This is a genomic window from Fulvivirga marina (genome assembly GCF_016775155.1).
Lineage (GTDB): Bacteria > Bacteroidota > Bacteroidia > Cytophagales > Cyclobacteriaceae > Fulvivirga > Fulvivirga marina.
Genome location: NZ_JAEUGD010000066.1, coordinates 922,744 through 980,414 on the forward strand (window position 1 = coordinate 922,744; position 57,671 = coordinate 980,414).

Consider the following 57,671-nt stretch of genomic DNA (forward strand, 5'->3'; position numbering starts at 1 on the left):
TACTTATACGTAGAATAGGATACCGGCCACAATTACCCATACGCCAACTACAATACCCGCTAATCCCAGTCTACCTTGAATAGGTGCCAGCTTTGCCAACAGTTGTTCTCCCTTTTTCAGAGCTTCTTCATTTTTTGAAAGTAAAAGCTTACTAATCATTCCATATCCTAAAATAAAGCCGAGAACAGCTTCGACCAGACTGCTTGCCAACCAGGTGATCCACCATATAGGCCAGTTTGTAAGTAAACCCATATTTAATACTGCCTGAATTACCCCCCAAATACCCCAGAAGCAGAACACAAGGCCTATCCATCCCTGATAAGGAGTGATTTTATCAAGAATTTCTTTTGCGTTTGGCTTTTTTGCTAAAAGCAGGTTTGGTGAAGCCAAAACCCCAAGGATCATTAATGTAATTCCGTAAATCATTTTGGTAATGTTTATTAAGTTAATGTTTCTTTTCTGCAGGAATAGAGAGAGGCTCAACACACCCCTCTCTTAACCTAACGACCTCGACACCTATATGGTCGATTTTACAGTTACAAAGAAAGGTATTGCACATGCGCGATGCATCACCATAAAATGGGAATATGATCAATCACTATATTTAGTGATATGGAAAGACAGAGATCATTCTATAAATCAATCGCTTTACTACTTTTTCTTCTTTTTATCTTCAAAAAGCATTCGCATAGATGGGGTTACCGTATCATCAAACTGACCACTTTTGTTTGCCCAGATAAACAAAGCCAGAAAGCTACCGGCAACTACCATACTTATTATGATCAAAATGAATATTACTGACATTAGAATAAATGTTTTTTATGTGCAAAATAATTACCAGTAAAAGTAGCAAATGCAACTACTGATATACTGCTCAATGGCATTAAAATGGCAGCAAATATCGGAGTAAGTACTCCGGTAATGGCAAATGTTAATCCAACTACATTATATAGGAATGATATAACGAAACTGGCGATAATAATGTTCTTACCATACTTTGCGTAGTCTAGGTACGTTGCCAAATGCTTGAGATGTCCACCCTCAAGAATACCATCACACGCCGGGGAAAAGGAGGAAACATCCTCTGTAACTGCAATCCCTACATCGCTTTGCTTCAGAGCACCTGCATCATTAAGCCCATCACCGAGCATCATTACCTTATGCCCTTTTTCCTGCAATTGCTTGATGTAATCAAGCTTATCCTGAGGCTGTTGTCGAAACCTCATCTCTGTTTTGCCTGTAAATACCTCCTCTAGTTGCGAGCGCTCATGGTCGTTATCTCCTGAAAGTATGGCTAATTTATACCCTTGCAATCGACCTACCAAAGTACTTAGTCCTTCCCTGTACTGATTTCTTACCTCAAAGTAACCTCGCGATATACCATCAATAGCCAGATAAACCCTTCCTGGTTCATCCTTCACATCATCCATACCAATATAGCTGGGTTTACCTAGCCGCAGCAGATGTCCGTTGACCGTACCCTGAAGCCCGTTACCAGGAATTTCCTTAAAATCAGATATGGTAAAACCAGTATCTTTCAGGCTCTTTTTAATCTTTTGACTTACTGGGTGAATGGAGTTTTCCACCAACTTTCTGACCATACCACCTTCCTCTTCGGTAAGAGTTTTTCCAAAAAATTTAACTTTACCTTCCCCGCTCTCCGTCAGGGTACCTGTTTTGTCAAATACAATCGTATCTATCGCGTTTAGTTTCTCCGCTGTTGGGGCAGACTTAAGGTAAAACCTATTGCGCCCAAAAACACGTATGGTATTACCGTTGGTAAATGGTGCTGAAAGAGCCAGGGCACAGGGACATGCTACAATGAGTATGGCCGTTGCAACCTGCCACATATTATCCGGATTGACAAAATACCAGAATACCGTTGCCACCAGGGCTATGGCCAAAATGATAAACGTAAAATATTTACTTATTCGATTGGTTATTTCTTCGGTTCCCAGCTCATCTGTAACCTTAAAGGCATGGTTATTCCATAGGGAGGTCAAATAGCTCTGTGAGCTGGGTTTAGCAATTCTCACTGTAATACGCTCTCCTATTTGTCTCCCCCCTGCATAAAGCTGGTCTTTTGCCTTCATAACTACAGGTTTTTCCTCCCCTGTCACAAAACTGTAATCAATATTGGCTCTTTGACTTAGTAATACGGCATCAGCGGGTATTATTTCGTGATTCCTGATTACGACTTCATCACCTGCCTTCAGATCTGCAATGGGTACAGTGGTAGTCACACCATTTTCTACCCTGGTGGCTGCCAGAGGAAAATACGATTTATAGTCACGCTCAAACGAAAGGTTTTCGTAAGTTTTACTTTGAAACCATTTACCTATGAGTAGAAAGAATACTAAAGCTCCTAACGAGTCCAGATAACCTGCACCTGTTTTCGTAAGTATTTCATAAAGACTACGACCAAATAACGCCACAACACCAAGAGCAATGGGAACATCTATGTTAACGAAGCCGCTACTTAAACCTTTATAAGCTGAAATAAAGTAATCTCGTGCAGAGTATAGCAATACAGGCAAAGCCAAAACTATGTTGAGATAGGCAAAAAACTTTTTGAATGAGTCATCCATTGACTCATCAATACCAAGATACTCAGGAAAGCTTAGCAACATTATATTACCAAAACAGAATGCCGCTACACCTATTTTCACTGATAGTGCAGAACTGGTCTTTTTCTTTTTATTATCATTACCTTCAGTATCAAACTGTGGCGGATAGCCTATTGAAGATAGCAGTGCCGCCAATTCTGGCAGTTGGATAACCGTAGGGTTATACCTGATCTCTGCAGTTTTCTTTAAAAAATTGACTGAAGACTGGATAACTCCCGGGTGAAAATCTGCCAGATTTTCCAAAACGTACACACACGAGCTACAATGGATATCAGGAAGTGATAATTGGATGAGATTATAACCCTCAGACTGAAAGCTCAATAGCTTATCTCTGATCTCCTTATTTTCTAAAAAATCGTACCTACCAACGAGATGTGGTTTAGACTTATTCCGGGTTTCATAAAGCTCGCGCAGGTCATCTGTTTGAAACAACTCATATATGGTTTTGCAACCTACACAGCAAAAATCTTTATCATCAAAGATAATATGGTCATTGCGACATTCCTCCTCACAATGGTAGCATTTCACCTGCTTATCAACGCGCTCTTCTACAGCAGCTTCTTTCATAGACCACTCTCAGTTTTAATAGAGGATACTCCCTGCATGTTTAATATTAACTACGCCCCAAAGTACTCCTATTTAATTCCGGAATGGAAAGAGAACAGTCAACGATAAAGATGATCTTCGTCAGTTTTTCGACATAAGCTGGCGTATAGAAACGGTGTGGTAAAATATTGCAACAGGCAATAAAACACCCGGCAACAGTAAATAAGGCACCTGTACAAATTGCAGCGCCTGAAATGTATCCGCCAAATCACTGAAGTAGTATGTCGATATAAAGGAATAACCTGTGAGTATCAATATGCAGACAGAAAGTATATTCCATATCAACAGTCCTTTCCTGCCCAGTATGTTTCTCTGCCCCAGAAACCCAACAAGCAATGCTGAAACACCTACTAAAATATCGAAGTTAGTACCTTCAAAAGTCACGGACTTAGGAAATACCCCATTTAAGAAAGCTCCGTAGATGAGACCTTCCACCAATATTCTAAAGGTCTGAATATAAACTACAAATGTAACTGGAACCCTGGCCATTGCCTCCTTAAACAAGGAACTACCTGAAAAAAAGACACTTATAATGATCGAAGGTATTATAATCAATAACGGAACTCTGGGGGGCAAGCTAAAATCGCTTAGAACGCCAGTGTTGGATAGCGCAAGCAAATAGATCAGCCAGGTCAGAAAGCCCAGCACATAGTTTCTTATTAACCTTTTCCGTTCATCAGACCTTCGCAATATGTAAAACGGGCTGAAAGACATGCCCAGTGACAATAAATAAAATCCTGTTACTACCATAATGATGTCTTTTGTGCAAAAATATGCACAGTTACAACCTGAGCATCTATCCAATATTGCTAATTTCCCTTTCTATACTTTAAAGGAGATACTTTATGGTACTTATGAAAAAAGCGGGAAAAGGAATTGGCTTCAGCAAACCCGATCATATCGGCTATTTCACTAACTTGCAATTTGGTATGTTTCAATAACATTTCAGCTTTCTGTATCCTAATCGAGATGATATATTCATGAGGGGTGCAATGAAATACACTTTTAAAGACACGTAAAAAATGAAACCTGGAAAGCAGACATACCTGACTTAGTTCATTAAGAGAAACAGGTTTCTGATAGTGAGCATGAATGTAGTCTATCGCCTGTAACATTCTCGACATCAACTCCCTTTTCGTTGTGGGCTTCACAGATGAAATCCGGCTAAAGCCTTTCCTGTCCAAATCTGTCTTTTTGAGTAAATCTGTTAACAGGTTATGTAGTAAAACCTCCTCCTCTTCTACAAAGGAAAAAGTATTGTAACCCTTATTATAAAAGTCCTGAAGTAATATAATGTGACGAGCTATATCAGGTTCCAGCCACCTTGATCTTGTAAATACATGATGATGACAGCTTTCAACATGCGGGTTATCAAGTAAATGCTCATGAGATTTTGCCCTGGCATAAGCTGTATGCTCAAACAACTCCTGCCCGAAATGAACATTAAATGTAGTGGTCGAAACAGCCTCTGGTATTATCAGGTCATAGTTCTGGCCTTTATTCACCAGGCAAAAGGAATCCTGATCAATCGTAACCTCACGCCCATCTGCCACCACTAAGCCTTTACCTTTCAAATTTAAAAACATGGAAAAAGGCGCCAGGATGTCAGTGCGCTCGGCTCCTTTGCTAGTAGTACTCAATACCACATTAGGCCAGCCTTTACCGGGGATAACCCGACCATTTACGTCTTTTCTATCTTCAAAATTGGTCTTTGCCTTATTTCTTATCCAATGTATATCAGGAAAAGCCTTAAGTAGCATTTTTGATCAGATTGTTACAAAGTATAAATATACAAACCTTTAAATACGAATATGTTATAAACTAATAATTCTGCGTCTCCATAACTCATATGAATTAAAAATAGGTGTTAAAGGGATTTTTCCTCCTGATTTGACTCAGGGATATCCCCTAGTACCCTTAGACATCCCTGATATTCCACCCTGAAGAAAATCAGAAAACGAGCTCATAGCTCTTCAAAGTATTCCTTAAAAGCCAAAATAGAACCTTTTATATCAATGATTTACTGATTTAGTAAAATCAGTAAATCCCCTGAAATAATCGCTCCAGCTTCTTCCCAACTTAGTATCAATAAAAACATCACTGCTAAAACCATCCGATCATGTCAAAAGAACCTATAGCAATCACCGGAATGTCCTGCCGCTTTCCAAAAGCGCAGAGTCTGCAGGACTTTTGGTGTCTCCTCGAAAAAGGGGAAGACACCATTGAAGAAATCAAACGATGGAACATTGATAAGTACTACAGCCCTGATAAAGGGGCGAAAGACAAAACCCATCAAAGGCATGGATCCATGCTACAACACATTGACGATTTCGATCCATTATTTTTTAATATATCACCTGCGGAAGCTGCTGAGATGAACCCATCTCAAAAACTTATGATGGAACTTGTTTGGGAATGCATAGAGAACAGCAATGCTACATATGAAAGCATAACAGACAGTAAGGTAGGCGTTTACATAGGTAACATCTGGAGTGACTTTGAGCACTTGCGAAAGCATAAGCATGCAGAGGTTACCTCCCACTCTGCCGTTGGTCAATCAGCCAATATCATAGCCAACAGAATATCTTTCTTTTATGGCTTTTCAGGTCCTAGTCTGGTAGTTGACACCGGCTGTTCATCTTCGTTAGTGGCATTGCATCTAGCCTGCCAGAGCCTTTGGGATGGCTCTATTGAACAAAGCATAGTAGGTGGTGTAAACCATACCTTGGACCCTGACCAAAATATACTACTATCTAAATTTGGTGGTTTATCTGCAAAAGGAAAATGCAGCACTTTTGATGCGGGAGCCGACGGTTTTGTGCGAGGCGAGGGAGGAGGAATAATATTATTGAAAAGGCTATCCGACGCAGAACGTGATGGAGACAAGATATATGCCGTAATCAAAGGAACTGCCATAAACAACAATGGCTTCAATGAAAACCTGCCTGCCACAAGCATTAAAGGTCAACTCGACGTACTGGCAGAAGCCTATAAAGACTCCGGCATAAAACCCGGTGAAGTCCATTATGTAGAAACTCACGGCACAGGAACCCCACTAGGCGACCCTACAGAAACAAATGCTTTGGGAATGTTTTTTAATAAAAAAAGAAAAAGACCTCTTCATGTAGGTTCTGTAAAAACAAATATAGGCCACTTGGAAGGAGCAGCTGGCATAGCCGGTTTGATCAAAGCCATTTTGGCTATTAATCACCGGCAGTTGCCTAAAAACCTAAATTTCAATAAGCCAAATCCAAAAATTGATTTTGACGGACTCAACCTGAAGGTTCAGGCTACACATACAGAATGGCCATCAGCTAAAGGAGAAACACTAAAAGCGGGGGTTAACTCCTTTGGCTGGGGAGGCACCAATGGACACACAATCTTAGAGGAGTACAAGCCAAAAACAAACCTGTTTAACTCGGCAAAAAAAATACACAACCACAAATTCGTTTTGCCAATTTCTGCCCGGTCTGAAAAAGCGCTCACTGACTATGTTAAGAGTTACACAAACTACCTAAAGTATAGTATTAATGGTGCGCCCAATGAGTTTATTCATACTGTAACTGCTACAGCACTCAGAAAACCAGCCTTCGAATTCAGTAAAGCTTTTGCTGCCGACAGCAAGCAAGAGATGATTGAGAAACTTGATGAGTATCTCAAAAGCCCTGAGATAAACTCAACAAGTATCGAAAAACAAAAAGTAGTATTTGTTTTTCCCGGACAGGGTTCTCAATGGATTGGTATGGGACGTGACCTGTATGCAACAGAACCCATCTTCAAAAAAGCAATAGACGAATGCGAAGCAGCATTTTCCAAATACTGCAACTGGTCGCTGACAGCTCAGCTAAAGGCCAATGTAAGTACCAGTAGGATGAACGAAATCAATGTTATCCAGCCCGCTCTTTGTGCTATGCAGATAGCTCTGGCCAGACTCTGGGAATCCATTGGCTTAAAGCCGGATGCCGTTACCGGTCATAGCATGGGCGAAGTGGCCGCCGCTTATATTTCTGGTAGCATTACGCTGGATGAAGCTGCAAGAGTGATTTGTACCAGAAGTAAACTAATGAAAACAGTTAGTGGTAAAGGTGGCGCTATGGCTGTAACAGAACTTACTGTTCCCGAGGCCGAAGAAATCATCAAAAAATACACTGGATTATCAGTTGCGGTAAATAACAGTCCTAAATCAACAGTAATAGCCGGAGACCAGAAAATTATCAATGAGCTACTGGAAGAGCTTGAGCGTCAGGGCAAGTTTTGTCGCCAGGTAAAAGTTGACGTAGCCTCACACAGTGCTCAAATGGAGCCTTTAAAAGACCAATTGGCAAAAGCCCTTCAGAACATCAACCCACGACAAAACAAAATACCCCTTTACTCTACAGTAAAAAACAGAGAAGTATCCGGAGAGGAGCTCAACAACGGGTACTGGGTAGATAACCTAAGAAATGGTGTGCAGTTTGCCGGCATAATGGAAGAACTCATCAAAAAAGAATTTAACACCTTCATTGAGGTAAGCCCACATCCAGTACTGACTACAGCTATTACAGAGTGTCTGGAAGCCTTTAATGGTCACGGTATTGTATCGGGCACTCTTGCTAGAAATAAATCCGAAGAAGGCGAACTATACAACAACTTTGACCTGCTTTATCAACAAGGGATCAGATTTGATTGGAAAACGTTCTATAGCAATCCTAAAATACCATTCATTAAGCTACCTTCTTACCCATTCCAAAGAGCAACTTATGCCCTTACAGAACGCAAGCAAAATCATAATACAAAAAGAGAAGGGCACCCCTGGCTTGGAAAAGAGATGAAGCTGGCACAGCTTACCGGATTACATTTCTGGGAAGCTCAGTTTAGTATCGATGAATTTCCATACCTGAAGGATCATGTCGTCACTGGCAAAATAGTACTACCAGGTGTAAGCTATGTTGAAATGCTGCATGCCGCAGTAGCCCAACTTACAGGAAGTCATCAAGTGGTGATCAAAGACCTGAGGTTCAAATCATCTGTAATCATTGATAGTGATGAGAAGGTTAGTGTCCAATTGAAGGTCCAAAAAGGTGAAGACACTTCGACATTTACCTTTTACCAAATAGCTGACGGACAATGGGTCGAAACAGCCAGTGGTATATACATCCTCAACAATAGTATTGCAGAAGGCACCACTGAAAACACCGAGTTTGAAGGAAATATGGATACTGAAGCTTTGTATGAGCAACTACAAACACTTGGTCTACAATATGGCCCATACTTCAGAGGAATACAAAAGATCAATGTAAATGGTAGACATATTCGAGCCTCAGTAGCTGTAAAAGATATACTGAAGTACAGTCTCAACCAGTACGGCTTCCACCCTGCGGTTCTCGATGCCTGTCTTCAAACTCTTTTCGCTACACAAAGTAACTGTGATACTGAAAGTACGGCCATGTCTTACCTCTCTGGTATTGAAACCGTGGAGATCAATAAACCCATTGGATTCACTGATGAACTGTACATTCATACTGAGATCATCAGCCTGGAGTTTACCAACGAAGGCCAGAGTACTTCGCTTACTGCCAACTGTATCATTACCGATGCTTTAGGCCATGTTTTACTTACTCTGAAGGGCCTGGGTGGTAAGATCTTCAAACTAGAAGAAATTGGAGAACAAAAAGAAAAATGGTACCACCATATCAACTGGGTGCCTGAACAGGTCAATTTCAAAAACCATGGGCAGAAATCATTCGTAGTAGTGGCTACACAAAACGATGATGTTACCAAACAGTTTCTGGAAGAAATAACTGACGCTGGCCATGACTTCCACTGGGTAGCACCTCATACCACCCAGGATACTCCCTTTAGTGCCTCACTCGACCAAATAGAGCTTGAAAAGGTAGACCACATCATCTATTTCAGCCACGGTCATACCGTAGCTACACAGGAAGCCATCGAAACTGAAAAGGCATTCTACCTGATCCAGCTATTCAAAGACCTGGAAGCTAAAAAGCTGATGCACTATCCAGGACTTACCATAGTTACTAACGGTGCCTTTGGGATCAAGTCTGATCACATCAACGTTGCTGCGGGACCAATAGTAGGCATCGGCAGGGTGGCATACAATGAGTTGTCTCAATATGAACCCCAGATCGTTGATCTCAGTTATAACTGTAATTTACAGGAATTAAGAAATCTCGTAAAGGTTGCCGCGGAACCCGTAGCTAAGGAACGTGAAATAGCCCTGAGAAACGAAAGTTTCTACAGCTCTCGCCTTGCTGGCTTTGTTCCCGCAATGCCTACCGCGGAGCAAATCTCCTTCTCTACTTCTGCTTACCATCTGGTTACCGGTTACAAAGGCATTGCATTCACACTGGTAGAGTGGATGTTTGCCCGAGGAGCCCGTAAATTCTGCCTGGTAAGCCGTAGTCATAATATTGATAAAGCATTAAAAACAAGAATAAAATCTCTGGAGGATCAGGGTGCCACATTCAAAATCGTTGCGTGCGATGTCTGCAATACACCTGCATTGAACAACCTTTTGGATGAGCTTCAAAGCGAGGCCGGTTTGAAAAGTATCATCCATGCTGCCGGAGTAATCAATGCAGAACAGATTATTAACCTTTCCCATGAAGAGTTCTCTTCAATACTGGCCCCAAAAGTTATAGGGGCATGGAACCTTCACCAAGCCTCAAGAAAGTATGCACTCGATCACTTCATCATGTTCTCCTCTGCTTCCAGCCTTTTAGGTCTGAGTGGTCAGGTAAGCTATGTAGCCGCCAACACCTTTCTGGATGCACTGGCTCAATACCGACAAAAGCAGCATCTACCCGCCCTCTGCATTAACTGGGGAGTGATATCGGATGTCGGTATGGTAGCATCGCTCAAAAATCTGGAGAAGTTCGCTGAGGCCGAAGGCTTTGTAGCTACCCCCATGTCGGATGCTGTAAAAGCACTGGACAAAATATTTGACCAGAGCCCTGCTAACATGGGAGTATTCCAAGTGAATGCCGATCAGACTGCCGAACATTTTCCTGCATTGGGTAACAGCAAGTACTTCTCTGGCCTCCTTCATAAAAACGAGGACACAAATGCAGGTCAGTCACTCTTGCAGACACTAGAAAGTGTACCTAATTCGGAAGAATGGCTGGATGCACTGGAAAGCCATCTGAAGAAGCTAACCGCCAGCATTATCAAATCGCCGGAAGATCAATTATCTACAACTATGAAGTTCAAGAGCTTAGGTATCGATTCTTTAATGGCCGTGCAGTTCAGAAACAAACTGGAAAAGGAGCTGAATATCAAACTTTCGGTAACAGACATCTGGGAGCATCCAACCATTGCCGAATATGCTACCTTTCTGGTGGAGAAGCTGTTCAAGGTCAAAAAGCAGAAGGAAGAACAAAGTACCTCTGAACCGACCATTGTTGCCAGCACTTCCAATGCTAAACATAAGGTACAATTGGTATGTTTTCATGATGCCGGAGGTAATGCCAACCTGTATGCAGACTGGGAGGAAAAACTGGCAAACAATATACAGCTCGTGACTGTTGAACTGCCTGGCAGGGGGAAATCATCATCTATGCAACCATTCACCAATATGAAGCAAGCCGTCCACAAGATCTCTGATACACTAATGGGCGTAATGGACAAACCTGCGATCTTCTTCGGGCATAGCATGGGAGGCCTGATAGCATTTGAGGTAATGCGTGAGCTGAGAAGAAGACTGGCAAGACCTCCTGTAAGCCTCATAGTTTCATCTACACCACAACTGGCTTCCTATGACAAACAGCACCTGGATCACAATGCTGATGATCAAACTCTGACAAAGCGTTTCCCTCATCTGAGCAAAGAAGCCATACCTGATACCGAGCTTCGTGAGATACTGATCAGACTTTTAAGAAACGACCTGATATTACTCGACTCTTACAAGTATGAATTCGCTCCTCCTATGGATGTCAACATCATTGCCATACATGGAAAAAGTGATATCACGGTAAGTAACAAACAAATGAACCTCTGGAAAAATGAAACCACCCTGAAATTCAGGTTCATAGAGCGCGAAGGTGACCACCATTACCTAAGATCATGCACAGATTTTGTTACCGAATTAATTAATAATGAAGTAACAAAACCAGCTTTAATTCACCTAAAAAAATAAATCAATGGAAGCACAACAAGTCACAACTAAGTTATCTAAAGAAGTAATAGGTACCTGGAAACTTGTTTCCTGGACCTTCAAAAACGACAACGGAGAAGTCATTGACTATTTCGGCAAAAGTCCTCAAGGTATACTCATGTATACCGACAGCGGCTACATGAGTGTCCATATTATGAAGAACGACAGAAAAAAATTTAAAAGTGGAGGAATGTATGATGGTACTACTGATGAAATTGTTGATGCCTTCACCTCATACTTCGCCTATTTCGGTAAGTTCATAGAGAAGGAACCGGGAGTATTGCAACACACTGTGGAAGGTGGCACCTTTCCTAACTGGCTGGGCAATATTGAAGAGCGCTACGGTGAAATAGAGGGAGATCGAATGATACTGTCAACACCCCCAATCCGTACAGGCGAACACGATATTGTATTCAATGTGGTGTGGAAAAGGGCGTAGTATAAAAAGACAAAATCTGTTACAGAAGTAAGAAATCACACTATAAGTATCTCATTATCTACATTTTAAACATCATTACATCAATTGTATTAGAGTATTAATAGATATAAATATTATTAAGTTATTAAATATCAATAAGTTACACAACATCAAATAAACACAAGGTTAAATATATTACACCCATGCAATCGAGTCTCTTATTTAACAGCATAGAATCTTTGCAAGTAATAAATTAAAAGGAAATTCAATCAAAAATTAAAAACTATGAATCAAGCTAGCATAATGAAAGGTGAATCACTCTTAAAAGAGAAAAACCTGGAGGTAACTTATGATCCATCAAATCAAATCCTATTTTGTCGCTGGATAGGTTTTCAAAACAGGGACAAAATCATTTCAGGGGGAAATAAAATACTTGAACTATTTAAAAAGAAAGCCAACTGCACTAAAATATTGAATGATAATACAGAAGTTACCGGCCCTTGGCAAGACGCTGCAGAATGGACCGTAACCCAGTGGTTTCCTCAAATGGAAAAAGCAGGCCTAAAACATTTCGCATGGATTTTCTCAGAAAATATTTTCGCACAGCTATCTGCTAAAAACGCCATGCCGGATTCAAATATTGTAACCAAATTTAACTCAGCCACAGAAGCACTTGAATGGCTAAAGTCTAAACCCTAATAGCTCCAATGTATCACCAGCAACACCAGCTCTCCCCCTGAGAGTTGGTGTTTTACGTTACCTGATGGTATAAGCAATAGTCATCTAAATTGTAAGGAAAATACCCTACAATAGACGATTAAAACCTTAAAATTCAAATGTAAATACACTACAAAGCACCTTCCCTATTCATAAGGGGAGTGCTTTTTCTTTATCCACAACATCTATTCTTCAGCGCAGCGCTTATTTCATATATTCATCTGCTCAGTTAACTTAGCTCCTCATTTAAGTTTAGATGATAGCAATTAGAAAGGCGTCAGGCACCTCTGATCATTTCACTATTGAGCAATTAGCAGGGGATATATCGCATGAAGTTTTATGATCCGATCATACCCACACTAATAATTTTCTAACAGAGTTTCAATTAAAAGAAGCTATTGCAAGACCAAATTGCCAGTGAAACAGCTACTATTTACTAATCGTTGAAGAGCCTCCAACAGGATATCTCGGATTGATAAAACACAATAACAAACTTATAATTAGCAAGTTATACACAATCAAGACTTACCAAGAAAAAATCAGAAAAGCAGCCATGGATTTCTCAACCAGACTTGCCCTTAAAACCATATAAAAAGTATAGAATTAGTTGTGAACCAACTTAACAGCACTATCATAAGCATATATAAGCAATATGGTTTTGAGGCCATTTAAACGCTTGTCAACTCCTTTTCGGACGGACATAGCAAGGATAAAAAAATACACAAAACGATCCACCAAGAGCCTACAAATGCGTTTCCCAATCACCTCTCCTATAGGAATAGGAGCCTATGTACGCAATTTTTATACCCTGGATTGAAGCTCTGTATTTTAATGTGTGAATAGATGGCTTATGGAGTTTCAGTATGAATACACTTAAATTAAGCAAAAAGCCTCCAAAGGAAAAGTACCAACCCGACAATGGCAACACATGAAATGATAAGAAGGACCCTGTGGTCATAGAAAAGATATCCGGTAATGACAAAGCCCAGAATTGCGAAAAGTGATGTACTTAAAAACAGGTTACCCAACCCCATATCGTGGGCATGGTCAAGACTAAACCACCTTGCAAAGTTAAACACATAACTGAGCAGAAAGCCTACCAGCACAAAGCCCGCATTGATCAGTATGTAATTAACTATCATAACAACGTAAGGCTATTTTAAATAAAGTAAAACAGGCTATTAAGAAAGAACAGCATCCCTATAATCGCCAGCACTGATACAACTGGCAAAACCTTAAACCTGGAATAAACATATCCTGTATAGGCCAGGCCAAGAATGGTAAAAACAGAGGTAGTAAAGAACAGGTTTCCCAACCCCATGTCATGCGGATCATCCAAACGAAACCATGAAGCAAAGTTAATGATAAAGCTCAATAGGAAACCTGCCAGCAAAAAACCCGTGTTGATGAGTATATACCTGACTACCACCTTATAACTTGTTTGCATCTAATTATATTAGTCCTTCGTTACTTTAAACTCCTCTCCCGGCCCGGAATCAGTGGGGCGCTCCACAAGGTTAAATACCTGAGTATCCAAATACACTTTTACCTCAGACCATGGTGTTTTAGCCTTGTAATACTTAAATACCTGAGCTCCCTTATCCATCGCAGATTTGGCTCCTTTAAGCTTAGATAAACCTTCATAGCTATAGTCTCCATTCCCTTTATCATGCTCACCATGCTTATGCCCATCCTGGTTCACATAAGAGTGGAAAGATTTGATCGAGTCATCACCCTTTTCCTCTGCCCTCTCTGCATGTCCGTGAGCATGAGAGTCCTGAATCATATGCATTAAGCTACCCATAGCCCGCTTAGGGGTACTTCCATCTTTATAGGTATGAAACAAGTCATCAATAGTTAGCTTATCCGCATTCGGAGTCCCTTTAAAGTACTCTGTAAAACCAGCTACAGGTACGCCGGTCAGTGTAGTATTGCTCTTGATATCACCTATTCCTACACGGTAAGTAAACTCCGCCCAGACCATGACCTTGTCCTTGGTGATTTGCGCCTTGATGCCATCAGCAATCGCCATGGCATGAAAGAATTGTAAATCACCAAAATGACTTCTGGCTGTCATATTATCCTTCTTGCCTATCCGCTCTCCTTTTTTGCTCTTGCCTTTACCATCAGAAAAGTGATTGTACCAGACCAAACCGCTACTATAATTGTCGTTTTCCCTTTCGTTGTTATCAAACAAAAGACCTTCAGGGTCATCATTCCAGATCACACCTCTGATGTACTCAAAAACTTCCTCATCATCAAGCGAGGCATCTTTTGGTACTACACCTGCCTTTATGAGCGATTGCAGAGTCAGGTTCTCATGAACAGGGTCTCCCTTATTCCAGGGACCTTCAATTTCATTTTTCTGCACCACATCATCCTGTGCTTTCTTCTGAACAGTAACCCCACCGCTTACTGCCTGATTACGAGCTGCCTTGTAGCCCATGCTGTCAGCTTCCTGCTCCAAAACAGGATCATCATTAACTACCAGACCTTTTGCCTGAGTTGTCGCCTTGACTCTGCCTTGTCTTTGCTGTACCACATGTGCAAGCTCATGGCCTATCAGCTCTTGTCCTTTAACGCTATGGGGATTATATTGCCCGGGAGCAAAATGTATATCATTGCCCTGAGCATAAGCCAAAGCCCCAATTTGTTTCGCCTGCGATGAGTTGCTATGAACTTTTACATCTTCAAAACTTGCCCCAAATGCACCTTCCATTTTCCCCTTCACCACCTCAGGAAGTCCGCCTGAGCCTTTGTTTGAAGAGGTAGGTGCTTCAGAAGCTTGCCCACCTCCCATATTACCCGATGCCTTCTGAACTGGTATAAATCCAGCCTGCCCGAACAGTTGCTGAATACCTAATGATGACGAGGATAGGTTATCCTTCTGTAAATTGTCTTGTTTGCTTCCAGGGGTAGATGATGGTGACGATTGTTGCTGATGCTGAATGTCGTTCATTGCCTATAAATACATAAAGCTCTAAGATATAAACCCTGACAAAAAAATAGCACTTAAGGTAATATAATTAGTCATTATTGCAATTTCGCCCGATTGCCTTCGTAGTGAGACATCCGGAATAGCTAATTTCCTGATCGCCAAAACTGATCATCAAACTTACGGGGAAAAGGGATTGTTATGTGCCTACTCCTCCAGGGCTTGAGCTGATACCAGGTATTAAACCCTGCTGCCGTGAATATTTTATCAACATGCGGATACCAGTCGACAGGTTCTTCACCATGCAGCAAACTTACCCCTTCAGGAACACTCACGGGTTGATCGCATAGCACTACTATATGAGGGTCGTTGCCTTCCATTTTTGCAAGATCGACAGCATGATTTAACAACACCTCAATTTCATCAAGATGTGTAGTATGTACTACCAACCATACGGGCTGATTATATTTTTCCAATTTTTCAAGAATGTGGGTAGGAGATGGAAAACTAAGTTCCATATGCTTTACCTGCGTAGCGGTTTTAACATAACTTTCATGATCAGGCTCCAATGGCTCGAAAACATAGACACATTCCATAGCAGGAGGACACCGATTGATCAGGGGTTTATACATTCTCCACTTGAGTCTTCTACACAGGTAATGTACCAATATGCCAGCAAATAAATCATCTGACAGCTCTCCTAAAAGACCACACGGAAAAGCATCTATGTAAAATGCCTCAGGAGAATACTCCCGGATGAGTTCCCTGATCCATTTCCTTAAGACTGCTGCCTCAAAACTATAGGTAGGTGGTAAGAATGCTATTTGTTCAGCATTAAATAGCTGGTAAGCGCTACGATTATTGGTAAGCACCTTATATGACTCCTCTATTCCCGCACTAGCAATAAAAGTCTTTATGCGGGACAGGTGCCCAAAACCACCTCCAAAACCATAAAAAACTATCATTTATCTTGTGCAGCCAACTCCGCACAAATGATATATTTTTCCGTTTCCTGCATTTCGGGAATGAGTAATATTCCAGGGGCAAAAGAGTCTGAAAAGTTGCGTAGAAAGTATTTACCCTGCACCTCTAACATAGGTACACCAGGATCAAACCGGATGGAGGAAAGTTCATTTTCCTCCTGGCTTAGCTTAATACGCCCGTCATCATAGCAGTGTATTTCATAAGCTCCCGTCATCTCTTCATTGTTTGCTACCTTAATCTTTCCCTCTTTGATTTTCACCTTCCAGATCAGAGCCTCACTTTTACTCCTGAGCTTAAATCCATCATCCTTATATTTCACCGCATACTGAAATTCATCATTCTGATCATAGTATTTCCTTTTACCCTCTCTCTTCATAACCCCAAACAATATTCCTTCCTGGGTATTGACCGTCAGTTCACTCCCTCTATCAGTGATCTCTGCCAATGAAACATTTTCTCTATTGCTGATATAGTAACTCTTCAATGCACCAACTACCTCAACCTCCTCAGCAGGAGTTTCAGTAACTGATTCACCTTCCTGCCCGGAACCACCAGAACACCCCCAGAGAACGAGTAACATAATGATAAGGCAAAATTCAAGATAGATATTTTTTGTATGCGAGTGTTTCATGAGTATGGGAATATTGAGTTTCAATTTTAGTTTTCAGGTGCTGTCCTAGCATGAGTTGTTCCTCTCCAGTCATAGAAAAGAACTGATACAAAGTTTCTCTGCAACTATCTTCATCAGCAGGTTCAAACAGTAACCCATCTTCCTCATGGGCTATAACATCAGCCATACCATCGACTGCAGAGGATATAACCGGGACACCTAATGCGCCTGCTTCCAATAATACATTGGGCATACCATCATAAAAAGAGGGAATAACAAGAGCATTACAACAAAGATAATATTTCATAAGCTCATAGCGATCATGAAAGGGAAGCACCGTATATGTACAGCGCATTTGCTCCAACTCTTCCTCCAAATGCTCTTCAACATCACCTACAAGCAGTAAATGAGTCTTCTCTACAAGACTTGTCCTTTTAAGAGCTTCAAGGAAAAAGTCAAGCCCCTTTTTGGCCTTTAACTGTCCAAAAATCCCCAAAGTCAATTGCTCCTCCCCTTGCTGCCTCTTCCACTCTTTAGCAAATTCAAGCTCTCCGGAAGTGGGTTGCCACAGCATGGTATCTATACCATTTGCAACATAGTGCACACCTTCATGACCGATCCATTTTCTTATCTTATCCGCCTTATCACTACTTACGGTAAAAATCAGGGAAGACTGCCTCAGAGCATCTTCAAGTATTCCTCGTTTGCGGGGTGTAAATATGGATATATCCAAATCGTTACCACGGATTAGTGTCACCAACTTCACCCCAGCCCATTGAGAAAACACAGGTGCACCAATCATGGACAAATAGCCTCCAAAGCAAACAATGTAATCAAAGCTACCTAACGTTTTAATGTAGTTCCAGGCAACATTTAGCACATGGGCCTCACTATTGCTAAAGGGGATGACTGTATACCCTCCATTTTGCTGCTGCTTACGGCGTATTTTTCTATCCCTGTTTACAAAATGAATGATTTCAATCGTAAAGCCTGCCTGACGCAAACCGTTGACAATGCGATCACATGATTGTGACATTCCTCCTCGCTGAGGAGGATAATGGTCCGTAAGCCATAAACAAGTAGGCGTGCCCATTAACTATCAAATGCGTTTACAGAATCATCTTCCATTAAGGTATCCCCTGAATCAGAATACTCAAAACTATCATAGTCATATGTGCTAAATGCACTTCCATACCATATATATGGGGTATCCAAGGCCAACCCTGGATCTTCTTCATACACCTCTTTTCTACCTTTCCCTTTAGGCTTTTGAGGTGTAGTCTGTCCTACAGGATTGATGGGCTCAAAATTCGCATAGATCTTTTGCATGGTCTCAAAAAACACATTCACCCCCAACATTTTATCCTGACCTACAGCTTTTATCTTTATTTTAGCTTTAGCCTGATAATGCTCATTAACTTCAACCACCGAGACCGTACGATTCCTCGATCCTTTATAGCGATACTCTGATTTTGGAAGTGACATTTTGATCAGGCACTGATGTACAAATTTGGTTTTCCTTTTATACTTGGTCTTACCACTGCGGCTCCTCTTTTTCCAGGAGAAATCCTTGATATCATCCGCCACTACAAACTCAAGCACGGCCTGATCCTTCATCGTCACTCTGGCAACGATATATTTAGGAGAATATAGTTTAAGTTTTTTCACCCCTACTTTGCTTTTTTCCGGAGCCATTGCTTTTCTTGGTATTCTAAAATCAAGAGTGGCTGCTAGTTTCGCATCACTACCACACTTCGCTTCAAGCACAGTAAGTATGGGCAAAAAGAACATTCTCAAATAGTTATTTACATCCTTGCGCTTCTTCTTACCTCTCAAAATCAGAAGTGTTACGCCAGTGACTGCAAAGAGAGCTATAAAGTAAAATGCGTTTTCCTTTATAACGGCAAAACTTACAAACGAGAAAAAGGCAAGCAAAAAGCTTACAATTGCCCAAACTAGCAGCCTTTTAATAATTTTATCATTCCGCTGATCAAACTTGGATACTTTGACAAGTAATGAGAGCCACTTACTTATTCTCATAGTGGTACTTACTGTCTTTTCGTCAATAAATTGCTTCTGTACAGGCGAAAGGTGTTGATACTTATCTGAATATTTATTCATAATTACAGTTGCAGATTTTAGCAAACAAGATTAAAAATGTTATAGTATGTAGAAGACAATTTTCGGTTTATTCTCTCCCAAGTATATTTTTCTTTAAATTTTACAAAAGCATTTTCAGCTATTTCACTTCTCAACTCTGGGTAATCCATCAACAACCTGACACACCTGGCAAGATCTGCGGGCCTTTCCGGCCTAAAAAATTTGGCTTCAGTATCAGGTTCTAATATCTCTCGAATTACGGGCAGATCCGAAGCAATGACTGGCGTTTTACAAGCCATGCTCTCAAATACTTTCAAAGGAGAGCACCCTTGCTCCAGATTTCTGCTACACTCAGTAAGGGGGGCTACAGTACATAATGCATAACTGATAATCTGATGAAGTTCCTCCTTGCCTAATTGGTACTTCCATATGACCCGTCGGCTTACAGCAAGCTTTTCAGCAAGCTTCTGAAATGGACGAGCAAAGCGTGGTTTGTGCGATGAGCAAATAACTAATTTTAAACCGGGTTTATCTCCAAGATACTTCATAGCCTTCAAGAGTGTATCCACTCCTTGCCAAGGCTGTAATGCACCAAAATAAACAATGTACTGCTCAGGCAGACCTTTTGGCTTAGCATTTATCACTGGGATATCCGCTCCATTTGGGATCACATGTATTTTCTCCTCCCATACACTCCGGGAGACCAGGTGCCTTTTGATGGTTTCTGAAGGGCAAATGATCAACTGGCTTTTCTCCAGACATTCATCTTCCAGCTTACGAATTTTGTTCAAGGTGCCTTGTCCCATATAGGGGTACCTGCTTACTAATTCAATAGAAGGCAAACCATTAACCTCAAATATACTTGTGATATGCTGCCTTGCCAGTATAGGAAGACCACTCCAAATATCTCTGAAATGTCCTATCTGCAAGTTATGCTGCTGAGTCAAAATACCGTCAACCCATGCTGAAAATGCCAGTGCCCTTTTGAGATAATTGCTTTCTTCAATGGGCGACTCCAGATGATGGACCGTCTCAGGTAATTCTTTTGACATATGTCTACCCAAACTTAGCAACAAGGCAGAAGGAAATTTCTGCGAAAGCACTTCAGTAACCTTGTCAATGTGGATTGCAGAACCTTTATAAGATGGATAGGGATCAAAAGTAGCAAAAACTGACCTGTATTGGGTATTCGACAAAATTCAAAACCTTTAAAAAATGTAATTATACAGATTTATTAAAATAAAATAAAAAGAAACTACTTCCAAGTATAGAACTATACAATCTTTTCTCAATCATTTCTCACAATAAGAAACGTCTTATCAGCTTTATGCGGAAACAACTAACATTTTAATATTAATGATTTCACTATGAGGATTAAAACAAAAAGACTACGATTTATATCTACAATTGGCTATTTTCCCGCTGATCCATAACCTTAACTGCCTAACTAATGAATTATAATCACTTTAAAGTTGAGATAGAAAACAATATTGCCCATGTAGCTTTCAATAGACCTGAAAAGGCCAATGCTTTACACATGGAAGCATGGATTGAAATGAAGGCAATTTTTGATAAGCTGAGTAAATCAGATAGCACCAGGGTAATCATACTCAGTGGTGAAGGCAAACATTTTTGTGCGGGCATAGACCTTGAGCTACTAATGTCAGTGGGGGCGCTCAAAGATGTCTCCTGCTCAGGAAAACGTAGTGAAAAAGTCCGTGAGTTGATACTTACACTTCAAGATACCGTTTCAGCTATTGAAAAATGCTCCAAACCAGTGCTTGCAGCGGTCCATAGTGGATGTATAGGGGGTGGCGTGGATATAATTTCAGCCTGCGATATGCGCTATTGCACCGAAGATGCTTATTTCACTATAAAGGAAATTGATCTGGGTATGGTTGCAGACTTGGGAACGTTACAAAGGCTACCAAAGATAATATCTCCAGGAATGGCCGCAGAACTGGCTTACACCGGAAGAAAAATGACCGGACAAGAAGCTTTAAGTATTGGATTGGTTAATCATCGTTATCCCTCCAAGGAAAGTATGATTGAAGGGGTAAGACAAATAGCACAAGCCATTGCCGCTAAATCACCACTATCCATCCGAGGCACTAAAGAGGTACTTCGTTATACGAGAGACCATTCAGTTGATGATGCATTAAACTATATGAGTACATGGAATGCTGCCATGCTGCTATCAGAAGACCTTTTTGAAGCCTTCAAAGCTTCTATGGAAAAGCGCGAACCTAAATTTGAGGATTAAGAGTTCAACCATTCAGAAGCTTCGGAAGCGGAAGATTTGGCGGAACAGTTGTATTCAAGAATCACTAATCAGCTGTCTATCAACTACATGGGTCGCATCAAAAGTACTACAATAACTATGAGACTTTTTGATACGGCCTTTTTGTTTTACTCTCCTCCCGAAGACCGCTCATCTCTCCGATCATGCGCTTATCAGTTCCTTATTTGAATTATGAATAAAACATATACTTTGTTACTTCAAAACAGGTATGATCATGGTTCAAATAAAAAGACCTCTTTCCAGCATTATACTTTTGACAATATTCATTGGCCTTTTAGTATATCAGGCGTTTGACAGGTCAGGTGGAATATATTACTTCTACTTCGGGTTCATAGCATTGCTCGCCATCAATTTGATCAACTTTCTCATTAACAGAAACTACATAGAAGCAAGAGAAAACACCGTAACAATCCACCGTGACCTATTCATTAAAACCAAACTAAAACTCAGCAATATTAAACGGATAACTCTTAGTTACACCCCATTTGGCAGATCTTATATCATGCTGACCAATGGCGACAAAATCAGGTTCTCTGCCTCCAACATCGATAATAGTGAAATCGAAAAGCTAAAAATGATCACACCTCATATCAATTAAAAGTCTATTACTTTTAAAAAGGAGATACATATCAAGCAATAAGTTTGACAAAACCATAAATTTACCAGCTCATAACATTCCTATAAAAGCTCCACAAATCTATGGTCGATACACAAAGGCATCTTAACCTCTTCAGACAATCGCTGGATGATTTCTCTCCTATCACGAATGAGTCGTTTCACCGTTTATGCAGCATAGTCAAATTCAGGAAAGTCAATAAAGGAGAAGATCTGATACGTATAGGGCAAACTGCAAAAAAGTTATACTTTGTTTGTAAAGGTTTACTAATATCACTTTATACAACCAATGACGGTGACACACACATCAAGAACTTTTTTCTGGAAGGAACACTGGCGGCCTCCACAGCTTCTATGCTGCAGGTTTCACCTTCTGATTTCAGTATCCAGTGCGTGGAAAACGGTGTTATCCTTGAAATGGAGTTTAAAAAATACAGAGACCTGATTTTTAAATATGACGACCTAAAGAATTTTTATATCGGTTACCTTGAGAAGAAGTGGATTATAGAGAATGAAAAACGACAAATTGCTTTTGCCACTGAAACCGCCACTGAAAGATATTTAACATTTCTTGAGCAATACCCTGACCTCGAAAACAGGGTTCCTCAACTGCAAATTGCTTCTTACCTGGGGGTTACCCCCACTCAACTTAGTCGGGTCAGAAAAAATTTGAATAAATCTTAATGTATCAACATATGTAAATGCTTTCCTCTCTCACCTCAGCTACCTTCGCTTCATGAATCAGATAACATTAAGCGTTTTAGCATTTACAGGAGGTATATTCCTTGCTATGCAGGGCGGGCTTAACGCTCAACTGGGAGTACTTTTGAAAAACCCGCTACTCGCATCGTTGATAGCATTTTTCAATAGTACAATGTTTGCTTTCCTCATCATAGTTTTCAGTGTGAGAAGTATTCCGTCAGCCCAGCAGTTAAAGGAAGTGCCATGGTACCTATGGTCAGCCGGAGGGCTTTTCAGCGTAATAGGTATCAGTCTCTATTATTATACTATACCCAAGCTAGGTGTCTCCACCATGATATCCCTGGGCCTATGCGGACAGATCATGTTTTCGGTTATTGCCGGACATTTTGGCTGGTTTAACCTTCCTGTCGAACCTGCTACCTACAAAAGGCTGCTAGGAGTAACGGCCATGATCATTGGTATATTTTTAATTAACAAAAAATGAAAAAAGAAGAACTTATCAACCAAAACATCGAAAACCTGATTTCGCTATGGCAAACAGTGAGTGAAAAGACCAATTTCCAGAAATCAGAAGAGGGTTTCGAATATAGCATGATACCCTACTCTGAATGGCCTAACCGGTTGTGGTTCCATCAGGCTCCCGATGAAAAAACCGTTGCTAAAGCCAAAGAGATTTTGCTTTCATCTTCCAAAAATATAACCATTCCTTACTGGGACATATACGCAAACGAAGCACACCAGCTCTTAGAGTGCAATGGCTTTGAAGTTAGGTTTGAACAAATCGGTATGTCGTTGAAGCTTACCCAAAGTTACGATGCACCGCAAAACCTTGAGCTCAAAAAGGTAAGGAACGGAAAGGAAGCCCAGCTTTGGGAGAAGCTATTTCAACAAGCCTTTGGTTATCAAATCAGTCATAAACTCCTACAACAGGACTATGAAAGCACGGACTTCATTATCGCCTACCACAATGAATCTCCAGTGGGAACGGCGGTACTTCATCACCCTTCAGGCGATATCATAGGTATTCATGCCATGGGTATTATTCCTGAAGCACGAAGACAGGGGTATGCAGAACAGTTGATGAAAATAATCCTCAATCACTCCATAGAGCATGGCTTTAAGTTTGCCACACTCCAGGCATCTGCCATGGGCAAAGGCATATATATAAGACTGGGGTTTGAAGAGCAATTTTTAATGAAGAATTACACCTTGAATAAATAGTTTATCTACACCATTAAATTCAGAAATTCATGCAATTAATTAAAGATTTGGAATGGCGATATGCCACTAAAAAGTTTGACTCCTCCAAAAAGGTTAGTGACGCTGACCTGGAGACAATAAAACGAGCAGTTCAGCTTTCAGCATCATCATATGGACTGCAACTCTACAAAGTCCTAATCATAGAAGATATGACTCTGAGAGAAAAACTGAAACCTGCCTCCTGGGGGCAAAGTCAGATCACAGAGGCCTCACACCTCTTTGTATTTTGCAGCTATACCTATGTTCATGATAATCATATAAATGATTACATGAAATTGCATGCACTCAGTAGAAAGGTTAGCCTGGACACCGTTCAAGGTTATGGTAACTTCATTAAAGAAAAAATCGCTGAAAAATCGGAAACAGAACGGCAAGAATGGATGGTCAGACAAACCTACCTTGCCCTTGGCAACCTCCTCTCTGCATGCGCAGCATTGAAAATTGATACATGCCCCATGGAAGGTTTTGAAGCCGACAAATACAATGAAATTCTAGGGTTGACAGAGGAAGGGTTACACGTATCGGTAATAGCACCTATTGGCTATCGGGCTGCTGATGACAAAGCACAGTTAATTAGCAAAACAAGAAAGCCTTTTCAGACCCTTTTCGAAACCAGATAAGAATTAGTGGCATAAACATCCGAATCCGAAATTAGATGTTTAAATCAACCCAGCATAATTTTGAACTTTAGCAAACTTTGAAAGTTTGCTAAAGCTCAAAATTGATAAGCCTCATTAATTAACCTCCGCCGTAGGTTTAAAATAGCCAAATGAGTGTATGGAATGATTATTCCGAATATGAACAACATGCACTCTACCTCTGTTTGCTTCTACAAATAAGTTTTTACTCTCTCTGATTCTTGAAAATCACTCCTGATTGATCAGGCAAAACTCCAGGTTCAGTACTGAAATACAGTGGAAAGCCCTCACCGCACAGTGTACCAACAGGATATTAATGCAAAAGCACTTGCATTGTTCTCATTTATCATAGTTTTGGGTTATACTATACGCAATGTTCTTATAACTAGTGAACCAAACTAGGTCAGCTAAAACCTTTATACCTCAGATGAAACATTTTTTTAAAATCATAATATTCGTTTGTTTATTGCTTCCCCTCAAGCTTAAATCTCAGTCGGATCTTAAAACTTACCAATACCTGATAGAGAACAGCATAACTGCGCTACAAGAAAGTCGCAACTCTGAAGCTGAGCAACAACTTGACAGCCTTATCAATATTTACCAGACTGATGAGCAGCTATTTGCCAAAAGGCTTTATCTGGGAGATGGGTTATCAGAAAAGCAAATGAATGCCTTTGTTACCAAGTCAATCTTATATACACAAGCCTGTTTTTTCAAAGGCCTGATATTACTTAAAAGTGACCGCCCCTACGAAGCACTTATTAATTTTAAAATTAGCGTTGAATCCGACAGCTCATTTTCAGATGGTTTTCTGGGTATTGCTGACAGCTATATGGCTATTTACCAATACCCCAAAGCTTTGGAAATTTATACATATGTTTTATCCATAGAACCTAGTAATACCTACGCCCTGCTAAAAAGTGCCAGTGCACTTGGTTTCTTAAAAATGTACGATCAGGCTGTTAAAAAACTGGATCAAGCCATTAAACTTGACAGCACCTGTACCCTTTGCTACCAAAACAAGGGGTATTATCTTCTTTTAAATAAAGAATACGATAATGCTTTGATTCATTTGGATATGACTCTTAAAGCTGAACCCAACGATCCTTATGCTCTAAACAATAAAGGCTTTGTACTACACAAACTAAATGAAAGTAAAGAAGGGCTTAAACTGATAGATGCCTCTTTGAAAACATTTCCGGATAATCACCATGCCTACCTAAACAAAGCACTAATATATTTAGATAAAAAGAAACAAAAAGAGGCCTGTGGTTTCTTTAGCAAGGCTATTTCCCTTGGGTTAGAGCCTCAATACAATGACCGCACCAAGCCTCTGGTCACAGAATGCCCGCAATGATCAATGCGGGTTAAGAGAGACAGACAATTTTAACTAGAACTCCAAAAATGAAATCGCCTATGTGACTAAAAGGAACGATAACTGATTATGGTGATATGGCTCTCAAAACTTTTCGAATCAAGCATAAGAAGAATACCCTTCGCACCAGTTATCAAACAATCCTTTTAGGTGTGTTTGCCTTTACAGCTACGCTATTGGGGTTTCTATTGTTCTTCACCAATACCCAGCAACAGAGTCAGGTATATTTATCTTATTGCGGAGATTTTGGCTTTTACAGAAAATCATTGACTCTAATGAAAGCCAACACTTTTGTATTAAATTATCACGGGTGTAGTCAATCCTATGGGCATGCCCATGGCAAATGGTCACTAAAAGATAACATCTTAACCCTAAATCATACCACACCTCCCCAATCCCAGCACCAATATCAAATACATAACAATGACCTCATACCTTTGACTGTGAAAAATGACAAATTCACCCTCTGCAAAGTTCATATGGGTCCTTTTTGAGGGAGATTATAGAATTGCTCCATATATTATCCTTCTCTCCCTTTTACATTACTTGAATTACCTACACACTGATTCCTAAGTGGACGCATTGAATTCTTTAGAGTCACCCTTAACAATACAACAAAAATAAAAATAGGGTTATTTTTTAACCGCCAGACTCAACAATAGATACAAAATTTACGATATTAGGGAATATTTTAACCAAAAAACTAAATAAACAACAACAAAACAAGCAAAACAGGCTTCATGAACACCCTACTACCCGTATTATTTGCCTCTATAATTGGAATAGCCCATGCTTTTGATGCTGATCACCTGATAGCTGTCAGTAATATTGTATCCAAACGTGATAGCATCGTATTGGCCATGAAAGACGGAATCTATTGGGGACTGGGTCACACTACTACTATCGTCATTGTTGGATCATTCATCATTTTAAGCCGTGCTACTTTTCTTGACAGTGGAATTTTCGAAGCCATCGTAGGGGCTACACTTATTATAATGGGCATTACCCGGTTAACCAATAAAAACAGCTATTCTCGTGCAATAGCCTCATTCAGGTATAAACATGGTTTTGCTTACACTGTTGGCCTAATCCATGGCCTTGCCGGCAGTGGAGCACTTGTTTTACTGGTAATGAGTGAAATAAAAAATGCATATCTCAGCATTGCCTATTTAATCATTTTTGGAATTGGCTCTATGCTAGGGATGCTGATCGCGGCGAGCTTGTTCAGTATTCCTTTTACACTTAGAATGAAAATAAACACTGTAATTAAATCAATAGCCATTGTAACCTCATCAATTATCTGCATCTCCTATGGTGGCTATATGATCTACGAAAACCTTATTCAACTGAAATCATAACTCTATGCATCTTTCTCCAAAAGATATTGACAAACTGGTACTTCATAATGCCGGATTTCTGGCCCAAAAGCGATATTCAAGAGGGCTAAGACTCAACTACCCCGAAGCTGTAGCGCTTATTGCAGCCCAATTGCTCGAATTTATCCGAGACGGAGAAAGTGTGGCAGAGTTGATGAATAAAGGGAAGAAAGTTCTGGGGTTGGCAGACGTAATGGACGGTGTGGCTGATATGATACATGAAGTACAAGTAGAAGGTACATTTCCCGATGGCACAAAACTCGTAACAGTACATCATCCTATCTGCCGTGAGTCCGGAGATCCGGCTTTAGCACTTTACAGTTCGGGCTTAACCAAACAAGAACAAAACCAGCACACCAACTATGCCTACTCGGGTAAACCGGGTGAATACACTTTAAGTCCCAGCGATATAACACTAAATGCCGGCAGGGAAACTACCGAAATCAACGTAACCAACGATGGTGACAGACCTGTTCAGGTGGGGTCTCATTACCCCTTTTTCGAAACCAATGCTATGCTCAGGTTTGACAGAGCAAAAGCCTTTGGCTACAGACTCAATATTCCGGCAGGTACAGCGGTCAGGTTTGAGCCTGGAGAAACAAAGAAGGTCTCTCTGGTAGCTATAGATGGACAAAAGATCATTTACGGAGGCAACAATCTCACCAATGGAGGAATCGACCATGGAAACATGAAAAAAGCCATTAACAAGGCTAAAGAGGAAGGCTTTCAATTCACAACTGAACAATAACAATTACACCATGAGCTACAACATAGACCGAAGGGCATATGCCGACATGTATGGCCCCACTACTGGAGATAAAGTAAGACTGGGTGATACTGACCTGATCATAAAAATTGAAAAAGACCATTGCACTTATGGTGAAGAAGTAAAATTTGGAGGGGGCAAAGTGATCCGCGACGGTATGGGCCAGGCTAGTGGAGTTTCTCAGGCAGAAGCACTGGACCTCATCATTACCAATGCATTGGTAATAGATTACTCAGGTATATATAAAGCAGATATTGGCATTAAAAAAGGACGAATAGCCGGAATAGGCAAAGGAGGCAACCCACACATCATGCCAGACATAGCTCAGGATATGATAATAGGTGTCACCACCGAGGTAATTGCAGGCGAAGGCCTGATACTTACAGCGGGAGCCATCGACAGTCACATTCACTTTATCTGTCCTCAGCAGGTCCATGAGGCCTTAGCTTCTGGTATCACCACCATGCTGGGAGGTGGCACCGGACCAGCTGCTGGAACGAATGCCACCACATGCACGCCGGGAGCATTCTTTATAGAGATGATGCTTAAAAGCACTGACAGCTTCCCTCTTAACTTTGGCTTTTTGGGAAAAGGAAACTCTTCCAAGCCAGAAGGTCTGATTGAACAGATAGAAGCTGGTGCCCTGGGACTAAAACTGCACGAAGACTGGGGTACAACACCTGCAACCATAGATAATTGCCTTTCCATAGCTGATAAATATGACATTCAGGTATGCATACATACGGATACATTAAATGAAAGTGGTTTTGTTGAAACTTCCACAAGTGCATTTAAAGGCCGAACAATCCACACCTACCATACTGAAGGTGCCGGTGGCGGACATGCGCCTGACATTATTAAAACCTGCGGAGAGCCTAATGTGATCCCCTCCTCTACTAACCCTACAAGGCCCTTCACTGTCAACACTATTGACGAGCACCTCGACATGCTTATGGTTTGTCACCACCTGGACAAGAACATTCCTGAAGATGTAGCTTTTGCTGAAAGTCGTATCAGAGGCGAAACTATTGCAGCGGAAGATATTCTGCATGATATGGGAGCACTGTCGATAATGGCATCAGACTCCCAGGCTATGGGCCGGGTTGGAGAAGTGGTTTGCAGAACCTGGCAGACAGCTCATAAAATGAAAGTCCAACGCGGAGAATTAGCCGACGAACCATTGAAGGGGGCAGATAACTTCCGTGCCAAAAGATATATAGCTAAATATACGATCAATCCTGCCCGGGCGCATGGTTTATCAGCAGAAATAGGATCTATTGAAATTGGAAAGCTGGCTGATCTGGTACTGTGGAAGCCTGCATTTTTCGGTTCCAAACCAGAGATGATCATTAAAGGAGGGGTTATTGTGCAGTCACAGATGGGCGACGCCAATGCCTCCATACCAACACCCCAACCCTCTTACTCGCGACCAATGTTTGGTTCATTTGGAGATGCGGTTGGCAAAACATCTATAGCCTTTGTATCGGAAGCTTCGCTGGACCATGTCAGCAAAAATTATGGACTCTGTAAACAGATCGTTGCCGTTAAGAATTGTAGAAATATAGGTAAGAAAGACATGGCACTGAATGACTACTTACCAGCAATCTATGTAGACCCGGAAACTTACAAAGTAACGGTAGATGGGGAACACCTGACATGCGAACCTGCCTCAAAGCTACCTCTAACCCAACTCTACAACCTATTCTGATGAACAAGTACGCAAGATTGATGCATTTGGTAGACTCCTCATTACCCACAGGGTCATTCGCAAACTCCTCTGGCCTCGAGAGCAGTATAACTTTCGGCATGATCAAAGATGTATTCCAGTTTAAAAATTATCTATACTCGTTTCTGCAACAATCAGCAAGTATGGATATTCCATTTATCAACTCTTGTTTCAACCATCAAAACCTGGACGACAACCTACTACAGGTTACAGAAAGTTATAATGCCACTATGCTGGTACCCTCCATACATAAAGCCAGTGTGATTCAGGGAAAAAACTGGCTCAGGCTGATGGCTTCTTTTTACCCTGGTGATGACACCCTCGAAATCAGCACATGGTTTTCAAAACATGCGATACCAATTCATTTTGTAATTCTCTTTCCTCTCTGCATGAAAAGAGCAGGATTCAGCTTGCCGGATATACATACTATGTACCTACATATTGTTTTGAGGGATCAGGTCAGTGCAGCAATCCGCCTGGGATTTATTGGAGCTATGGAAGGCAATAAACTTCAACATGATTTTTACACCTTGTTTGACGACGTGCTTGAAAAATACCTGACTAAAGGTTACACAGAGGCTTCAAGGTCAGCCTTTTTGCTCGATACCGCCCAGGTATTTCATGAATTTATCTACTCTAAACTATTTCAAAACTAACTCTATATGCCTATTCTGGACAAATTAGCTCTTATACTACAAGGTCATTCGCATGAGGCCTACGAGTCTCCCGGCGATTTCAATGAAAGAGAGACAAGAAAACTTCCCTCCTATCGGAATTTCAAAAAACGGGCATTTACAGTTGGTATAGGTGGCCCTGTGGGCACTGGAAAAACTGCGCTACTGAAAGCCTTATGTGAAAATATGCGCAATGACTATAAACTGGGAGTAGTCACCAACGACATATTTACTCGTGAAGATGCCGAATTTCTGATCCGTCATAGTGCCCTCAGTGAGGATCGCATTATGGGCGTTGAAACCGGTGGATGCCCACATGCTGCCATCCGTGAAGACATTTCTCTTAATATGAATGCGCTGGAAGATCTCATGGAAAGGTTTGAGTATGATATAGATTTCCTGTTTGTTGAAAGTGGTGGAGACAATCTGGCTGCCCATTTCAGCAGGGAATTGGTCGATTATTCCATCTATGTTATAGACGTATCAGGCGGCGACAAAATCCCCAGAAAGGGAGGGCCTGGCATCACCCAATCAGACTTATTAGTAATCAACAAGATAGATTTGAAAGATCTCGTAGGAGCTGATCTGGATGTAATGGAAAGAGACTCAAAAAAGATGCGTGGGAAAGGGCCTTTCCTATTTGCTAAAGCACTACATGGGTATGGGCTGGATGAAATAATGACTCACATAAAAGAGGCAAAAACCAAAGCACTACAATCTGTAAGAGAGAGTCGTAGATAAGTTTAAAACTTTCTTTTCATTGGGTTGTACCCCAACAACACCGTTTCTGAAAACATGTTCATAAGATCTTCGCAAAGTGATTGAAGATCCATTCTGGATTTACCCATGGCCCTCAGGATATAGACTCCCTCTCGTGCACGGGTTACTGATATAACATAGTCATTATTATCAATATCGTAATTCAATGCTGGCATGTTTGCAGACCTTATTTCCTGAAGTTTATCTGCTATTTTATTAAATCTTAGGTCATCGGGAAAGCCTGCCAGATAAATAGACAGCATAGACTGATACTGACCAAAGTTTGCCGGAGAGTCAGCAATATTCTCTTGTGGAGAGAAACTAAACCTGTCCAGCACAAGTAACTTACCTTCAACACTGACTTTTATCTCCGAAAGGTATGTATCGAACTGATACTTCTCTCCACTATCTGTTCTCCCTGCCTGAAACCAGTCTACCAAAAACAATAAACCTCCACGTCCGACTTCCCAATGTTGAGACTGACTGAACCTGCTCTCCGCCTGAAGCACCACGGGATCAGGAAATACAACCACCAGAGCATCTTCGGCAATCTCACCCTCAACATTTTGTTCGGTAAGCGTATTCGATATTTTTTTATAGATACGGGTGTTAGACTGGGAACTAATAAATGTCCTTGTATTTGTGCCACATTTCACCCTGATATTGATCAGGTCAGCAGCAACCATACCTCCTCCATAATTTGACAGTACCAGATGGCATGTGCTATTATGAGAGTCAGGATGCAAAATTTTTAAAGGTTGTATGTTCTTACAGGTAATGAGTTCGGATTTTCCCCTAACCCACGCCACTTCTATTTCACTTCGATCCGTGGTGGTTTCAACTATATCAATCATTCTATGCCAATTTACTTTAAGGTCACTTTAAAACAAAGAGAAAAATATGAATTGGCCATCTCCAGAGAAGGAATCATAATAGAGGTAAAAAGGCAAGTATCCTCCAACTTTGAAATTGATAGATACTAGTGAAACCGATTAATTACAGGCTTTATTGAAATCTCCTTTCCGCATAAAAAAAGGGGACATCCCTGCCCCCTTTCACATTAGAGAAACTACTTAAAACTACTACTGTGGATAAAGTATCTGAACCGCTGAAACGTCACCAGAAGTGAAACCATTCCAGGGTAAAATGTATGAATTCATTACAGAGTTTGAATCAACTGAAGGTGTACCATTGATGAAGTACCCCTGAGTTTGATCCGTATGGTATAATCCAAAAATATGTCCCATTTCATGAACTATGGTAAACAATTTATAACCGCTATTCAGGTAGTTATATTTTGTATTGATGGTCATGGTATGTCCTGGCCTTCCATTGTAAGAAGGCAAATAAGCACGCGCTACCCAATTTTGAGAGGAATAACCTGTACCTATAATGGTGTTAGCATTGCTGCTACTAGATACGATGGACATGTAAAGTTTTGTGCCATTTACAGAGTTCCATTGATTGACAGCTCCCTGAATGGCAGTTATCCATGAAGAAGGCACAGAGGAATCAATATAGAATTTGATATTGGTCACATAGCTGTTGCCTACAAGGTAAGAGCCTCGGTAATGTTCTGTACTGGCTCCTGAGACATCAGACTTGTTTCCGTCCACATACTTCTGCACCTCATCTTTGGAAATAAGTATGTCCTCATTGATCACAAAAACATCCTCCTCCAACTTGATCTCCTCTTCATTGAAGCCGGAACTGACCAAAAAGGCAACTAATTCATCAGAAGGTTCCTCGGGAATGGGGGTTAATATTTCCTCTTCGTGAGTACAGGAAACGAAATAAAAACTCAAAGCTACAACTATAGCCAATCTGGCTAAAAATAATCTCCTCATTTTTGTTGGTTGGTTTAGACTGAACTATATTGACAATGTTAAAGGATATTCCGGTATCAAACCTGATGAACATCCCTGCCGACAATACTCATGTAATAATAGTTTGGTTATTGAAGCACTTCTATTATGCAACCATACTAACATGTAGATCCAGGCCATTATAACCACGTATCATGTCAATAAAATTTTGTAACTTTCTTTAGCAATATCACCTAAATTCGTTATGGGAAAGAAATACTCCAGCCTGAAAGAATTCTATCCTTTTTACCTCTCAGAACATAGCAACACTACTTGCAGAGTCCTTCATTTTATAGGCACGGGCTTGGTCTTTTTGCTTCTTTTTAGTACCCTGCTTACGCAAAGATGGTGGTTATTGCCCCTGATACCCATAGTTGGTTATGGGTTTGCCTGGATTGGGCACTTTTTCTTTGAAAAAAACAAACCGGCCACATTTCAATACCCAGGTTATAGCTTGGCCTCAGATTTCATTATGTTTTTTGATATACTCACCGGTAAAAGAAAATTCAACCCGCAAAATGAAAGTCACATATAGTGAATTTGAATAACCTATGGAACCCTCACTTAATACATGGACCATTATTTTTTTGATTGCCGCAATGCAGGGACTCTTTTTAAGCGTAATGATATTTCTCAAACACTCAAAGGCCAACCTTCTTCTTGGTTTCCTTATGCTTTCATTCAGCCTGATGCTACTTTATTATGTAACCTATTGGACGCATTATGACCATCTGCTCCCTAGAGGCATTGGCATTGCCCAGGGACTTACCTATGTACTTGGGCCCCTCACCTACTTCTATTTTCGCTCCGACAGAAAAAACTTTTATTTTAATGGCTGGCACTTCACCCCTTTTATTCTCTACCTGATCTATTTCCTTACCCAATTAGTAAGTGATCCATTTTCACATGAGATCAGAACCATTCAGGTAAGTCTTCAATGTCTCCATTTAGCACTTTATAGCTCGGCTATTTTCATTACAACAAACCGCTCAAAGAAAGGCCTTCACAATAGTGAACTCAAGTTTTTCGAATGGCGTAAAAAGATAGGATATGCTTTCTCTGGCTATGCCTTAAGTTTCCTGCTTTACTATACACTGGTATGGACAGGTACCCTGAAAATTGAATATGATTATATGATATCAGTGGCATCGTCAATATTCATCTATTTCATAGGATACCACGGCTATCAAAACCCTCATATTTTAAAACCTGAGAACGCCAAGAAATACACAAGATCTTCCCTCTCATCCACAGCTGCCGAGTCCATCCTGACAGAGTTAAGGGAACTCATGAGGAGCAAAAAACCATACCTGGATAACTCACTAAAGTTACAACAACTGGCTAATGAGCTGGGAATGTCTCAGCACCACATTTCCCAAAGTATAAACGAACTTACTGGACAGAATTTTTCCGACTTTATCAACCAATACCGTATTCACGAAGCTCAACTTATGTTAAAAGATCCTGATCAGGCAGATAAAAAAATAATTCATATTGCCCTGGATTCCGGCTTCAACAACAAGACTTCATTTAACAATGCATTCAAGAAAGTAACCGGCATCCCTCCCTCAGAATATAGAGACTGCTACTTAACCCAACGAGAGCAACCAACATCGGTAATAAACGGGTAAAATATTATCGGATTTACCCTCCTTTATTACCTATTAGGCTATAATTAAGAAAAAAAGCGATGACCAGATTTCTTCCTATACTACTACTTCTATCCAGCACCACGCTGTTGCCCCAATCTCTAAAAGAAACTGCTGACGACCATTTTAATCATGCTAAATATGAATTAGCACTGAAAGATTATCAGAAGTATCTTAAACACAACAGCAAAGATTCATCAGCCTGGTATAACCTGGGAATGAGTGCCATGAACCTTAAGGATTATAGCCATGCTATAGAATACCTTAAAAAGGCTCAGGAGAACCACTTCCCTCCATCATTCACAAGCTACAATATTGCCAAAGCGTATGTTCTCAATAATAATGAGGAAATGGCCATTAAAACCCTTCAATCCGGCGCTGATAATGGGACGGTAGCTTACAAAAGAATTAGTACCGACGGGGCATTCGATAAAATTAAAAATCAGGAAGGATTCAAAAAGGCTCTGGAAAAAATCAGGCTCAATGCTTACCCCTGCCTGCAGGACGAGAAGCGACGGCACTTTGATTTTTGGATTGGAGAGTGGGATGTTTATGCCCGGGGTCAAAAAGTAGGAGAAAACTCCATTACACTTGCCGATGGCGGCTGCGTTATCCACGAAAGTTACACAACTGCCGGTAATTATTCAGGACAAAGTATGAACTACTACGATCCCATTGATGAAAAATGGCACCAACACTGGGTAGGAGCAGCTGGCGACACTTACAATTATATAGAGACCGACAAAGACGATGGTATGCTTCAATTTGAAAGCAAATTCATGAATATCCAAGGTAAAATATCAATTTCAAGAATGACTTTTACCCACAATGATGACGGTACTGTGAGGCAACTTATGGAAAGCTCTAATGACTATGGAAAGACCTGGCAAGTGGCTTTCGACGGACTATACAAGCCCAAAGCACAATAACCCTGATAAGAAGAGGTGATATATGGTAATCACTTCACATCTTGATATGAAGACCATATCAACCGCTTGCTAATCGCCTCTTCTTCAAAATGCGGACAATTATTTTTCCCCATTATCCCTCCTGACTCGCATACCTGTTCTCCCTTACAATTATACCCCACGGTGATAAAATCGGGACAGTCGACGCACATATCTGCCATGAAATACGTCTCACCCTGATAGGTGTACTCATAAATATCAGCTTTGCGGTCTATATTCAGGCTTTCCTGTCGCTGGATAATATCCTGCAACCATTGCAACTCTTTTACTGGGTCTTGCTTATAACACATATTCGTTTGCGCATTTGTAGTTTTACAAGCCGTTATAATAACAGCTATGTATAATAGCCCGACCTGCAGAAAAATAAGGTATGATCTATTACTTTTCATATATAATTCTATAAATTTTACCTGCTTTGTCATCTGACACCAACAGAGAACCGTCCGTCATTTGCAATACATCCACTGGCCTGCCCCACGCTTCCTGGGCTCTTTCATTGAGCCAACCGTCAGCAAACACCTCTGCTCCTTCTACCCCGGAGCCATTAAATTTAACCCGCATCAACCTGTAACCTATTTTAGACGACCTGTTCCATGAACCGTGCTGAGCTACAATAACATCGCCTTTATAGCTATCCGGAAACATTCCTCCGGTATAAAACTTCATTCCTAAAGGGGCAGTATGAGCGGCAAACTTCCACGCTGGCTTTTTAAATTCATTACAGTGTCTTTCTGACCCAAACTCAGGATCAGCTATATCCCCACCATGGCAATAGGGGTACCCAAAATGTTGTCCGTTTTGAGCAAGCCTGTTCAATTCACATGGAGGTATATCATCTCCCATCATATCTCTACCATTATCAGTAAACCATAGTTCTTTAGTTTCAGGGTGCCAGTCAAAACCAACTGTATTCCTTATCCCCTCTGCAACTATTTCCAAATCTGACCCATCAGTATTTATCCTTGTTATAGAAGCATATATAGGGTCTTCGCTCTTACAGATATTACATGGTGCTCCTACTGGAACATACAGTTTACCATCTGGTCCGAAAGCAATGTATTTCCACCCATGATGTCCCTCTGTAGGATAATCATCATACACTACTTTATAATCTCCCGGGTTATTCAACATCGATTCAATACCCTCAAATTTCAATATCCTACTAATCTCAGCGACATACAGATCACCATCTTTAAAGGCAACCCCATTGGGAGAATTCAGACCTTCTGCAATAGTATACTTTTCATCTGCCTTGCCATCACCATCTGTATCCTTCACAGCATATACTTTGTTACCCGTCCTGTTTCCGACATACACTATCCCTGATGGGCTTAATGCAAGCGACCTGGCATTTTCAACATCAGCAAACACTGAAATTTCAAAGCCATCAGGTAGATTGATCCGTTCTAAACCGACTACCTCTGATTCCGGATTATCGTTGTTTATATCATCATTCAATTCAGTACCTGACTCTTTAAGTGAATCGCAAGCGACTAATAAGAAAAGGACTGCAACCAAGTATCGGAGTATCATAATCAATATTTTATTTAAGATAAAGTTACCTAATAAAATTAACCATCAAAACCTGTATAGGTTTAAGAGGAGCATTAAGGCTCCTTTAAATTAAAACAGTCTGTTAATATGAATTCCTCATCAATTCATACCTTTGCAGCTATGTTAGCAATTCAAAACCTTTCCTATTACATTGGAGGTCGCCCTCTTTATGAAGACGCATCTTTACATATCAAACCTAAGGACAAAATTGGTCTCATAGGCCTGAATGGAGCCGGTAAGTCCACTCTACTCAAATTGATCAATGGAGATTATTCACCAGAAAAAGGTGAGATAGGAAAAAGCAACGAATGTACAATCGGTTTTCTCAATCAGGATCTACTCTCCTATCAGTCTGAAGACAGTATAGTTTCGGTAGCCATGCAGGCGTTTGGTGAAGCGGTGGAAACCCAGAGAAGCCTTGAAAAGGTTCTAAAAAAACTTGAAACCGACTACTCTGATGAGCTAGTTGAAAAACTCACTAAACTGCAGGAAAAATTTGAGCGCCTTGAAGGATATACCATGCAAGCCAAGGCTGAGGAAATTCTAGAAGGTATTGGTTTTAATACTGAAGACCTGCACCGTCCATTGAAGGAATTTTCAGGAGGGTGGAGAATGCGCGTAATGTTAGCCAAACTGTTGTTGGAAAAACCGTCACTTTTGATGCTGGATGAGCCCACCAACCACCTGGATTTACCCTCTATAGAATGGGTAGAAAACTATCTCAGGGGTTATGAAGGTGCTGTCATTGTTGTTTCTCACGACAGACAGTTCTTAAACAACACCATCAATAAGGTAGTAGAAGTTTCAAATCAGCAGCTTACCATGTATGAAGGTAATTATGACTTTTACCTTCAGGAAAAGGAACTACGTTCAGAAATCCAAAAAAATGCCTTTGAAAATCAACAGCAAAAGATAAAGCAGACAGAACGCTTTATTGAAAAGTTTAGAGCAAAAGCCACAAAAGCTCGTCAGGTTCAGTCAAGAGTAAAGGCATTGGACAGAATGGAAAAAATAGAAGATGTGATAGACACCAATGCTGTGGTAAACTTTAAGTTTGATTTTAAACAGAAATCGGGCAGACACGTAATACAACTTGAACATGTAAGCAAATCGTACGGAAAGCTCAATATTCTTTCAGACACCACAGCCCACATCGAAAGGGGGGATAAAATAGCCCTTATTGGTGCTAATGGTAAAGGGAAGTCTACCTTATTGCGAATAATAGCCGGAACCGAGCCCATTGAAGGCAAAAGACAAGAAGGACATAATGTAAACCTTGGCTTTTATGCTCAGCATCAACTAGAGGACCTGAATGTTAACAATGAAATACTTGAGGAACTCAAACAAGCCGGAAGTAGGAAAACTGAACTTGAGCTCAGGCAAGTGCTCGGATGCTTTCTATTTACCGGAGATGATGTTTTCAAAAAAATCAAAGTATTATCAGGAGGAGAGAAATCCCGAGTTGCTCTAGCAAAAACACTTATATCTGAAGCTAACTTCCTATTATTGGATGAACCTACCAACCACCTCGATTTTCAGTCTGAAAATATACTTGTGCAAGCCCTGCAACAATATCAGGGTACATTCATCACAGTTTCGCACAACAGGCACTTTGTTTCTCAGGTTGCCAACAAGATCTGGTACATTGAAGACCATCAGATAAAAGAATACCCAGGCTCCTACGAGGAATACAGCTTTTGGAAGAGCAAAGTAGATGCAGAGAAAAAAGAAGCTACAACACCAGTTCAAAACAACCCCGAGAAACAGGCTAAATCAAAGCCTGCAAAAAAAACAAACAAGAATGATAAACTTCTCATCAACCATCAACGCGAACTCTCCAAAATTGAAGAGCAGATAGAAGCCGTTGAAAAGGACATCACTCTTGCTGAGAAGGAAATGGCAGACCCTACTGTTTTTGGCAATCCTGATAAGCTCCAAGAAGCAAACACAAGATACGAAAAGTCAAAAGCTCAGCTACAAGCCCTCAATGACCAATGGGAGTTGAAGGCTGAAGAAATTGATGAACTAGAAAATAGCTCAGATTAACTTTACTTCTTAAATAGTAAGGGTAGCTGGAAGCAGTAGCTTAAGTTAAGATTCTAATTTAAACCTTACCTAACTCTGAAAAAATCTTCCTTGTAAGTGAGGTTTAAATTAAAATCATTATGATAAGTGTAACAGCAAATGCTACCGCATATCGATAAATCATTTTCCTTAATTGTAATTCGTAAATCCTCATAATAAAAATTAAATTTATGTAAAATATCTTCTTTTAATACTACCATTCTACAAACGGTAACTCCTTTCTTCAATCTTCTTTCAAAATCGGCCGCAAACTTACATACTTATATCAGAGATTTGCAATAAATATTAAAAACAAATTCCAATTTTAAATTCCAACCTATCCATAGTCCTCAACATCTCTGTTTTACCTCCCCCTCCCCACACATAATCTCCCTCTCCCCATATATAATTTAATGGGTACTCCTCTTTCATCTCTTGCCGACTCCAACCTACCGCCGCTATAAAATCAACTTTGCTCTTAGTATCAAAAATGAAGCCAAAACCTAATTTAAACAACTTCCCTCCTTTGATTTCATCAACATAACCCTTCATAACTGACTTGCCCCACATTTTGCTATACCCAGCTCCAGCATAGTAGTAAACTCTGCTAAAGCGACTGAACAAATCTCCCTTATAGCATAAGTATACAGGCACATTAGCATAGTAATTATACTCCTCATAACCCATACCCAACCCAACCTGCAAAAACCTTTTAAAGCGATAGCTTCCTAGTATACTAACCGTTGGGTAAACATCATTATTATTTAGACCTCCACCCCACATCACCCCCATCAACACTTCTTTATCAAATTTCTTAACAAAACTACTTTTGTTCAGTGAGTCTAAGATGCCAAGATCAACACCTGGCTGCATATCACTTCTCAACACTATACTATGAATTTCTCTCGCTCTAAAACCTTGATTTTCACCACCAAACCTTACAAACACTGAATCATGGTTAAGTGATAATAATCTCCCCAATATGGCACTTCTGTCTTTAAAGTATATTTTATCAACCTGGGCATTTGCAGCACCAGCCACTATTAATAAAGTGGTCAAAATCACCCTATTCTTCATTATCTGAAATTTCTAGATGACTTAGAAAAACAATGTTATCCAGATCAGAATAGTCATACTGATAAAGTCCATCTTCCCCTATCATCATAGCAATATTGTTAAACGGTATAATATCAAATGCTTTAATATCTTTATAATGCGCCATCAATTTGTTGCCAATATTACTTATATCACTTGCATCAAATATCTTCAGCCCATCGTCCCCATCACATATAAAAAGTACATCTCCATCTTTACCTAAACCATGCGGGTTATGCATATTGTATGTGAATAGCAACTCCGGGCTGCTGATATTCGATATATCAATAACCTCAAGTTGATTAGTAAAACCTTGACATTCCGTACCAGAACGTAACGTTACGTAGGCATAATCTCCATCCACTACCACAGGATCACAGCTTGTGACATGCTCATAGCTCGACACCCACGTAGGTTGAGCAGGGGTAACTAAATCCATAATATACATACCATTCTGAGCTCCGATAAACAAAAAGTTGTTATTAGGAAAAATAGTTTCTATTCCCCAGTTGATAGCCACTTTTTCTTCCGCTTGTAAATCAGTTGAATGGGTTACGTTAACAGGGTATAAATCTGACTGATCAACCGCATAGAGATAATCCCCAACCAGTGCGAATCTGGCCATTGAACCTGCCATCCCAGGGTTAGTTGGTGCCACTGCAGTATTGGCATCAAAAGTTGCAACTCGATCAACAGCAATGCCACCTTCATAGAGCATCCCCCAGTCATATCCTGCTTCACAATCCGATTCATAAAGTTCAACCTGCTCTACAGCTTTCCAATCTGTCACTACCCCCATCTGAGAGTCAGCATAAAACCCGTATGAATTATATCCGTGAAAAATATTTTCTACTCTCCCTACCTCTTTTGCATTTTGAACATCTGCTATATCAATAGCTACAAGGTCAATATAGCTATCAGAAAAAAGTATATTGCCACGAACCGCTATATCGAATGAACCTGGTATTTTGATAAAGGCTATATTCTCAGGATTAGCAGGATCATGGTTATCAATTACATGAACACCTTGGTTTGGTTCATTGATAAACAGGTACCCATCCCTAAAGTAGATTTTTCCCGTCTGTTGCAGATTATGTGCAGGTAACGTAGTCACAGAAGATCTTATATCCTCCAATGTTGTATAAACCGGCTCATAATAAGTGTAGCTATTCTTTACTTCGCAGTTGTCACCACAGCCAGACAACAAAATACTTGCACACAGCACTGTTAATACAGTTATCATAATTTGACTTACATGTGTCACAGTTTTAATCTTTTGCATGATTGGAATGTTTTAAAAGCCACTAACTAATAAATAGACACAAAAAACTTACTGAGGGTTGGAATGTATTTAAATTTTTTCTCAAAAAAGTAGAGTTTAAAATCAATCAACATCAGTTTATTTTACTGCAAGTTCAATTAGTAATAAAAAACATCTCAAATATCAATATTATTAATTATTGAAGACGTACTTAAACCTGAAACCAATTTCAAGTGTTGTAGGTCGGCTGGTATACTCGGATTCTGATTTGGTAATAGAACTAATGGACTGTTTTACCTGAGGAATAATTGCTAACCGATAACGGGAACCAAAATCATAACTAAATTCTGATCCTAGTAACCCACTAATCTGATAAGTTCTGTACTGGGACTCCGATCCGGCAGAAATATTCACATCTTCTATATCACCCGAAGTCGCACTGATCTGATTTTTAAGCAAAATATTATTGGCTATGCCACTAAGCAAAACAATGTTGAACTTATTATCAAGAAGAACATATCCTGCTTGTATGGGTACTGAAACCAGTTCATAAGTATTATTGACATCATATGGGGCGGTAAATGTGACATCCTCTGCCGCATCAATGTCAGTAAAATTACTTAGTGTCTTTACAGAGCCCTGATCAGAAGTACTAACTACGTTTGACGTACTTGTGGTCTCCTGCTGGGCATAAATTACCCCACTTTGCAAAACCCATTTTTCTGAAAGCCTTGTACCAAAGTTAACCCCCACATTATAGGACTGTCCAGCTTTCTCCTTACCAAACGAAGGTGCCCTCTTCGAATCAACGTTGAACCGCGATGTTTCCATCAGCCCCATATCACTGTCAACATTACCCCCTCCCATATTTGGGTTGAAACTTCCTGCTGAAAATCCAACACCAGCCCAAAGGTTATCATTTGCATTATTTTTCTTCTTTGATGGTACATAACTATACCACGGTACCATGTTCAGTTCCCTATCCTCTAATGGTGCTGTTTCCAGATACTCGAACAGCCGATCTAATTTCTCCGGCAATTCACTCTGATTAATCTGATTTGATGCCATAAGACTTTTTTCTTCACTATCAAATGCATCTCCATTAACACTGTTTACACCTGCCTCCACATCTGTATTATAACCATCTTCCGATAACGCAAATACATTTGTACCTTGACCAAGATCATGGTCATCAACATTCCGAGCATTCTTTTTTACATGCTCATTTGTAGTAGCCGCACCGCTTGCGATGCCGGCCTTATTAACAGAACTGCTATTATTTGAGTTGGAATAACTTTCATGGCTTCCTTCTTTATTATCATCGTCAAGATTATAATTCTTCAACTCATCATATTCCAGATCTCTACTAACCTTACCTTCATGAGTCAAATAACGCTGTTCTTCTTTCGTAACCTGATCTTCATCATCTATCAAGCCACTTTCCTCTATGGCATTGGATTCTGGTTGTTTACTTCCCTGAGCGTCTCTTCCTATATTATCTTCTTGTCTATTTCCCGACTCCCACCTGGCTAGCTCACTATCATCAGCACCAAGATCATTCAATTGAAGATGATAAACTGCTACCCCTCCCACTGACATAGCAAATACTACAGATGCTGCCGCCAATAATTGAAATAGCAATAACCTTCTTTTATACTTTCCTGCCGATGACTGGGAAACACCTAATTCAACCCTCTCCCAAACTGATGCCGAAACATCCATTTCAGCGTCTGCAAATGCGTTTTCCCACTCCTTTTCGAACTGCGTTTTATCTTGCATTTCCATAACTAATACTTTCTTCAGTTTCTATTTTATCTCTTAACAAGCTCTTAGCTCTGGCGTATTGAGACTTAGAGGTCCCTTCACTAATATTTAATAACTGAGCAATTTCCTTGTGAGAATAACCCTCCACAGCAAACAGGTTAAATATAACCTGACAACCGGAGGGCAACTCCTGAATCATCTTCAGCAACTCTCTAAAGTGAAAGTCGGCGAGCGAAAAGCTACTTTCTTCAGAAAAATTCAGTTCGTGAACATCAACCATAGGAAAGAGATACAACTTACTCCTTTGATGGTTAAGTGCAGTATTGATTACTATCCTTTTAACCCAGAAGTCAAGCCTGGCCTCTCCCCTGAATGTTTTGATTTTTTCAAATATTTTTATAAAAGACTCTTGGAGAATGTCTTCAGCCTCCTGATCAGACTTTGAATAGCGCATAGCCACAACCATCATCTTTTTAGAATAAAGATCGAATAATTGCTTTTGGGATTTTCTATCTCCCTTACAACAGCCCTCAATAAGCGCTTTTTCAGAATCCATATAATATATCTGATGCGATCATGTTTTATATAGACACCACAACATTCCAATAGGTTGGAATCATTCTTGTATATCGCAAAATTAATTATATTTTTATTGCCATTATGAAAAATTGGATAACAGCTACGCTTTTTATATTTGTTTTAAGCGCATATAATTTACCCCATCATCTATCTTCGCCTACTTACCAGAACAAAAAATTAGTATACAAGGACGCTACCTACGAACCCGAGATCAGGACAGTTCAACTCTATCCTTACACAGGGAACGCCAATGCTGTACTATCACCATCTGTAGCTACCCTGAACAATAACAATCTGTTACTGGAATTTGATGACTTGGTTCAGGCTCCTGAGAATTATAGAGTAAAAATCATCCATTGCAATAGTGACTGGACACCATCGCGACTAAGAAGTCTTGACTATCTATACGACTACAATGAGTTCAACATTGATAATTATCAGCTATCAGTAGATACTAAATTGTCATACGTCCACTACAAATTCAAAATACCCAGCCTCAAAGTTCCTGGCAATTACCTTTTGGTGGCCTATAGAGGCACCGATGAATCTGACATTATCTTATCCAAAAGGTTTATGCTTTTCAATAGCCTGGTATCTATTAATCTATTGAGTGACCTTACCGGTTTAAGTTCAAACAACCGGCTAAACCAACAACTTGACTTCACCATAGACTATAATGATTACCCATTACAAAACCCGATGGAAAACGTATCTATAGTAATCCGACAAAACCAAAGATGGGACAACGCCATTACTACGCTCAGGCCCAATTTTATACGTGAAAACATTAACCAATTGGAATATCGCTTCTTTAATTATGAAAACAACTTTAAAGGTGGCAATGAATTTCGCTTTTTTGATATGAGATCACTACGGTACCCTGGGCAGAACGTTCAACGTGCTAACATAAATACACGTCCTACTCTGATAGACTTGATGATTGACAAACCCAGAATTTACCAACCCTACACGCAGTACGATGACCTGAATGGAGAGTATTTTATTGCTAATTCTGACACCGGAAACGGTTCAGTGCAAAGTGACTATGTTACTGTTAGATTTCACCTTAAAGCAAGTAAAGTTAATGGTGAGGTTTATGTTATAGGTGAAATGAATAACTGGAACCTCCAGGACAGAATGAACTATGATGAGGTGTCTGGCTTATATAATGGTGAGATGATCCTAAAACAAGGCTATTACGACTACCAATATTATATTAAAGGAGATACTCTAAGGTCCAATTACTTTGAAGGGGATCACTTTCAAACGGAAAATGAGTATGAAATATTCGTTTACTATAAACCGCCAACCAGTCGATCTGAGTTACTCATAGGGTATGGGTATTACGAAATGAACCCTTCCAGATAAGATACTAAGCGTAGCTAAATTCGTATTTAAGCACGCGGCTATTAGGGTTGGAATGTGCTACATCAAGCATTCCAAACCCTTTATGGGTAAACTGCCCTAAACCACAATGAAGCACAAAATCTTGAACTTCTTTTGCCGCATATAAGGTAAATGGGAAGGTATAACCTCTAATCTCATATTTTACATCACGGTCATAAACGGGATAAATACGAGCAAATTTCTTTTGAGCTGCGGTAAGTCTGGCAATATAGGTTTTATCAGGCACAACCTGAAACTTATAAAACCCCTCCAGCTGTTCTTTATCAAACATGTCTGATGCTGCCATTCTCTCCATGGTAGACTCATAAAGGAGATCTGAAAAAGTGTCCGTTTCAGGGGGAATAAACCGCTTGGCTGTACTATCATTAAATGATGAATTCAGAATAACAAGCGGTGAGATGCAGACAAACTTCAGCGAATCTTTCAAATCAATTTGTTCTTCAAGCTCAACAGTTTCGGGTTTAAGGTACAGTCCTCCAATTTCCACCTGACTAAACTCAAATAAATTTGTTAAAAAATAATCAATAAACGGCTTGTTCGGGCTCGACAAAACCAGAGTAACACGTGAAGAATAGAAATGAAGCCCCTTTCGACTAATCTTAGTTTGTCCCTTTAGGCCTGAGAAGTTATAAAATGAATATTGTATAAATTTCTCATCACCACCCTTAATCAAAACACCTTTGATCATTTGCGCGAGCAAATACTGATGGTGAAAAGGAACGTGGCCTCCCCTATTCTTTAGAAGAAATATAATTCTGACTCTCAATTTGAAAATAATTACCTAGACAAAAAATCAGGGGTTTCAGCAGAAAATATTAAAATTAGCTAAAAAATGCACGAACCCTTATCTCAAAACAAAATGTAACTTTAACTTTTCAGCCAGACTGTTCAATCGTAATCGAAAAAAAAGTTATACAATATTTTAATAAAAATAGCGTTTAATCGCCAATTCTAAAAATCCATGTAATATAAAATTCTTTTTTTAAACATTAAATCTAAAGTGCATAATATCTCCGTCGCATACCACATATTCTTTTCCCTCGATGGCAATCTTACCTGCTTCCTTACAAGCCACTTCTGATTTAAACTTCTGGTAATTCTCTAACTTGATAACTTCTGCCTTAATAAATCCCTTTTCAAAGTCTGTATGTATAACTCCCGCTGCCTGAGGAGCTTTCCACCCTCTCTTAATGGTCCACGCCCGCACCTCTTGTACTCCAGCTGTAAAGTAAGTGATGAGATTGAGGATATTATAGGCAGCTTTTATTAGCTTATTCAACCCTGATTCCTTCAATCCATATTCTGACAAGAACATTTCACGTTCTTCCTTATCTTCCAGTTCAGCTATCTGAGCCTCGATTGAAGCTGAAACGATCACCACTTCCGCATTTTCATCTTTCACAGCATCCTTCAGTTTCTGAGAATACTCATTCCCATCAGGCAAAGCTGTCTCTTCAACATTAGCCACATAAATTACGGGCTTAGCAGTGAGCAACTGAAGGTCGGCAATGGCTTTCCTGTCTTCCTCCTCAACTTCTAGGGTTCGGGCATTCTTTCCAGACTCCAAATGTTGCTTATATTTCTGAAGTATTACTAAATCCTTCTTTGATTTCGCATCACCACTCTTAGCGATTTTTTCTATACGAAGTATCTTTTTATCAACTGACTCCAAGTCTTTTAGTTGTAGTTCAGCATCAATAACCTCCTTATCAGAAATAGGGTCTACCCTTCCTTCAACATGTACAATATTATCATCAGCAAAACAACGTACAACGTGGGCAATAGCATCTACCTCTCGGATATTAGCTAAAAATTGGTTTCCAAGCCCTTCGCCTTTACTTGCTCCTTTAACTAACCCCGCTATATCAACAAATTCAATCGTAGTAGGCAACACTCTTTGTGGGTTCACCAACTCTTCAAGTACGTGCAACCGCTCATCAGGAACAGTAATAACACCAACATTAGGTTCTATGGTACAGAAAGGAAAATTGGCCGCTTCTGCCTTATTATTTGAAATTGCGTTAAAAAGTGTTGACTTGCCTACGTTTGGCAGCCCTACAATACCACATTTAAGTGCCATGAAATTTTATTTTTTCTGAACTTTAAAAATACCGTAGCTTCTATAACCTGTATACAACTCCGAAAATGAAACGCGTAATACAGTGTAAACAGGTATGGCTGCAACCATTCCGGGTATACCAGCTAGCGAAGCGCCTGCAAATATAATTATAAATATTTCTAAAGGATGTGCTTTTACGCTTTTAGAAAAGATTAATGGCTGAAGTACAATGTTATCTACTAATTGGACAACACCAAAAACAGCAGCTATTTTTAGTACAAGAAACATATAATCCTGAGAAGTTACCAGATCCGTCCCTGTTGATACCCCCACAGCAATACCGAAAGTAGCACCCAGGATCGGTCCCATATAGGGAATAAGATTAGCCACTGCTGCAAATAATGCTATGGTTAGGGCATACCTGATCCCTAAAGTTCCCAACCCAAGAGAAGCAATACTAAATATGCAAAACATCTGAAACAGTAAGCCAATAAGATAGTTTGACAACAACCTTTCAATCTTATTATATGCAGCTATCGTTACCTCAAAATATTTATTAGGGATAAAAGAAATCAATTTTTTGCGCATGGACCCCATTTCATAAAGAAAAAAGAAAGAGATAAAACTTACTGCCAAAACCCCAACTAAGAACTGTCCGGTGACAGCAAGAATATCATTCAATATATTTCCGATTTTAACATTGGAAATAATTTCAATTATGCTTTTTCTGAGGTTGTTTACAATAAAGCCCTCTGACTCAGTAGTAAGGCCATTGCTGATTAAAAAGTGTTCAAAACTTTGCAGAGGAACCGTTGCCCTGTCATATAAATTCTCATAATCAACTCCTGATATTACTTCTATTTGCTCTGATATTAATGGAATAAACAGTACAATAAAAGCTGCTATAAACATTACCAATATCAGGTATGAAAATATTACAGCCAATAATCGCGGCATCCTGATATTGAACAATTGTGCTTTAGCCATATATTGGGTCAAAGGGCGAAGGATACTGCTTACCACAATGGCTATAGCCACGTAAATAAAAATATCAAAAAAGACCCACCCTAGCAGAATTATTGCCACTATAACCAATAAAATGTAAAACAGGGTTCGCCAGAGCATATCAGTCCTTTTTAAGCAAACATAATAAAAAAAGCCCTTGAAATTCAAGGGCTCTTTACTATATAACTTATCAATTACTTCAATCCCATTTCAATTCGGTATCGATTTCGCTCCTACTCACACCACTTTCTTCTCCATCCATATCTCCCTGCCTGTCAAATTGAGTAAAGTCAATATCAGGAAGTAATTCGTCCTTCACATGATTCACAGTGTTGTTTAAGGCTTCAACAAACTTATTAAAATCTTCCTTATACAAGAAAATCTTATGTTTTTCGTAGGTAAACCCATCATCCTTATACCTCCTCTTGCTCTCGGTAATTGTCAGATAATAGTCGTTCGAACGGGTTGCCTTAACATCGAAGAAATACGTCCTTTTTCCCGCCCTTACTCGTTCTGAAAATATTTCCTCTCTTTCATTGGTATTATTCTCTTCCACAATCCTAATAGTTTAGTTTACAATTTTGCCTTTTATACATAAATCGGATTTAAATATAGTATAATATTTAGGTTTAATGCAAACAGATAATTATTAATTATAAAACAATTTTTATTTCCATGCGTTGTAAACAGATCAATTCCTTAGCTTTATTAGCTAAAATAAGCTATTCTCTTGTATGAAGATTGACCTCAATCAGGTTAAAAACCTGGGGCACATTGATTTTTTAGCTAAGCAGCTCGTAGAAGGCTTCATTACTGGCCTTCATAAGTCACCATACCACGGATTTTCTGTGGAATTCGCTGAACATCAACTATATAATACCGGAGAGAGTACCCGACACATCGACTGGAAAGTGTATGCTAAAACTGACCGTTTGTACACAAAAAGATACGAAGAGGAGACCAACTTACGGTGTCAGATTATTATAGACAACTCATCCTCCATGCATTACCCTCAAAAAAATAAGGGTAAGGTTACCTTCAGCATATTAGCAGCAGCTGCCATAGCCTACCTTCTTCAAAAACAACGTGACGCAGTCGGCATTACAACCTTTTCTGACAAAATAGAGGTAACCACACCAATAAAATCTACCAGTACTCACCTGAACAAGATCTTTATTCAGCTTGAAAACCTGTTGAACCAGGAAGATAATCTAAAAAAAACAGCCGTTGCCAACATCCTCCATGAAGTAGCTGAAAAGAATCATCGACGGTCGTTAATAGTCATTTTCAGTGACATGTTTGATAATGAAAATGAACTAGATGAAATATTTAAAGGCTTGCAACACCTAAAGCACAATAAACATGAAGTGCTGTTGTTCCATGTATCTGACAAAAGGACTGAGTATACTTTTGAATTTGAAGATCGACCTTACGAGTTTATAGATCTTGAATCTGGTGATAAGCTTAAGCTACAACCTCATGAGGTAAAAGAGCATTATACCAAACGGGTCAAGGAGTATTATCAGCAACTAGCCTTAAGGTGCGGTCAATTAAAAATTGACTTCATTGAGGCTGATATAAATGAGGATTACAATGACATTTTGAATGCCTATCTTATTAAAAGGTCAAAGTTAAAATAGTAAGCAGTTTCTGATCTATGACCAGAAACTGCCAATATTTTTATTCATTATGAAGCCATTCCTTCTTGGCGGTCAGTTCTTCTTCTGTCTCAACATAGTCTGGGTCAGGAATACAACAGTCTACAGGACATACAGCTGCACACTGTGGCTCCTCATGAAATCCCGTACATTCCGTACACTTGCCTGGTACAATATAATAGAACTCGTCAGATACAGGCTCCTGTCTATCATCACTGCTTATAACTACACCATCCTCCATCTCAACTTCCGTCAATTCTGTACCACCACCCCAGGTCCATTCCATTCCTCCCTCGTAAATAGCAGTATTAGGGCATTCCGGCTCGCATGCTCCGCAGTTAATGCACTCGTCAGTTATCATTATTGCCATATCTATAGCTTATTTCTCGTGTGTAACATTCATTTAAAAGAATACTTAAAAGTAAGGTATAAACCTGTCATATTCTCATTTTTATGGCATAAAATGACTAAAGTTCATCCTCATTTCTATGTAAACAAGATTAATTTTTAATCTTTGTAAAAATAGGAAGTATCTTCCTGCTTTCAAACATAAAGCGCGGACGAAAGGTTTACACATATGATAGAACTTAAGGAAAGAATCGAAGCATTTGTTGAGTTAGGGAAACGCATTAAAAACCTGGATAAAGATCAGGCAACGGAGCTTTACACCAAAGCACGATCAAATAACTCCTGGTTCACGGAAGAAAGCGTTAAGTCTGCACTCGAAGGTATTTCAAACTATCTGCAACAAGATAAGTTAAACCAATGGACAGAGTCATACCCCATAAGGAACCAAAACAAAAAGGTAGGTATAGTGATGGCCGGCAACATTCCGCTGGTAGGTTTTCATGATCTGCTTTCAGTTGTCATCAGTGGTAACCAGGCACACATCAAGCTAAGCTCACAGGATACCGCTCTAATGAATTATATAGTCAATGAGCTGATAGCAATATCTCCAGAACTGGAAGAGCAATTAATTATCCGGGAGCAACTAAAAGATATAGATGCCATCATTGCTACCGGAAGTGACAATACCAGCAGATATTTTAACTACTACTTTGGTAAGTACCCAAACATCATTAGAAAAAACCGCACCTCGTGTGCCATATTAACGGGTAAGGAATCAGATGAAGACCTGAGCAAACTAGGAAATGATATTTTCCAGTACTTTGGACTAGGTTGTCGCAACGTAGCCAAACTGTACGTACCCAAGGGGTATAAATTTGATGGGTTCTTTAAGGCAATAGAAAGTTTTAGTAAAGTCTCCAATCACCATAAATACAATAATAACTACGACTATAACAAGTCCATTTATCTTGTCAACGGAATACCTCACCTCGATAGTGGTTTTCTTCTCCTCAAAGAAGACAGCGCTATGGTTTCTCCTATATCCGTTATTTTCTACGAGCAATATGACTCAGAGAATACGCTACAAAGCCTTTTAAAAGGTAATGCAGATAAGATTCAGTGCATAGTATCTAACAACAGCCGACCAGGCAGCGTTAATTTTGGCCAGGCTCAACAACCAGAGCTTTGGGACTACGCAGATGGTGTAGATACTCTGAAGTTTCTGGTAACACTTTGAAACGTTTGATAATTATAAAATAACTACTCTTCATTCCTTCCTTATACATTTATGAACTAAAAAATAATACCGGCTTTTATCCCACCATTCACTAATAAAGTAAAAAGGCTGCCATGTGGCAGCCTTTTATTGCTTATCTAAATTCCGTTTAAGGTTTACCCCTCAATATTTCAACCCATCCGTTATAAACCTCTCCGGCTACATCTATCTTATAGAAGTAAATACCATCTGGGACATCCTCCCCTGTCCAGTCGTTTTTATAGTCACCAGATTTATAAACCTCACTTCCCCACCTATTGGTAACAACAAGTTCTACATCAAACTCCGGAAGATTCCTCACAAAGAATGTATCGTTATATCCATCACCATTTGGAGTAAAAATATTAGGTACATATAGGTCGGTGTTTAATGGAACACGTCCAGTCAAAGGCAATACACATCCATACTGATCCATCACCTCAATAAAGTATCTTCCTGCCGGAATACCTTCATAAATTCGTTCAAATTCCAAATTGGTATTCACTTGTACAGTATCATAATCAGTGATAAATGACTGTCCAGGTACAGCCGCAGAATCCAGTTCAATTCTAATCAGGTAAGGAGGTTCTCCACCTGAGAAATCGTGAATCTGCATTGTTCCGGTAAACTTATCTGGCAATGAGCTTGTAGTCTCACCTACCAGAGCAAACAGCTTGGTAGGTATGCGAAGTATGTCAGGGTGTTCATAAACGATCTCAACCCCAGGACAAACATTTTGCTCTTGAGATAAACTCAATTTATACTCCTTATTAAAATTGAGAAATGTTCTATTCTGAATCAGGAACTGCTGCCCTACATTCAGCGTAAATGTAAGCTCATCCACCAAATCAGAAGTAAAACTATCAAAGACCCTAAGCGTGTATTGCGAAGAATTATCCCCTTTAATATTAGATAGTAATAATTCTCTATTTACTCCACCTGTAATACAACCTAACTCATAGTCAAAGGTAACTGCTGATGGTCCTGCCAATATGGAAACTAGTCTTCTGTTAGGACAAGTCGCACCGGTAGACACCACTGTCACATAATAATCACCTTTGGCCAAATTATCAAAAGTGAATGAGCCAAACCCATTAGAAGAAACATTAAAAAATTCCGTAGGATCTGTAGTTTGGTTAGTACTAATACCAACCTGGAATTGACCAATGGAGTTAATGACTACTTCAATCTCACCATTAGATGCCGAGTTGTTGCTACAATCAGGATCAAGTGTATTGGTCGTAAAGTTTACCAGCCCTGGGAATGGAACAATGATGTTAAAGTCTTTTTCACACCCAGTTACTCCATCATCAATAACAGTAAGTATATGACTACCACCAGCAAGGTTCTCAAACTTATTACCTGATGGAAGGTTATTAAATATAATCCCATCAAGTCGATAGCTATAAGCTCCTGTTCCTCCGCTAACTGAGTTTACAGTAATACTTCCATCATTATTATCGCAAGTTGCATCAGTTGTTGAAGTTGTAATATTCAATTCGCTATTCTGGCTCTGCATTACCACAGTTACAGCCGCATTACAAGGATCACTGCTATTTCTCCTCACTGCAATTACCTGCTCAAAAGTCGGTGCTGGACCTGCTGGGATACTAATTTGAGATCCCGCAACAAATGAATTCCATAAAACACCATCCGTAGACCACTCTAAAAGACTTCCGGTCTCATTAGGGACATCCAGATTAAGGACTCCATTACCCCCGAAGCATACTGGTCCTACAATGTTAGAAGCAACAGGTGTTCCTACCGTTCCTGATTGATCTATAGTTACTTGACCTGTTATGATACAAGAAGGATCACCATACTGAATTGTATAATCATAAACTCCCAATGGTAGATTACTAAAGATTGAGTCATTAACATTTGTTCTTTGTACCGGACCATCAATATCTATGATAACTCCCGTTGTATTCAATGAAGGAACAAATGGACTGATTCTAAAGATGATCTCACCATCAGAGTTAGTACAAGTTGCCGGAGTTATATACCCACTAGGGAATGAAACAACAACCGTAGCACAATCTCCTGTTGGCACACAACCACTGGTCAAATCAGGAACACTTATCGCCAATGTGGTGCTACACCCAAGATTAGTATCTGTCACGGTTACACTATATGTTCCGTGGTATACACCAGTTAAATCTTCAGATGTAGAAACAAAACCGTTGGGACCAGTCCAGCTGAAGGCAAATGGACCTGCCGTACCTCCAGGTGTAATTCCGATAGAGCCAGCGAAAGGTGCATCACAATTTGAGTTTCCTGCCACTGCATCCACACCTATAGTAATAGAAGGTGTGCCATCATTAACAGTTATTGTTGTACTACCAATACAACCTAAGCCAGTGTCAGTTACCGTAACATCATAGTCTCCAGCTTCAAGACCTGAAATATCTTCACTGGTTGATGTAAACCCATTAGGACCTGTCCATGCAAAAGTGAATGGACCAGCAGTTCCTCCAGCGGTTATATCTATGGCGCCATTAAATGGTGCTGTACAGTTGCTATTGTCAGTAACGGCATCTACAGTAATGGTCACTGGTGGTGCAGCATCGTTAACCGTAATGGTTGCGGTGCCTACACAACCTAAGCCAGTATCAGTCACTGTAACATCATAGTCACCAGCTTCAAGACCTGAAATGTCTTCACTCGTCGATGTAAAACCGTTCGGCCCTGTCCAGGCAAAAGTAAACGGACCAGCCGTACCACCTGCCGTGATATCGATGGCTCCATTAAACGGTGCTACACAGTTGCTATTATCTGTTGTTGCATCAACAGTGATGGTTACTGGTGGTGCAGCATCATTAACTGTTATGGTGGTACTACCTGTACAACCCAAGCCAGTATCAGTTACTACTACATCGTAATCTCCCGCTTCCAAACCTGAAATATCTTCACTGGTTGATGTAAATCCGTTTGGTCCTGTCCAGGCAAATGTGAACGGACCAGCGGTTCCTCCTGCCGTGATATCTATAGCGCCATTAAATGGTGCAATACAATTGCTATTATCAGTTAATGCATCTACAGTGATCGTCACAGGTGGTGCAGCATCATTAACAGTTATGGTTGTAGTACCTACACAACCCAAGCCAGTATCAGTTACTACCACATCGTAATCTCCTGCTTCCAAACCTGAAATATCCTCACTCGTTGATGTGAAACCATTTGGTCCTGTCCAGGCAAATGTGAATGGACCGGCTGTACCACCTGCAGTGATGTCTATGGCACCATTAAACGGTGCGACACAGTTGCTATTGTCAGTTAAGGCATCTACAGTGATCGTAACAGGTGGTGTAGCATCATTAACTGTTATGGTGGTACTACCTGTACAACCCAAGCCAGTATCAGTTACCACTACATCGTAATCTCCTGACTCAAGACCTGAAATATCTTCACTCGTTGATGTGAAACCATTTGGTCCTGTCCAGGCAAACGTGAATGGACCGGCTGTACCACCTGCAGTGATGTCTATGGCACCATTAAATGGAGCCGTACAATTACTATTATCAGTGGTACCATCCACAGTAATAGTCACTGGTGGCGTTGCATCGTTAACCGTTACGGTAATTGTACCTGTACAACCTATACCAGTGTCGGTCACTGTTACATCATAATCTCCTGACTCAAGACCTGATATATCCTCACTTGTTGAGGTAAATCCATTTGGTCCTGTCCAGGCAAAAGTGAATGGACCGGCTGTTCCTCCAGCGGTAATATCTATTGCTCCATTAAACGGTGCGGTACAATTGCTGTTGTCAGTGGTAGCATCAACTGTAATGGTCACCGGTGGCGTGGCATCATTAACTGTTACGGTTATTATATTCGTACAACCTATTCCAGTATCAGTAACTGTTACATCATAATCCCCAGACTCAAGACCTGAAATATCTTCACTAGTTGAAGTAAAGCCGTTTGGTCCTGTCCAGGCAAAAGTGAATGGACCAGCCGTACCACCTGCCGTGATGTCTATGGCACCATTAAACGGTGCTGTACAATTACTATTATCAGTGGTACCATCGACGGTAATAGTCACCAGTGGTGTAGCATCGTTAACTGTTATGGTTGTAGAACCTACACAACCCAAGCCTGTATCTGTAACTGTAACATCATAGTCTCCAGACTCCAAGCCTGAAATATCTTCACTGGTTGAAGTAAAACCATTCGGGCCTGTCCATAAATAGGTGAATGGTCCGGCGGTACCACCTGCAGTTATATCTATAGCTCCATTGAAAGGTGCTGTACAATTGCTATTATCGGTTACCGCGTCTACTGTAATAGTTACCGGTGGTGTGGCATCATTTACCGTTACAGTGATTGTGTTCGTACAACCTATTCCTGTATCAGTTACCGTTACATCATAATCTCCAGACTCAAGCCCCGAAATATCCTCGCTAGTTGAAGTAAAGCCGTTTGGCCCTGTCCATGCAAAAGTGAATGGTCCGGCAGTACCTCCAGCGGTAATATCTATTGCTCCATTAAATGGTGCACTACAATTACTATTATCAGTGGTACCATCTACAGTAATGGTAACTGTTGGTAAAGCATCATTGACTGTAATTGTTGTTGTTCCAACACAACCCAAGCCGATATCAGTAACCGTAACATTGTAATCCCCTGCTTCCAGACCCGAGATATCCTCACTCGTTGAGGCAAACCCATTGGGTCCTGTCCAGGCGAAAGTGAACGGACCAGCGGTTCCTCCTGCTGTGATGTCAATAGCTCCGTTAAATGGAGCACTGCAATTTGAATTATCAGTTACTGCATCTACAGTAATGGTTACAGGTGGTGTAGCATCATTTACCGTTACCGTAATTGTATTCGTACATCCTATTCCGGTATCAGTAACTGTAACATCATAGTCCCCAGACTCAAGACCTGAAATATCCTCGTTGGTTGATGTGAAACCATTTGGCCCTGTCCATGAATAGGTGAATGGTCCAGCGGTTCCTCCAGCGGTTATATTTATTGCTCCATTAAATGGTGCAATACAGTTACTATTATCAGTGGTACCATCGACGGTGATAGTAACTGTCGGTAAAGCATCATTGACTGTTACAGTAATCGTATTAGTACAACCTATACCGGTATCGGTAACTGTAACATCATAATCTCCTGCTTCTAGTCCGGAAATATCCTCACTGGTAGATGTGAAACCATTTGGCCCTGTCCAGGCGAAAGTAAACGGACCAGCGGTTCCTCCTGCTGTAATATCTATTGCGCCATTAAATGGTGCTGTACAATTACTATTATCAGTGGTACCATCTACAGTAATGGTAACTGTTGGTAAAGCATCATTCACTGTAATAGTTGTTGTTCCTACACAACCTAAGCCAGTATCAGTAACTGTAACGTCGTAATCTCCCGCTTCCAGACCTGAAATATCCTCACTCGTTGAGGTAAACCCGTTTGGTCCTGTCCAAGCAAAAGTGAACGGGCCGGCAGTACCACCTGCAGTGATATCAATAGCTCCATCAAATGGTGCGCTACAATTTGAATTATCAGTTACAGCATCTAAAGTAATAGTTACCGGAGGTGTGGCATCATTAACTGTTACCGTAATTGTGTTCGTACAACCTATTCCAGTATCAGTTACTGTAACGTCATAGTTCCCAGACTCAAGACCTGAAATATCTTCAATGGTTGAAGTAAAACCATTCGGACCTGTCCATGAATAAGTAAATGGTCCAGCGGTTCCTCCAGCGGTTATATCTATTGCTCCATTAAATGGTGCGATACAATTACTATTGTCGGTAGTGCCATCCACGGTTATAGTTACTGTTGGT

The 57,671-nt window shown here is 40.2% G+C and carries 49 protein-coding genes (1 of these 49 running past the window's edge); 22 read left to right on the forward strand and 27 right to left on the reverse strand.

What is annotated here, in order from left to right; translation table 11 throughout:
* Positions 1-3: 3 nt before the first annotated feature.
* The 5 genes from JMN32_RS23920 to JMN32_RS23940 all read right to left on the reverse strand — a co-directional run bounded on the left by JMN32_RS23920 (position 4) and on the right by JMN32_RS23940 (position 4,993).
* Positions 4-426, reverse strand: a complete 423-nt coding sequence (locus JMN32_RS23920) for a hypothetical protein (protein ID WP_202858911.1) — start codon at positions 424-426, stop codon at positions 4-6.
* Positions 427-651: 225 nt separating this feature from the next.
* Positions 652-804 carry a cbb3-type cytochrome oxidase assembly protein CcoS gene (gene ccoS, locus JMN32_RS23925; RefSeq protein WP_185155964.1) on the reverse strand — a complete coding sequence of 51 codons (153 nt, stop codon included), beginning with the start codon at positions 802-804 and terminating at the stop codon, positions 652-654.
* Positions 804-3,194, reverse strand: a complete 2,391-nt coding sequence (locus JMN32_RS23930) for a heavy metal translocating P-type ATPase (RefSeq protein WP_202858912.1) — start codon at positions 3,192-3,194, stop codon at positions 804-806. Before JMN32_RS23930 ends, ccoS begins: the two co-directional genes overlap by 1 nt.
* Positions 3,195-3,314: 120 nt before the next feature.
* Positions 3,315-3,983: a hypothetical protein gene (locus JMN32_RS23935; RefSeq protein ID WP_202858913.1), complete on the reverse strand. Its 669-nt coding sequence runs from the start codon at positions 3,981-3,983 to the stop codon at positions 3,315-3,317.
* A gap of 59 nt (positions 3,984-4,042) precedes the next feature.
* Positions 4,043-4,993, reverse strand: a complete 951-nt coding sequence (locus tag JMN32_RS23940) for an AraC family transcriptional regulator (protein ID WP_202858914.1) — start codon at positions 4,991-4,993, stop codon at positions 4,043-4,045.
* Positions 4,994-5,352: 359 nt separating this feature from the next.
* On the opposite strand from JMN32_RS23940, the gene JMN32_RS23945 reads away from it, so the two are divergent.
* The 3 genes from JMN32_RS23945 (at position 5,353) to JMN32_RS23955 (ending at position 12,502) form a co-directional block, all read left to right on the forward strand.
* Positions 5,353-11,367: a type I polyketide synthase gene (locus tag JMN32_RS23945; protein WP_202858915.1), complete on the forward strand. Its 6,015-nt coding sequence runs from the start codon at positions 5,353-5,355 to the stop codon at positions 11,365-11,367.
* A gap of 4 nt (positions 11,368-11,371) precedes the next feature.
* The gene (locus JMN32_RS23950; RefSeq protein ID WP_202858916.1) at positions 11,372-11,824 is read left to right on the forward strand and encodes a lipocalin-like domain-containing protein; all 453 of its coding nucleotides are present in this window, start codon (positions 11,372-11,374) and stop codon (positions 11,822-11,824) included.
* Between the two features lie 264 nt (positions 11,825-12,088).
* Entirely contained in the window at positions 12,089-12,502 is a 414-nt protein-coding gene (locus JMN32_RS23955) for a hypothetical protein (protein ID WP_202858917.1), read from the forward strand.
* Positions 12,503-13,398: 896 nt separating this feature from the next.
* On the opposite strand, the gene JMN32_RS23960 is transcribed toward JMN32_RS23955, so the two are convergent.
* The 8 genes from JMN32_RS23960 to JMN32_RS23995 all read right to left on the reverse strand — a co-directional run bounded on the left by JMN32_RS23960 (position 13,399) and on the right by JMN32_RS23995 (position 20,345).
* On the reverse strand, positions 13,399-13,662 hold the full coding sequence (locus tag JMN32_RS23960; protein ID WP_202858918.1) for a hypothetical protein: 264 nt from the start codon (positions 13,660-13,662) through the stop codon (positions 13,399-13,401).
* A gap of 17 nt (positions 13,663-13,679) precedes the next feature.
* Entirely contained in the window at positions 13,680-13,967 is a 288-nt protein-coding gene (locus JMN32_RS23965) for a hypothetical protein (protein ID WP_202858919.1), read from the reverse strand.
* Positions 13,968-13,976: 9 nt separating this feature from the next.
* Positions 13,977-15,479, reverse strand: coding sequence for an eCIS core domain-containing protein (locus JMN32_RS23970; protein ID WP_202858920.1), 1,503 nt, complete (start codon positions 15,477-15,479; stop codon positions 13,977-13,979).
* 122 nt (positions 15,480-15,601) lie between these two features.
* Positions 15,602-16,420 carry a hypothetical protein gene (locus JMN32_RS23975; RefSeq protein ID WP_202858921.1) on the reverse strand — a complete coding sequence of 273 codons (819 nt, stop codon included), beginning with the start codon at positions 16,418-16,420 and terminating at the stop codon, positions 15,602-15,604.
* Positions 16,417-17,019, reverse strand: coding sequence for a hypothetical protein (locus tag JMN32_RS23980; protein ID WP_202858922.1), 603 nt, complete (start codon positions 17,017-17,019; stop codon positions 16,417-16,419). The genes JMN32_RS23975 and JMN32_RS23980 overlap by 4 nt, the downstream gene beginning before the upstream one ends.
* A 16-nt stretch (positions 17,020-17,035) precedes the next feature.
* The gene (locus tag JMN32_RS23985; protein ID WP_202858923.1) at positions 17,036-18,085 is read right to left on the reverse strand and encodes a glycosyltransferase; all 1,050 of its coding nucleotides are present in this window, start codon (positions 18,083-18,085) and stop codon (positions 17,036-17,038) included.
* 56 nt (positions 18,086-18,141) lie between these two features.
* Complete coding sequence (locus tag JMN32_RS23990) at positions 18,142-19,170, reverse strand: hypothetical protein (RefSeq protein WP_202858924.1); 1,029 nt, start codon at positions 19,168-19,170, stop codon at positions 18,142-18,144.
* A 17-nt stretch (positions 19,171-19,187) separates the two neighbouring features.
* Complete coding sequence (locus JMN32_RS23995) at positions 19,188-20,345, reverse strand: glycosyltransferase family 4 protein (RefSeq protein ID WP_202858925.1); 1,158 nt, start codon at positions 20,343-20,345, stop codon at positions 19,188-19,190.
* Between the two features lie 254 nt (positions 20,346-20,599).
* Here JMN32_RS23995 and JMN32_RS24000 point away from each other — a divergent pair, with 254 nt between their 5' ends.
* The 12 genes from JMN32_RS24000 to ureG all read left to right on the forward strand — a co-directional run bounded on the left by JMN32_RS24000 (position 20,600) and on the right by ureG (position 31,324).
* On the forward strand, positions 20,600-21,412 hold the full coding sequence (locus JMN32_RS24000; protein WP_202858926.1) for a crotonase/enoyl-CoA hydratase family protein: 813 nt from the start codon (positions 20,600-20,602) through the stop codon (positions 21,410-21,412).
* A 253-nt stretch (positions 21,413-21,665) separates the two neighbouring features.
* Positions 21,666-22,049, forward strand: coding sequence for a hypothetical protein (locus JMN32_RS24005; RefSeq protein WP_202858927.1), 384 nt, complete (start codon positions 21,666-21,668; stop codon positions 22,047-22,049).
* Between the two features lie 101 nt (positions 22,050-22,150).
* A complete protein-coding gene (locus tag JMN32_RS24010) occupies positions 22,151-22,750 on the forward strand; it encodes a Crp/Fnr family transcriptional regulator (RefSeq protein WP_202858928.1) in 600 nt (199 codons plus the stop codon).
* A 52-nt stretch (positions 22,751-22,802) separates the two neighbouring features.
* Positions 22,803-23,252: a DMT family transporter gene (locus tag JMN32_RS24015; RefSeq protein ID WP_202858929.1), complete on the forward strand. Its 450-nt coding sequence runs from the start codon at positions 22,803-22,805 to the stop codon at positions 23,250-23,252.
* Complete coding sequence (locus tag JMN32_RS24020) at positions 23,249-23,989, forward strand: GNAT family N-acetyltransferase (protein ID WP_202858930.1); 741 nt, start codon at positions 23,249-23,251, stop codon at positions 23,987-23,989. The genes JMN32_RS24015 and JMN32_RS24020 overlap by 4 nt, the downstream gene beginning before the upstream one ends.
* A gap of 29 nt (positions 23,990-24,018) precedes the next feature.
* Complete coding sequence (locus JMN32_RS24025; RefSeq protein ID WP_202858931.1) at positions 24,019-24,648, forward strand: NAD(P)H-dependent oxidoreductase; 630 nt, start codon at positions 24,019-24,021, stop codon at positions 24,646-24,648.
* Between the two features lie 445 nt (positions 24,649-25,093).
* Entirely contained in the window at positions 25,094-26,023 is a 930-nt protein-coding gene (locus JMN32_RS24030) for a tetratricopeptide repeat protein (RefSeq protein WP_202858932.1), read from the forward strand.
* A 758-nt stretch (positions 26,024-26,781) separates the two neighbouring features.
* Positions 26,782-27,399: an urease accessory protein gene (locus tag JMN32_RS24035; protein ID WP_202858933.1), complete on the forward strand. Its 618-nt coding sequence runs from the start codon at positions 26,782-26,784 to the stop codon at positions 27,397-27,399.
* 4 nt (positions 27,400-27,403) lie between these two features.
* Entirely contained in the window at positions 27,404-28,165 is a 762-nt protein-coding gene (ureA, locus tag JMN32_RS24040; protein ID WP_202858934.1) for an urease subunit gamma, read from the forward strand.
* A gap of 10 nt (positions 28,166-28,175) precedes the next feature.
* A complete protein-coding gene (gene ureC / locus JMN32_RS24045; RefSeq protein ID WP_202858935.1) occupies positions 28,176-29,891 on the forward strand; it encodes an urease subunit alpha in 1,716 nt (571 codons plus the stop codon).
* Positions 29,891-30,565, forward strand: coding sequence for an urease accessory protein UreF (locus JMN32_RS24050; RefSeq protein ID WP_202858936.1), 675 nt, complete (start codon positions 29,891-29,893; stop codon positions 30,563-30,565). The genes ureC and JMN32_RS24050 overlap by 1 nt, the downstream gene beginning before the upstream one ends.
* A gap of 6 nt (positions 30,566-30,571) precedes the next feature.
* A complete protein-coding gene (gene ureG / locus JMN32_RS24055) occupies positions 30,572-31,324 on the forward strand; it encodes an urease accessory protein UreG (protein WP_202858937.1) in 753 nt (250 codons plus the stop codon).
* Between the two features lie 2 nt (positions 31,325-31,326).
* Here ureG and JMN32_RS24060 read toward each other — a convergent pair whose 3' ends face one another.
* On the reverse strand, positions 31,327-32,196 hold the full coding sequence (locus JMN32_RS24060) for an urease accessory protein UreD (protein WP_202858938.1): 870 nt from the start codon (positions 32,194-32,196) through the stop codon (positions 31,327-31,329).
* 228 nt (positions 32,197-32,424) lie between these two features.
* Positions 32,425-33,189, reverse strand: a complete 765-nt coding sequence (locus JMN32_RS24065; RefSeq protein ID WP_202858939.1) for a M57 family metalloprotease — start codon at positions 33,187-33,189, stop codon at positions 32,425-32,427.
* Positions 33,190-33,412: 223 nt separating this feature from the next.
* Between JMN32_RS24065 and JMN32_RS24070 the strand changes: the two genes are divergently transcribed.
* From JMN32_RS24070 to JMN32_RS24080, 3 genes are read left to right on the forward strand one after another with little or no spacing between them, the layout of a single operon-like run.
* A complete protein-coding gene (locus JMN32_RS24070; RefSeq protein WP_202858940.1) occupies positions 33,413-33,742 on the forward strand; it encodes a DUF962 domain-containing protein in 330 nt (109 codons plus the stop codon).
* A 16-nt stretch (positions 33,743-33,758) separates the two neighbouring features.
* Positions 33,759-34,838, forward strand: a complete 1,080-nt coding sequence (locus JMN32_RS24075; RefSeq protein WP_202858941.1) for a helix-turn-helix domain-containing protein — start codon at positions 33,759-33,761, stop codon at positions 34,836-34,838.
* Positions 34,839-34,897: 59 nt separating this feature from the next.
* Entirely contained in the window at positions 34,898-35,785 is an 888-nt protein-coding gene (locus tag JMN32_RS24080; RefSeq protein WP_202858942.1) for a tetratricopeptide repeat protein, read from the forward strand.
* Positions 35,786-35,814: 29 nt separating this feature from the next.
* Here the strand turns inward: JMN32_RS24080 and JMN32_RS24085 are convergent, their stop codons facing one another.
* Both JMN32_RS24085 and JMN32_RS24090 read right to left on the reverse strand, forming a co-directional pair.
* On the reverse strand, positions 35,815-36,213 hold the full coding sequence (locus tag JMN32_RS24085) for a DUF6970 domain-containing protein (RefSeq protein WP_202858943.1): 399 nt from the start codon (positions 36,211-36,213) through the stop codon (positions 35,815-35,817).
* The gene (locus JMN32_RS24090) at positions 36,203-37,357 is read right to left on the reverse strand and encodes a PQQ-dependent sugar dehydrogenase (RefSeq protein WP_202858944.1); all 1,155 of its coding nucleotides are present in this window, start codon (positions 37,355-37,357) and stop codon (positions 36,203-36,205) included. Before JMN32_RS24090 ends, JMN32_RS24085 begins: the two co-directional genes overlap by 11 nt.
* 141 nt (positions 37,358-37,498) lie before the next feature.
* Between JMN32_RS24090 and abc-f the strand changes: the two genes are divergently transcribed.
* Positions 37,499-39,424 (forward strand): ribosomal protection-like ABC-F family protein, encoded by a 1,926-nt coding sequence (gene abc-f, locus JMN32_RS24095; RefSeq protein ID WP_202859092.1) that lies wholly within the window; start codon positions 37,499-37,501, stop codon positions 39,422-39,424.
* A 324-nt stretch (positions 39,425-39,748) separates the two neighbouring features.
* Here the strand turns inward: abc-f and JMN32_RS24100 are convergent, their stop codons facing one another.
* The 4 genes from JMN32_RS24100 to JMN32_RS24115 all read right to left on the reverse strand — a co-directional run bounded on the left by JMN32_RS24100 (position 39,749) and on the right by JMN32_RS24115 (position 44,118).
* On the reverse strand, positions 39,749-40,519 hold the full coding sequence (locus tag JMN32_RS24100) for a hypothetical protein (protein WP_202858945.1): 771 nt from the start codon (positions 40,517-40,519) through the stop codon (positions 39,749-39,751).
* A complete protein-coding gene (locus JMN32_RS24105) occupies positions 40,509-41,819 on the reverse strand; it encodes an LVIVD repeat-containing protein (RefSeq protein WP_202858946.1) in 1,311 nt (436 codons plus the stop codon). The genes JMN32_RS24100 and JMN32_RS24105 overlap by 11 nt, the downstream gene beginning before the upstream one ends.
* 171 nt (positions 41,820-41,990) lie before the next feature.
* Positions 41,991-43,583 carry a hypothetical protein gene (locus tag JMN32_RS24110; RefSeq protein WP_202858947.1) on the reverse strand — a complete coding sequence of 531 codons (1,593 nt, stop codon included), beginning with the start codon at positions 43,581-43,583 and terminating at the stop codon, positions 41,991-41,993.
* The gene (locus tag JMN32_RS24115; protein ID WP_202858948.1) at positions 43,567-44,118 is read right to left on the reverse strand and encodes an RNA polymerase sigma factor; all 552 of its coding nucleotides are present in this window, start codon (positions 44,116-44,118) and stop codon (positions 43,567-43,569) included. Before JMN32_RS24115 ends, JMN32_RS24110 begins: the two co-directional genes overlap by 17 nt.
* A 104-nt stretch (positions 44,119-44,222) precedes the next feature.
* On the opposite strand from JMN32_RS24115, the gene JMN32_RS24120 reads away from it, so the two are divergent.
* Positions 44,223-45,509: a type IX secretion system plug protein gene (locus JMN32_RS24120; RefSeq protein WP_202858949.1), complete on the forward strand. Its 1,287-nt coding sequence runs from the start codon at positions 44,223-44,225 to the stop codon at positions 45,507-45,509.
* A gap of 4 nt (positions 45,510-45,513) precedes the next feature.
* Here the strand turns inward: JMN32_RS24120 and JMN32_RS24125 are convergent, their stop codons facing one another.
* The 4 genes from JMN32_RS24125 to JMN32_RS24140 all read right to left on the reverse strand — a co-directional run bounded on the left by JMN32_RS24125 (position 45,514) and on the right by JMN32_RS24140 (position 49,168).
* The gene (locus tag JMN32_RS24125) at positions 45,514-46,314 is read right to left on the reverse strand and encodes a CRISPR-associated endoribonuclease Cas6 (protein WP_202858950.1); all 801 of its coding nucleotides are present in this window, start codon (positions 46,312-46,314) and stop codon (positions 45,514-45,516) included.
* Positions 46,315-46,530: 216 nt separating this feature from the next.
* The gene (gene ychF / locus JMN32_RS24130; protein WP_202858951.1) at positions 46,531-47,628 is read right to left on the reverse strand and encodes a redox-regulated ATPase YchF; all 1,098 of its coding nucleotides are present in this window, start codon (positions 47,626-47,628) and stop codon (positions 46,531-46,533) included.
* Positions 47,629-47,634: 6 nt separating this feature from the next.
* Entirely contained in the window at positions 47,635-48,732 is a 1,098-nt protein-coding gene (locus JMN32_RS24135; RefSeq protein ID WP_202858952.1) for an AI-2E family transporter, read from the reverse strand.
* Positions 48,733-48,811: 79 nt separating this feature from the next.
* Complete coding sequence (locus JMN32_RS24140; protein WP_202858953.1) at positions 48,812-49,168, reverse strand: DUF3276 family protein; 357 nt, start codon at positions 49,166-49,168, stop codon at positions 48,812-48,814.
* A gap of 178 nt (positions 49,169-49,346) precedes the next feature.
* On the opposite strand from JMN32_RS24140, the gene JMN32_RS24145 reads away from it, so the two are divergent.
* Entirely contained in the window at positions 49,347-50,252 is a 906-nt protein-coding gene (locus JMN32_RS24145) for a DUF58 domain-containing protein (protein WP_202858954.1), read from the forward strand.
* Between the two features lie 40 nt (positions 50,253-50,292).
* Here the strand turns inward: JMN32_RS24145 and JMN32_RS24150 are convergent, their stop codons facing one another.
* Positions 50,293-50,640 carry a 4Fe-4S binding protein gene (locus tag JMN32_RS24150; protein WP_202858955.1) on the reverse strand — a complete coding sequence of 116 codons (348 nt, stop codon included), beginning with the start codon at positions 50,638-50,640 and terminating at the stop codon, positions 50,293-50,295.
* Between the two features lie 207 nt (positions 50,641-50,847).
* Here JMN32_RS24150 and JMN32_RS24155 point away from each other — a divergent pair, with 207 nt between their 5' ends.
* Complete coding sequence (locus JMN32_RS24155; RefSeq protein ID WP_238354602.1) at positions 50,848-51,855, forward strand: acyl-CoA reductase; 1,008 nt, start codon at positions 50,848-50,850, stop codon at positions 51,853-51,855.
* A 148-nt stretch (positions 51,856-52,003) separates the two neighbouring features.
* Here the strand turns inward: JMN32_RS24155 and JMN32_RS24160 are convergent, their stop codons facing one another.
* Positions 52,004-57,671: the final stretch of a gliding motility-associated C-terminal domain-containing protein gene (locus JMN32_RS24160; protein WP_202858956.1), read on the reverse strand. It continues 6,119 nt past the right edge of the window; the window shows 5,668 of its 11,787 coding nt (coding positions 6,120-11,787); its start codon lies off the right edge, out of view — the gene reads right to left on this strand; its stop codon occupies positions 52,004-52,006.

Bases quoted from the DNA above. Each gene is read 5' to 3' on its own strand.
- JMN32_RS24050 (WP_202858936.1), top strand. From the start codon at position 29,891: ATGAACAAGTACGCAAGATTGATGCATTTGGTAGACTCCTCATTACCC.
- ureA (WP_202858934.1), top strand. From the start codon at position 27,404: ATGCATCTTTCTCCAAAAGATATTGACAAACTGGTACTTCATAATGCC.
- JMN32_RS24135 (WP_202858952.1), bottom strand. From the start codon at position 48,732: ATGCTCTGGCGAACCCTGTTTTACATTTTATTGGTTATAGTGGCAATA.
- JMN32_RS24155 (WP_238354602.1), top strand. From the start codon at position 50,848: ATGATAGAACTTAAGGAAAGAATCGAAGCATTTGTTGAGTTAGGGAAA.
- JMN32_RS23940 (WP_202858914.1), bottom strand. From the start codon at position 4,993: ATGCTACTTAAGGCTTTTCCTGATATACATTGGATAAGAAATAAGGCA.
- ychF (WP_202858951.1), bottom strand. From the start codon at position 47,628: ATGGCACTTAAATGTGGTATTGTAGGGCTGCCAAACGTAGGCAAGTCA.
- JMN32_RS24115 (WP_202858948.1), bottom strand. From the start codon at position 44,118: ATGGATTCTGAAAAAGCGCTTATTGAGGGCTGTTGTAAGGGAGATAGA.
- ureG (WP_202858937.1), top strand. From the start codon at position 30,572: ATGCCTATTCTGGACAAATTAGCTCTTATACTACAAGGTCATTCGCAT.
- JMN32_RS24090 (WP_202858944.1), bottom strand. From the start codon at position 37,357: ATGATACTCCGATACTTGGTTGCAGTCCTTTTCTTATTAGTCGCTTGC.
- JMN32_RS24000 (WP_202858926.1), top strand. From the start codon at position 20,600: ATGAATTATAATCACTTTAAAGTTGAGATAGAAAACAATATTGCCCAT.
- JMN32_RS24010 (WP_202858928.1), top strand. From the start codon at position 22,151: ATGGTCGATACACAAAGGCATCTTAACCTCTTCAGACAATCGCTGGAT.
- JMN32_RS24030 (WP_202858932.1), top strand. From the start codon at position 25,094: ATGAAACATTTTTTTAAAATCATAATATTCGTTTGTTTATTGCTTCCC.
- JMN32_RS23935 (WP_202858913.1), bottom strand. From the start codon at position 3,983: ATGGTAGTAACAGGATTTTATTTATTGTCACTGGGCATGTCTTTCAGC.
- JMN32_RS23955 (WP_202858917.1), top strand. From the start codon at position 12,089: ATGAATCAAGCTAGCATAATGAAAGGTGAATCACTCTTAAAAGAGAAA.
- JMN32_RS24080 (WP_202858942.1), top strand. From the start codon at position 34,898: ATGACCAGATTTCTTCCTATACTACTACTTCTATCCAGCACCACGCTG.
- JMN32_RS24005 (WP_202858927.1), top strand. From the start codon at position 21,666: ATGGTTCAAATAAAAAGACCTCTTTCCAGCATTATACTTTTGACAATA.
- JMN32_RS24085 (WP_202858943.1), bottom strand. From the start codon at position 36,213: ATGAAAAGTAATAGATCATACCTTATTTTTCTGCAGGTCGGGCTATTA.
- JMN32_RS23920 (WP_202858911.1), bottom strand. From the start codon at position 426: ATGATTTACGGAATTACATTAATGATCCTTGGGGTTTTGGCTTCACCA.
- JMN32_RS24120 (WP_202858949.1), top strand. From the start codon at position 44,223: ATGAAAAATTGGATAACAGCTACGCTTTTTATATTTGTTTTAAGCGCA.
- abc-f (WP_202859092.1), top strand. From the start codon at position 37,499: ATGTTAGCAATTCAAAACCTTTCCTATTACATTGGAGGTCGCCCTCTT.
- JMN32_RS24060 (WP_202858938.1), bottom strand. From the start codon at position 32,196: ATGATTGATATAGTTGAAACCACCACGGATCGAAGTGAAATAGAAGTG.
- JMN32_RS24105 (WP_202858946.1), bottom strand. From the start codon at position 41,819: ATGCAAAAGATTAAAACTGTGACACATGTAAGTCAAATTATGATAACT.
- JMN32_RS24145 (WP_202858954.1), top strand. From the start codon at position 49,347: ATGAAGATTGACCTCAATCAGGTTAAAAACCTGGGGCACATTGATTTT.
- JMN32_RS24020 (WP_202858930.1), top strand. From the start codon at position 23,249: ATGAAAAAAGAAGAACTTATCAACCAAAACATCGAAAACCTGATTTCG.
- JMN32_RS24150 (WP_202858955.1), bottom strand. From the start codon at position 50,640: ATGGCAATAATGATAACTGACGAGTGCATTAACTGCGGAGCATGCGAG.
- JMN32_RS23965 (WP_202858919.1), bottom strand. From the start codon at position 13,967: ATGCAAACAAGTTATAAGGTGGTAGTCAGGTATATACTCATCAACACG.
- JMN32_RS23945 (WP_202858915.1), top strand. From the start codon at position 5,353: ATGTCAAAAGAACCTATAGCAATCACCGGAATGTCCTGCCGCTTTCCA.
- JMN32_RS23990 (WP_202858924.1), bottom strand. From the start codon at position 19,170: ATGAATAAATATTCAGATAAGTATCAACACCTTTCGCCTGTACAGAAG.
- JMN32_RS23980 (WP_202858922.1), bottom strand. From the start codon at position 17,019: ATGTTACTCGTTCTCTGGGGGTGTTCTGGTGGTTCCGGGCAGGAAGGT.
- ccoS (WP_185155964.1), bottom strand. From the start codon at position 804: ATGTCAGTAATATTCATTTTGATCATAATAAGTATGGTAGTTGCCGGT.
- JMN32_RS24075 (WP_202858941.1), top strand. From the start codon at position 33,759: ATGGAACCCTCACTTAATACATGGACCATTATTTTTTTGATTGCCGCA.
- JMN32_RS24100 (WP_202858945.1), bottom strand. From the start codon at position 40,519: ATGAAGAATAGGGTGATTTTGACCACTTTATTAATAGTGGCTGGTGCT.
- JMN32_RS23985 (WP_202858923.1), bottom strand. From the start codon at position 18,085: ATGTCACAATCATGTGATCGCATTGTCAACGGTTTGCGTCAGGCAGGC.
- JMN32_RS24025 (WP_202858931.1), top strand. From the start codon at position 24,019: ATGCAATTAATTAAAGATTTGGAATGGCGATATGCCACTAAAAAGTTT.
- JMN32_RS24110 (WP_202858947.1), bottom strand. From the start codon at position 43,583: ATGGAAATGCAAGATAAAACGCAGTTCGAAAAGGAGTGGGAAAACGCA.
- JMN32_RS24015 (WP_202858929.1), top strand. From the start codon at position 22,803: ATGAATCAGATAACATTAAGCGTTTTAGCATTTACAGGAGGTATATTC.
- JMN32_RS23960 (WP_202858918.1), bottom strand. From the start codon at position 13,662: ATGATAGTTAATTACATACTGATCAATGCGGGCTTTGTGCTGGTAGGC.
- JMN32_RS23950 (WP_202858916.1), top strand. From the start codon at position 11,372: ATGGAAGCACAACAAGTCACAACTAAGTTATCTAAAGAAGTAATAGGT.
- JMN32_RS23975 (WP_202858921.1), bottom strand. From the start codon at position 16,420: ATGATAGTTTTTTATGGTTTTGGAGGTGGTTTTGGGCACCTGTCCCGC.
- JMN32_RS24065 (WP_202858939.1), bottom strand. From the start codon at position 33,189: ATGAGGAGATTATTTTTAGCCAGATTGGCTATAGTTGTAGCTTTGAGT.
- JMN32_RS23930 (WP_202858912.1), bottom strand. From the start codon at position 3,194: ATGAAAGAAGCTGCTGTAGAAGAGCGCGTTGATAAGCAGGTGAAATGC.
- JMN32_RS24070 (WP_202858940.1), top strand. From the start codon at position 33,413: ATGGGAAAGAAATACTCCAGCCTGAAAGAATTCTATCCTTTTTACCTC.
- JMN32_RS23970 (WP_202858920.1), bottom strand. From the start codon at position 15,479: ATGAACGACATTCAGCATCAGCAACAATCGTCACCATCATCTACCCCT.
- ureC (WP_202858935.1), top strand. From the start codon at position 28,176: ATGAGCTACAACATAGACCGAAGGGCATATGCCGACATGTATGGCCCC.
- JMN32_RS24035 (WP_202858933.1), top strand. From the start codon at position 26,782: ATGAACACCCTACTACCCGTATTATTTGCCTCTATAATTGGAATAGCC.